Annotated in this window: 47 protein-coding genes, 3 tRNA genes and 1 pseudogene (1 of these 51 running past the window's edge); 19 read left to right on the top strand and 32 right to left on the bottom strand. The window is 65.0% G+C overall.

The genetic code is table 11. The annotated features are described in order from the left end of the window. On the top strand, nt 1-1372 hold the 3' portion of the coding sequence (gene ushA / locus ACB037_RS14825; RefSeq protein WP_041211202.1) for a bifunctional UDP-sugar hydrolase/5'-nucleotidase UshA. Its footprint begins 299 nt before the window's first position; the window shows 1372 of its 1671 coding nt (coding positions 300-1671); the start codon falls outside the window, past its left edge; it ends in the stop codon at nt 1370-1372. A gap of 193 nt (nt 1373-1565) precedes the next feature. On the opposite strand, the gene ACB037_RS14820 is transcribed toward ushA, so the two are convergent. Beyond that, a complete protein-coding gene (locus ACB037_RS14820; RefSeq protein ID WP_113724977.1) occupies nt 1566-2420 on the bottom strand; it encodes a Tim44 domain-containing protein in 855 nt (284 codons plus the stop codon). 421 nt (nt 2421-2841) lie between these two features. On the opposite strand from ACB037_RS14820, the gene dnaB reads away from it, so the two are divergent. Together dnaB and alr are read left to right on the top strand one after the other, a co-directional pair. Further along, entirely contained in the window at nt 2842-4236 is a 1395-nt protein-coding gene (gene dnaB, locus ACB037_RS14815; protein ID WP_039040054.1) for a replicative DNA helicase, read from the top strand. 150 nt (nt 4237-4386) lie between these two features. After that, complete coding sequence (alr, locus tag ACB037_RS14810; RefSeq protein ID WP_371175506.1) at nt 4387-5460, top strand: alanine racemase; 1074 nt, start codon at nt 4387-4389, stop codon at nt 5458-5460. Nucleotides 5461-5617: 157 nt separating this feature from the next. Here the strand turns inward: alr and putA are convergent, their stop codons facing one another. After that, on the bottom strand, nt 5618-9565 hold the full coding sequence (gene putA, locus ACB037_RS14805; protein ID WP_253585462.1) for a trifunctional transcriptional regulator/proline dehydrogenase/L-glutamate gamma-semialdehyde dehydrogenase: 3948 nt from the start codon (nt 9563-9565) through the stop codon (nt 5618-5620). A 397-nt stretch (nt 9566-9962) separates the two neighbouring features. Here putA and ACB037_RS14800 point away from each other — a divergent pair, with 397 nt between their 5' ends. After that, nucleotides 9963-10400, top strand: a complete 438-nt coding sequence (locus ACB037_RS14800) for a VOC family protein (protein WP_010673262.1) — start codon at nt 9963-9965, stop codon at nt 10398-10400. Between the two features lie 199 nt (nt 10401-10599). Here the strand turns inward: ACB037_RS14800 and fumC are convergent, their stop codons facing one another. Beyond that, the gene (gene fumC / locus ACB037_RS14795; RefSeq protein ID WP_371175505.1) at nt 10600-11991 is read right to left on the bottom strand and encodes a class II fumarate hydratase; all 1392 of its coding nucleotides are present in this window, start codon (nt 11989-11991) and stop codon (nt 10600-10602) included. A 122-nt stretch (nt 11992-12113) separates the two neighbouring features. Here fumC and ACB037_RS14790 point away from each other — a divergent pair, with 122 nt between their 5' ends. From ACB037_RS14790 to ACB037_RS14780, 3 genes are read left to right on the top strand one after another with little or no spacing between them, the layout of a single operon-like run. Beyond that, nucleotides 12114-12542 (top strand): MarR family winged helix-turn-helix transcriptional regulator, encoded by a 429-nt coding sequence (locus ACB037_RS14790; RefSeq protein WP_010673264.1) that lies wholly within the window; start codon nt 12114-12116, stop codon nt 12540-12542. A gap of 37 nt (nt 12543-12579) precedes the next feature. Next, nucleotides 12580-13647 (top strand): efflux RND transporter periplasmic adaptor subunit, encoded by a 1068-nt coding sequence (locus tag ACB037_RS14785; protein WP_371175504.1) that lies wholly within the window; start codon nt 12580-12582, stop codon nt 13645-13647. A gap of 1 nt (nt 13648) precedes the next feature. Continuing rightward, nucleotides 13649-15187, top strand: a complete 1539-nt coding sequence (locus ACB037_RS14780; RefSeq protein WP_270703376.1) for a DHA2 family efflux MFS transporter permease subunit — start codon at nt 13649-13651, stop codon at nt 15185-15187. Nucleotides 15188-15253: 66 nt separating this feature from the next. On the opposite strand, the gene pepE is transcribed toward ACB037_RS14780, so the two are convergent. The 3 genes from pepE to ACB037_RS14765 all read right to left on the bottom strand — a co-directional run bounded on the left by pepE (nt 15254) and on the right by ACB037_RS14765 (nt 18695). Beyond that, the gene (pepE, locus tag ACB037_RS14775; protein WP_371175503.1) at nt 15254-15982 is read right to left on the bottom strand and encodes a dipeptidase PepE; all 729 of its coding nucleotides are present in this window, start codon (nt 15980-15982) and stop codon (nt 15254-15256) included. A 120-nt stretch (nt 15983-16102) separates the two neighbouring features. Further along, complete coding sequence (locus tag ACB037_RS14770; RefSeq protein WP_371175502.1) at nt 16103-16714, bottom strand: response regulator transcription factor; 612 nt, start codon at nt 16712-16714, stop codon at nt 16103-16105. Between the two features lies 1 nt (nt 16715). Further along, nucleotides 16716-18695: a PhnD/SsuA/transferrin family substrate-binding protein gene (locus ACB037_RS14765; protein WP_371175532.1), complete on the bottom strand. Its 1980-nt coding sequence runs from the start codon at nt 18693-18695 to the stop codon at nt 16716-16718. A 259-nt stretch (nt 18696-18954) separates the two neighbouring features. On the opposite strand from ACB037_RS14765, the gene dsrO reads away from it, so the two are divergent. The 3 genes from dsrO to ACB037_RS14750 are packed head-to-tail and all read left to right on the top strand — an operon-like array spanning nt 18955 to nt 23946. Continuing rightward, nucleotides 18955-19743 carry a sulfate reduction electron transfer complex DsrMKJOP subunit DsrO gene (dsrO, locus tag ACB037_RS14760; protein ID WP_371175501.1) on the top strand — a complete coding sequence of 263 codons (789 nt, stop codon included), beginning with the start codon at nt 18955-18957 and terminating at the stop codon, nt 19741-19743. After that, nucleotides 19733-20839: an NrfD/PsrC family molybdoenzyme membrane anchor subunit gene (gene nrfD / locus ACB037_RS14755; protein WP_371175500.1), complete on the top strand. Its 1107-nt coding sequence runs from the start codon at nt 19733-19735 to the stop codon at nt 20837-20839. Before dsrO ends, nrfD begins: the two co-directional genes overlap by 11 nt. Further along, nucleotides 20839-23946: a tetrathionate reductase subunit A gene (locus tag ACB037_RS14750; RefSeq protein ID WP_371175499.1), complete on the top strand. Its 3108-nt coding sequence runs from the start codon at nt 20839-20841 to the stop codon at nt 23944-23946. Before nrfD ends, ACB037_RS14750 begins: the two co-directional genes overlap by 1 nt. Nucleotides 23947-24002: 56 nt before the next feature. Here the strand turns inward: ACB037_RS14750 and ACB037_RS14745 are convergent. From ACB037_RS14745 to ACB037_RS14715, 7 genes and pseudogenes are all read right to left on the bottom strand, one after another. Beyond that, a pseudogene (locus ACB037_RS14745) lies at nt 24003-25308 on the bottom strand (endonuclease/exonuclease/phosphatase family protein). 82 nt (nt 25309-25390) lie between these two features. Next, nucleotides 25391-26122: an EAL domain-containing protein gene (locus ACB037_RS14740; RefSeq protein ID WP_371175498.1), complete on the bottom strand. Its 732-nt coding sequence runs from the start codon at nt 26120-26122 to the stop codon at nt 25391-25393. 100 nt (nt 26123-26222) lie between these two features. Further along, entirely contained in the window at nt 26223-26495 is a 273-nt protein-coding gene (locus tag ACB037_RS14735; protein WP_010673275.1) for a hypothetical protein, read from the bottom strand. A 136-nt stretch (nt 26496-26631) separates the two neighbouring features. Next, nucleotides 26632-26716, bottom strand: a tRNA-Tyr gene (locus tag ACB037_RS14730). Nucleotides 26717-26747: 31 nt separating this feature from the next. Next, nucleotides 26748-26832, bottom strand: a tRNA-Tyr gene (locus ACB037_RS14725). Nucleotides 26833-26874: 42 nt separating this feature from the next. Further along, a tRNA-Tyr gene (locus ACB037_RS14720) sits at nt 26875-26959 on the bottom strand. Nucleotides 26960-27182: 223 nt separating this feature from the next. Continuing rightward, the gene (locus ACB037_RS14715; RefSeq protein WP_042880524.1) at nt 27183-28271 is read right to left on the bottom strand and encodes a ketoacyl-ACP synthase III; all 1089 of its coding nucleotides are present in this window, start codon (nt 28269-28271) and stop codon (nt 27183-27185) included. Between the two features lie 200 nt (nt 28272-28471). On the opposite strand from ACB037_RS14715, the gene ACB037_RS14710 reads away from it, so the two are divergent. From ACB037_RS14710 to ACB037_RS14685, 6 genes are all read left to right on the top strand, one after another. Continuing rightward, nucleotides 28472-29425, top strand: a complete 954-nt coding sequence (locus ACB037_RS14710) for a LysR family transcriptional regulator (RefSeq protein WP_371175497.1) — start codon at nt 28472-28474, stop codon at nt 29423-29425. A 128-nt stretch (nt 29426-29553) separates the two neighbouring features. Beyond that, the gene (locus tag ACB037_RS14705; protein ID WP_039041052.1) at nt 29554-30165 is read left to right on the top strand and encodes a LysE family translocator; all 612 of its coding nucleotides are present in this window, start codon (nt 29554-29556) and stop codon (nt 30163-30165) included. A 178-nt stretch (nt 30166-30343) separates the two neighbouring features. Then, nucleotides 30344-32206, top strand: coding sequence for a U32 family peptidase (locus ACB037_RS14700; RefSeq protein WP_319873058.1), 1863 nt, complete (start codon nt 30344-30346; stop codon nt 32204-32206). 117 nt (nt 32207-32323) lie between these two features. Further along, complete coding sequence (locus ACB037_RS14695; RefSeq protein ID WP_042880515.1) at nt 32324-32653, top strand: DHCW motif cupin fold protein; 330 nt, start codon at nt 32324-32326, stop codon at nt 32651-32653. A 43-nt stretch (nt 32654-32696) separates the two neighbouring features. Further along, nucleotides 32697-32954, top strand: a complete 258-nt coding sequence (locus ACB037_RS14690) for a DUF1272 domain-containing protein (protein ID WP_010673281.1) — start codon at nt 32697-32699, stop codon at nt 32952-32954. Between the two features lie 111 nt (nt 32955-33065). Further along, on the top strand, nt 33066-33731 hold the full coding sequence (locus ACB037_RS14685; RefSeq protein WP_371175496.1) for a class I SAM-dependent methyltransferase: 666 nt from the start codon (nt 33066-33068) through the stop codon (nt 33729-33731). Between the two features lie 22 nt (nt 33732-33753). Here ACB037_RS14685 and ACB037_RS14680 read toward each other — a convergent pair whose 3' ends face one another. From ACB037_RS14680 to ACB037_RS14655, 6 genes are all read right to left on the bottom strand, one after another. Beyond that, nucleotides 33754-34230: a methylated-DNA--[protein]-cysteine S-methyltransferase gene (locus ACB037_RS14680; RefSeq protein WP_167825293.1), complete on the bottom strand. Its 477-nt coding sequence runs from the start codon at nt 34228-34230 to the stop codon at nt 33754-33756. Further along, entirely contained in the window at nt 34227-35735 is a 1509-nt protein-coding gene (locus tag ACB037_RS14675) for an AlkA N-terminal domain-containing protein (RefSeq protein WP_371175495.1), read from the bottom strand. The genes ACB037_RS14680 and ACB037_RS14675 overlap by 4 nt, the downstream gene beginning before the upstream one ends. Before the next feature lie 261 nt (nt 35736-35996). Beyond that, nucleotides 35997-37475 (bottom strand): carboxypeptidase M32, encoded by a 1479-nt coding sequence (locus ACB037_RS14670; RefSeq protein ID WP_268451817.1) that lies wholly within the window; start codon nt 37473-37475, stop codon nt 35997-35999. A 106-nt stretch (nt 37476-37581) separates the two neighbouring features. After that, nucleotides 37582-38163 (bottom strand): DNA endonuclease SmrA, encoded by a 582-nt coding sequence (gene smrA, locus ACB037_RS14665; protein ID WP_371175494.1) that lies wholly within the window; start codon nt 38161-38163, stop codon nt 37582-37584. A gap of 115 nt (nt 38164-38278) precedes the next feature. Continuing rightward, nucleotides 38279-38428 (bottom strand): DUF3149 domain-containing protein, encoded by a 150-nt coding sequence (locus tag ACB037_RS14660; protein ID WP_010673287.1) that lies wholly within the window; start codon nt 38426-38428, stop codon nt 38279-38281. A gap of 155 nt (nt 38429-38583) precedes the next feature. Continuing rightward, nucleotides 38584-39471 (bottom strand): TraB/GumN family protein, encoded by an 888-nt coding sequence (locus tag ACB037_RS14655; protein WP_041214639.1) that lies wholly within the window; start codon nt 39469-39471, stop codon nt 38584-38586. Between the two features lie 70 nt (nt 39472-39541). Between ACB037_RS14655 and ACB037_RS14650 the strand changes: the two genes are divergently transcribed. Beyond that, a complete protein-coding gene (locus ACB037_RS14650; RefSeq protein ID WP_041214640.1) occupies nt 39542-39874 on the top strand; it encodes a DUF1904 family protein in 333 nt (110 codons plus the stop codon). 59 nt (nt 39875-39933) lie between these two features. Here ACB037_RS14650 and ACB037_RS14645 read toward each other — a convergent pair whose 3' ends face one another. The 10 genes from ACB037_RS14645 to ltnD form a co-directional block, all read right to left on the bottom strand. After that, on the bottom strand, nt 39934-40764 hold the full coding sequence (locus tag ACB037_RS14645) for an SDR family oxidoreductase (RefSeq protein WP_124245110.1): 831 nt from the start codon (nt 40762-40764) through the stop codon (nt 39934-39936). A gap of 114 nt (nt 40765-40878) precedes the next feature. Beyond that, on the bottom strand, nt 40879-42279 hold the full coding sequence (locus ACB037_RS14640) for an OprD family outer membrane porin (RefSeq protein WP_371175493.1): 1401 nt from the start codon (nt 42277-42279) through the stop codon (nt 40879-40881). 681 nt (nt 42280-42960) lie between these two features. Then, nucleotides 42961-44898 (bottom strand): methyl-accepting chemotaxis protein, encoded by a 1938-nt coding sequence (locus ACB037_RS14635; RefSeq protein WP_324046493.1) that lies wholly within the window; start codon nt 44896-44898, stop codon nt 42961-42963. A 59-nt stretch (nt 44899-44957) separates the two neighbouring features. Beyond that, on the bottom strand, nt 44958-45848 hold the full coding sequence (locus ACB037_RS14630; protein ID WP_039041063.1) for a DMT family transporter: 891 nt from the start codon (nt 45846-45848) through the stop codon (nt 44958-44960). A 90-nt stretch (nt 45849-45938) separates the two neighbouring features. Then, nucleotides 45939-47444, bottom strand: a complete 1506-nt coding sequence (locus tag ACB037_RS14625) for a GntP family permease (RefSeq protein ID WP_010673294.1) — start codon at nt 47442-47444, stop codon at nt 45939-45941. After that, nucleotides 47441-48415 (bottom strand): D-erythronate dehydrogenase, encoded by a 975-nt coding sequence (gene denD / locus ACB037_RS14620; RefSeq protein ID WP_371175492.1) that lies wholly within the window; start codon nt 48413-48415, stop codon nt 47441-47443. The genes ACB037_RS14625 and denD overlap by 4 nt, the downstream gene beginning before the upstream one ends. A gap of 11 nt (nt 48416-48426) precedes the next feature. Continuing rightward, the gene (gene otnI / locus ACB037_RS14615; protein WP_371175491.1) at nt 48427-49200 is read right to left on the bottom strand and encodes a 2-oxo-tetronate isomerase; all 774 of its coding nucleotides are present in this window, start codon (nt 49198-49200) and stop codon (nt 48427-48429) included. Next, nucleotides 49197-49829 carry an aldolase gene (locus ACB037_RS14610; RefSeq protein ID WP_039041066.1) on the bottom strand — a complete coding sequence of 211 codons (633 nt, stop codon included), beginning with the start codon at nt 49827-49829 and terminating at the stop codon, nt 49197-49199. Before ACB037_RS14610 ends, otnI begins: the two co-directional genes overlap by 4 nt. After that, nucleotides 49822-51072, bottom strand: coding sequence for a 3-oxo-tetronate kinase (gene otnK, locus ACB037_RS14605; protein WP_371175490.1), 1251 nt, complete (start codon nt 51070-51072; stop codon nt 49822-49824). Before otnK ends, ACB037_RS14610 begins: the two co-directional genes overlap by 8 nt. After that, complete coding sequence (ltnD, locus tag ACB037_RS14600) at nt 51069-51977, bottom strand: L-threonate dehydrogenase (protein WP_319859922.1); 909 nt, start codon at nt 51975-51977, stop codon at nt 51069-51071. The genes otnK and ltnD overlap by 4 nt, the downstream gene beginning before the upstream one ends. 256 nt (nt 51978-52233) lie before the next feature. On the opposite strand from ltnD, the gene ACB037_RS14595 reads away from it, so the two are divergent. After that, nucleotides 52234-53028, top strand: coding sequence for a DeoR/GlpR family DNA-binding transcription regulator (locus tag ACB037_RS14595; RefSeq protein WP_010673300.1), 795 nt, complete (start codon nt 52234-52236; stop codon nt 53026-53028). A 45-nt stretch (nt 53029-53073) separates the two neighbouring features. Here the strand turns inward: ACB037_RS14595 and ACB037_RS14590 are convergent, their stop codons facing one another. From ACB037_RS14590 to ppk2, 3 genes are all read right to left on the bottom strand, one after another. After that, a complete protein-coding gene (locus ACB037_RS14590) occupies nt 53074-53229 on the bottom strand; it encodes an entericidin A/B family lipoprotein (protein ID WP_139736637.1) in 156 nt (51 codons plus the stop codon). A 16-nt stretch (nt 53230-53245) separates the two neighbouring features. Beyond that, a complete protein-coding gene (locus ACB037_RS14585; protein ID WP_371175489.1) occupies nt 53246-54307 on the bottom strand; it encodes a PQQ-dependent sugar dehydrogenase in 1062 nt (353 codons plus the stop codon). A 159-nt stretch (nt 54308-54466) separates the two neighbouring features. Then, the gene (gene ppk2 / locus ACB037_RS14580) at nt 54467-55291 is read right to left on the bottom strand and encodes a polyphosphate kinase 2 (RefSeq protein WP_010673303.1); all 825 of its coding nucleotides are present in this window, start codon (nt 55289-55291) and stop codon (nt 54467-54469) included. A 337-nt stretch (nt 55292-55628) separates the two neighbouring features. Here ppk2 and ACB037_RS14575 point away from each other — a divergent pair. After that, nucleotides 55629-57671: cadherin domain-containing protein (locus ACB037_RS14575; protein ID WP_371175488.1), on the top strand; the 2043-nt coding region annotated here is incomplete at its 3' end.

Genomic DNA, 57671 nt, shown 5'->3' with positions numbered 1-57671 from the left:
GGATGCAGAGCCGGACTTCATGGCCATGAACAGCATCCGTTACGATGCCATGGCGGTGGGCAACCACGAGTTCGACAACCCCCTGACCATCCTCGAGAAACAGCGCCAGTGGGCCCAGTTCCCGATGATCTCCGCCAACATCTATGACAAGACGAGCGGCAAGCGCTACTTCGATCCCTACAAGGTGTTCAAGCTGGAGAGCGGCCTCAAGGTCGCCGTTCTGGGTCTGACCACAGAGGACACCGCCCAGCTGGTGGATCCCAACAACGTCCAGACCCTCGAGTTCCGCGATCCGACCACGGAAGCCGCCAATCTCGGCAAGCAAATCCGCGACAACAAAGAGGCGAACCTGGTTCTTGCCATCACCCACATGGGCCATTACGAGAATGGTCAGCACGGCAGCAACGCACCGGGTGACGTGGAGATGGCCCGTGCGCTGCCGGCAGGTACTCTGGACGCCATCATCGGTGGTCACTCCCAGAACCCGGTCTGCATGGAGCCGGGCACCCCGGACAAGTACGCCGACTTCAAGCCGGGCGACGACTGTCAGCCGGATCAGCAGAACGGCACCTGGATCATGCAGGCTCACGAGTGGGGCAAGTATGTGGGTCGTGCCCAGTTTGACTATCAGAATGGCAAGCTGACCCTGACCCAGTACGATCTGATCCCGGTCAACCTGAAGAATGCGGACGGTGATTTCATCCAGGAAGAGATCGTCAAGGATCCCGAGCTCTACAACACCCTGCTCACCTATCAGGAGAAGGGACAGCAGGAGCTGGGTGTGGTCATCGGTGCCACCGATGGCGTACTGGACGGTGAGCGCGCCAACGTGCGCAACAAGCAGACCAACCTGGGTCGTCTCATCACCACCGCGACTGCCGAGAAGCTGAGCACCGACTTTGGCATCGTCAACTCCGGCGGGGTGCGTGCCTCCATCGCGGCAGGGGACATCAGCTACCGTGACGTGCTGACCGTGCATCCGTTCGGCAACACCGTCAACAAGGCGACCATGAGCGGCAACGAGCTGCTGACCTACCTGGGTCAGGTTGCGACCAAGACCGCCAATACCGGTGGCTATGCCCAGTTCGGCGGCATCAAGATGACGGTGGATTGCCAGGCCAAGAGCGTGGACATCGCCACCATCGGCGGGAAGGCCTTCGATCCGGCAGCAACCTACAGCTTCTCCATCCCGAGCTTCAGCGCGGCCGGTGGTGACGGTTATCCGAAGATCGACACCATCAATGCCGGTCTGGTGGATGCCGGTGTGCTGAAGGATTATATCGCGGCGAAGAAGACCATTCAGGTCGCCGATTATCAGCCAGCCGGCGAGGTCAGCTATATCAACTCCACCTCGGTAGAGGGTTGCAAATAATCCCTGCACCCCGAGCCAATAAAAAAGAGAGGCAGCCATGGCTGCCTCTCTTTTTATTTTCAATATCATCAGCAGTGTCTCTCGGGAAATATATCCGGCCACGGGGAGCTGCCCCGAAATAGGGCATGACACGATCTGATGGCAATAAAAAGGCGACCCTGAGGTCGCCTTGATGAAATGGGTCGGTTGAGCCTTAGAGCTGCTCGATGCCGACGATATGCCAGGGGGCATTGTCCTTGGCGAGATCACGCTCGAGGTGCCACACCTCCTTGATGTCCTCCTCGACCTGCTCCTGACGGTCCATGTAGCGGCCGCTGAAGCGCACGCTCACCTGGGCCCAGTCGCTGCCGTAGTCGGCACGGACCAGCTGGGTGTCCACGTACATCACCTCGGTGTGCTGCTCACCGGAGAGCTCGGCGCGTTCAGCCTTGAGGTGCTCGAACAGCTCGGGGCTCACGTACTCGCGGATCTTCTCCAGGTCGTTCTTGTTCCAGGCCTCTTGCAGGGTGCGGTAGTGATCGCGGGCACCGGCCAGGAAGCCGTTCATGTCAAAGCCCGGGGGCAGACGGAAGGGCACGTCGCTGTCGGCAAAACCGGTGGCCTGCGGGGCGTTGTGGCTTTGCTCGAACTGCTGGGGGGCCGCGCTCTGGGGCGGTTGATAGCCCGCATAGGCCGTCTGTGGCTGGGCCGCTGCCGCCTTGTTCCTGCGCAGGGCTCGGAACAGGAAGACACCACCCAGTGCCAGCAGAGCGATCAGCAGGAAGTCCATCCCTTGCAGACCTTCGAAGGCACCGCTGCCCAGCAGGTAGGCAAACAGACCGCCGGCCAGCAGACCACCCAGCAGGCCGCCCATCATGCCGCCTTTCTTGGGTGCCTGGGCGCCCACGGTCGGGTTCTTGGTGTCGACCGGCTTGGCCGCAGGTTGGGCCGGGGCCGTCTTGTAGCTCTTGCCAAAGGATTTGCCGCCACCAAGTTTCTTGGCCTCGGCGATGGGTGCCCCAAGGCCAATGGCCAGGATCAGGGCAAACAGGGTCAGCATCTTTTTCATTTTGACTCTTTCACTCTCATGTAGGTGGGGGCATGCTCTGCTTGTGCAAGCTCAGCGAGGCGCATGGCAGGCTGCCAGTCCCTTTTTGTGTTGCAGCTTGCGGGTATGATTATCACGGATGGCATGAATTATTCATGAACAGATTGAGTCGTCCGACAGGGGAGGCGCCCATGAGACACAGACGGCCGAGTCGCTCGGTGCGCAGGTTGCGCAACAAGCAAAGAGCAAGAACGAACGATCAGACCCTGGTCTGGCCCTTTCTCGTACTGTGAGGCAGGTCTGCGGCGCAGAAGTGGATGACGCTGACGAGGCCAGGGTCCCGTCTTGTCGCCGGATGCGATGACGGGACGTATTAGCACTCGCGATGGCGGGGTTTCTTTTGTAAAATTCCCGTCCCCTTCCCGCTGCGGTTTTTATGTGTATGGCAGAGCAAGTGACGGCGAAAAAAGACGCCAAGACACAACAGCTGAAAGTACCTCCCCACTCTTTTGAGGCCGAACAGTCCGTACTGGGCGGCCTGATGCTGGACAACGAGGCCTGGGATCGGGTCGCCGAACGGGTGATCGATAAGGATTTCTACAGCCGTCCGCACCGCCTGATCTTCCAGGCCATGACCCGCCTCTCCAACGCGGGCAACCCCATCGACCTCATTACCCTTCAGGAGGAGCTCGAGCGCTCCGAGCAACTGGAAGAGGCCGGTGGCTTCGCCTATCTGGTGGAGATCGCCAAGAACACCCCGAGTGCCGCCAACATCAGCGCCTACGCCGAGATCGTGCGTGAGCGGGCGGTGGTGCGGGAGATGATCTCGGTCGCCAACGAGATAGTCGAAGCGGGCTATGAGCCCCAGGGGCGTACCTCCAACGATCTGCTGGACTTGGCCGAGAGCAAGGTGTTCCAGATCGCCGAGCAGCGCACCAGCGCCAACGAGGGCCCCCAGCCCCTGAAGCTCATCCTTGAGCAGACCGTCGACAAGATTGAAGAGCTGTTCAAGACCCCCCACAACGGGGTGACCGGCGTGTCGTCCGGCTACAACGATCTGGACAAGATGACCGCCGGCCTGCAGCGTTCGGATCTGGTCATCGTCGCCGCCCGTCCTTCCATGGGCAAGACCACCTTTGCCATGAACCTGTGCGAGCACGCGGCCCTCACCGCCGACAAGCCGGTGTTGATCTTCTCCCTCGAGATGCCCTCAGAGCAGATCATCATGCGTATGCTCGCCTCGGTGGGGCGCATCGACCAGACCAAGGTGCGGACCGGCCAGCTCGACGACGAGGATTGGGCGCGGCTCTCCTCCACCATGGGGCTGCTGCTGGAGAAGGGGAAGATGTACATCGACGACTCCTCCGGCCTCACCCCGACCGAAGTGCGCTCCCGTGCCCGCCGGGTGGCGCGGGACAACGGCGGCATCAGCATGATCATGGTGGACTACCTGCAGCTGATGCGGGTGCCGGCCCTGTCTGACAACCGTACGCTGGAAATCGGTGAAATCTCCCGCTCCCTCAAGGCGCTGGCGAAAGAGTTGCAGTGCCCCGTGGTGGCGCTCTCCCAGCTGAACCGAAGCCTGGAACAGCGGGCCGACAAGCGCCCGGTCAACTCGGATCTGCGGGAATCCGGCTCCATCGAGCAGGATGCGGACTTGATCATGTTCATCTACCGCGACGAGGTCTATCACGACGACAGCCCCGACAAGGGGATCGCCGAGATCATTATCGGCAAGCAGCGTAACGGCCCGATAGGACGAGTGCGGCTCACCTTCCAGGGTCAGTTCTCGCGTTTTGACAACTACGCGGGCCCGGCGTTTGACGATGACTACTAAGTAAGTCGGGAGCCTGCTCCCGGCATCTATAAACAGTTTTCCCGGTTCGACAATTCTGCCGGTCCGGCCTTAGACGATGAGATTTGAGGGCTGACACCCCCCGGTGCCTGGCGCGTTCGCGCGTTATCATGCCCTCGTAAGGGAAAACAGATGAAAGCGGCTATCGCCCAGATCAATACCGCGGCCCTGCGCCACAACCTCGCCGTGGTGAAACGCCACGCCCCCCAATGCAAGATCATTGCCGTGGTCAAGGCCAATGCCTACGGCCATGGGCTGCTGCCGGTTGCCCGCACCCTGGTGGATGCGGACGCCTACGCGGTGGCCCGCATCGAAGAGGCGCTGATGCTGCGCTCCTGCGCCGTGGTCAAGCCCATCGTGCTGCTGGAGGGCTTCTTCAGCGCCGCCGACCTGCCGGTGCTGGCGGCCAACAACCTGCAGACCGCGGTGCACACCTGGGAGCAGCTCGAAGCGCTGGAGCAGGCGGAGCTGCCTGCCCCCGTGGTGGCATGGCTCAAGCTCGATACCGGCATGCACCGCCTCGGGGTACGGGCCGAGGAGATGCCCGCCTTTATCGAGCGCCTCGGCAAGTGCAAGAACGTGGTGCAGCCGTTCAACGTCATGACCCACTTCAGCCGCTCCGATGAGCTGGAGCAGCCCACCACCCGCGAGCAGATCGACCTGTTCAGCCAGCTGACCGCGCCGCTGTTGGGCGAGCGGGCCATGGCCAACTCGGCGGGCATCCTGGCCTGGCCGGATTCCCACTGCGACTGGGTGCGCCCCGGCGTCATCCTCTACGGCGTGTCGCCTTTCCCCAATACGGTGGCGGCGGATTATGACCTGCAGCCGGTGATGACCCTCAAGACCCAGCTCATCGCGGTGCGCGATCACAAGGCGGGCGAGCCGGTAGGCTATGGCGCCAACTGGGTGTCGGATCGCGATACCCGGCTCGGGGTGATTGCCATCGGCTATGGCGACGGTTATCCGCGCATGGCCCCCAACGGCACGCCAGTGCTGGTCAATGGCCGCATCGTGCCCCTGGTAGGGCGGGTCTCTATGGACATGACCACGGTGGATCTCGGCCCCGACGCCACCGACAAGGCCGGCGACGAGGCGGTGCTCTGGGGTGAGGGGCTGCCGGTGGAGCGGGTGGCCGACCAGATCGGCACCATTCCCTATGAGCTCATCACCAAGCTCACCTCCCGCGTCTTTATGGAGTATGTGTAGGCTAGTCGCCCCTCATCCCCAACCCTTCTCCCGCAAGGGGGGAAGGGAGAACAAAAAGGCCGCCCCGACAGGGGCGGCCTTTTTCATGGGCGTGTCCCAGAGACGAAAGAACAAGCCCCGCATCGGCGGGGCTTGAGTCACCGTCACTATGTGGCGCTTAGCCTATGGTCATCAGGCTGGCGTTGCCACCGGCGGCGGCGGTGTTGACCGAGAGGGCGTGCTCGATGAGCAGGCGCTCCAGCGGGATGTCGGTCTCGCCGCGATGCAGGCCGTGCACACCGATGATGGCGCCGTTACGGGCTGCCTGGCGCGCGGCGGCGAGCTTGCTCACTTCCCGCAACTGATCCGAGTCGCCGTGGTGCAGCAGGGCATCGAAGTCCGTCTCCCCCGTGGCCCAGTCCGCCACCAGCGCGATGGGATCCCGCACCTCGGTCGGCAGGGAAGAGAGCAGGGCGCGTGTCTGGGCATCGTCCGGCAGCAACACCTGGCTGCCGACCGCCAGACAGGCGGCCAGCTGGGCCAGCAGGTCGGCCTTCTCCTGGGCAAGACAGAGCACCCGTTCCCGTGGCAGCAGGCTGTAGCTGTTGCGCTCGCCGGTGGGGCCGGTCAGCAGCTGGGTACGGCCGCTCTGGGAGAGCGCGGCGTAGTGATCGCACAGGGCGGCGAGGGCCGGATCCTGCTTGCTCGCCCAGTCGCGCAGGGCCACGAGGGGGGCTTTCGCCTCGGCATGCAGGGCACCGGACTCCTGGTGCAGCTGGTTGGCCACCGCCTCCTGGGGACGGGCGCCGAGCAGGCGATACATGTAGAGCGGGCCACCGGCCTTGGGACCGGTGCCGGAAAGCCCTTCCCCACCGAAGGGTTGCACCCCGACCACGGCGCCTACGATGTTGCGGTTGACGTAGAGGTTGCCCACCTTGGCCACATTCACCACCTGGGCGATGGTCTCGTCGATGCGGGTATGGACACCCAGGGTCAGGCCGTAACCGCTGCCGTTGATCTGCTCGAGCAGCTCCCCGAGCCGGGTGCGCGGGTAGCGGACCAGGTGCAGCACAGGGCCGAACACTTCGCGTCCCAGTTCGTCCAGGCTGTCGAGCTCGATCAGGGTCGGCAGCACGAAGGTGCCGCGGCTGCAGGCATCCCCCTGGGTGCGAGCGATCTGGTGCACCTTGCGCCCCTTGTCGCCCATGGCCTTGATGTGGCGTTCGATGTTGGTCTTGGCCTCGGCGTCGATGACGGGGCCGATGTCGGTGGAGAGGTGCTCGGGGCTGCCGACCTTGTACTCGGCCATGGCGCCCTTGAGCATCCGGATCACCCGATCCGCCACGTCATCCTGCACGCACAGCACTCGCAGGGCGGAGCAGCGCTGACCGGCGCTGTCGAACGCCGAGGAGATGACATCCATCACCACCTGTTCGGTCAAGGCGGAAGAGTCGACGATCATGGCGTTCTGGCCGCCGGTCTCGGCGATGAGGGGAATGGTGCGACCCTGGGCGTCGAGGCGACCGGCCAGGTTGCGGGAGATGATGCCCGCCACCTCGGTGGAGCCGGTGAACATGACGCCGCGCACCCGTTCGTCCGCGATGAGCGCCGCACCCACGGTCTCTCCACGGCCCGGCAGCAGTTGCACCGCACCGGCGGGAACCCCCGCTTCCAGCAGGATGCGCACCGCTTGTGCCGCGATGAGGGGGGTCTGCTCGGCAGGCTTGGCCAGTACCGTATTGCCGGCGGCCAGGGCCGCGCACACCTGGCCGCTGAAGATGGCCAGCGGGAAGTTCCAGGGGCTGATGCAGACCACAGGGCCGAGCGGTCTGTGGGTGTCGTTGGCGAAGTGGTTGCGCGCCTGGGCGGCGTAGTAGCGCAGGAAGTCCACCGCTTCGCGCACCTCGGCGATGGCGTTGGCGAAGGTCTTGCCGGATTCGCGAACCAGCAGGCCCATCAGGGGTTGCAGTTCGGATTCCATCAGATCGGCGGCCCTGTCCAGCACGGCGGCCCGCTCGGCTGGCGGGGTGGACTGCCAGATCTGGCCGCTCGTGAGGGAGCAGGCGAGCGCCTTGTCCACCAGCGCTACCGTGGCTTCGCTCACCTGACCGACGACATCGCGGTGATCCGCCGGGTTGAGCACGGGCTGGAACTGGGTCGGCGCCTCGGTGTCGCAACCCAGCATGGGCACGGCCTGATAGGCGGTGTTGGTGCTGGCGAGCAGGGCGGCAGAGAGTGACCCCAGGCGGTGCTCGTTCGCGAGATCCAGACCTGCGGAGTTCGGGCGCGCCTCGCCGTAGAGATCCCGGGGCAGGGGGATGCGCGGATGGGGCAGACCCAGGGTCCCTTCACGGGCGGCCATCTGCTCGATCTGCTGCACCGGATCCTGCACCAGATCCGAGAGGGAGATGTTGTTGTCCGCGATGCGGTTGACGAAGGAGGTGTTGGCCCCGTTCTCCAGCAGGCGGCGCACCAGGTAGGCGAGCAGGGTCTCATGGCTGCCCACCGGTGCATAGATGCGGCAGGGGCGACCCAGCTTGCCGTCGGCCACCTTGCCGACCACCTGTTCGTAGAGCGGTTCACCCATGCCGTGCAGGCACTGGAACTCGTACTGGCCCGGGTAGTAGTTCTGACCCGCCAGCTGATAGATGGCAGACAGGGAGTGGGCGTTGTGGGTGGCGAACTGGGGATAGATGGCCTCGGGCACCGCCAGCAGCTTGCGGGCGCAGGCGAGGTAGGAGACATCCGTGTAGGGCTTGCGGGTGTAGACCGGGTAGCCTTCCAGCCCTTCCTGCTGGGCACGCTTGATCTCGCTGTCCCAGTAGGCGCCCTTCACCAGACGGATCATCAGGCGGTGACGGCTGCGCTTGGCGAGATCGATGACGTAGTCGATCACATAGGGGCAGCGCTTCTGGTAGGCCTGGATGACGAAGCCGATGCCGTTCCAGTCGGCGAGGGACGGATCGAAGCAGAGCTTCTCCAGCAGATCGAGGGAGATCTCCAGGCGATCGGCCTCCTCGGCGTCGATGTTGATGCCGATGTCATACTGCCTGGCGAGCTGGGTCAGGCCCAGCAAGGTGGGGTAGAGCTCCTCCATGACGCGATCGTACTGGGCGCGGCTGTAGCGCGGATGCAGGGCGGAGAGCTTGATGGAGATACCCGGCCCCTCGTAGATGCCGCGACCGTGGGAGGCCTTGCCGATGGCGTGGATGGCCTGCTCGTAGGAGGCCAGATAGCGTTTGGCGTCCTCCTCGGTCAGGGCCGCTTCCCCCAGCATGTCGTAGGAGTAGCGGAACCCCTTGCTCTCCATGCCGCCTGCGTTCGCCAGCGCCTCGGCGATGGTCTCGCCGGTGACGAACTGTTCACCCATCAGGCGCATCGCCATGTCGACGCCCTTGCGGATGAGCGGCTCACCCCCCTTGCCGATGAGTCCCTTGAGGGAGCTGTTCATGCCCGCCTCGTTGTGGGTGGCCACCAGCTTGCCGGTGATGAGCAGACCCCAGGAGGCCGCGTTGACGAACAATGAGGTGCTCTGGCCCAGGTGCTGGCTCCAGTTGCCGCCGCTTATCTTGTCGCGGATGAGGGCATCCCGGGTCGCCTTGTCGGGGATGCGCAGCAGCGCCTCCGCCAGGCACATCAGGGCCACCCCTTCCTGGGAGGAGAGGGAGAACTCCTGAAGCAGCCCCTGCACCAGGCCCTGACGGCCGCTGGCGCTCTTCTGGTTGCGCAGCTTCTCGGCGATGCCCATGGCCAGCTTCTGGGTCGCGTCAGCCTTCTCCTTGGGCAGACGGGCCTGCTCCAGCAGCATGGGGACGGCTTCGGTCTCGGGGCGGCGATAAGCCCCCGTGATGGCGGCCCGCAGCACGGACTGGGGCAGAATGCTCTCGGCAAACTCGAGAAAGACCTGGATGCCCTGCTCGGTCAGGGTCTCGACGGCCTCTTCCCCGGCGGCGGCAGCCAGCCCGGAGTGCTCGGGCGGGGTCAGACCGCGATCCAGTTGCTCCAGATAGGTGAAGATGGCTTGCTTGATCAGCCAGTGGGGAGTGCGATCCAGGGTCTGCGCAGCCTGTTTGAGGCGGTCGCGGGTCGCTTCATCGAGTTTGACGCCGAGGGTGGTAGTGGCCATGGGACTTCCTGTGTCTAGAAGGTAACAATATTACCGGACGGTTAAATTTCGCCGATGATGGTGCAACCAGGTGCAACCTTCAAGCAAGAAATTTTAATGTATTGATTACATTGTTGAATTATTCCATGAATCCGGTCTCCATCAGGCTCCTTTCAAGCCCGCCGCTTGTCCGCTTTTCATAGCATTATTAATGGGTTGGCAATGCATCTTATGAATGCCTACATGAGGTGCAACCCACTGCGAATCGGGTTGCACTTTTGCGTGTTCGACCGAGCCGGGCTGTGAGCGCGGCTCCCCCGTGCGCAGAAGGGGGCGGAGCGCCACCTGACAGAGCCCCGTGCTCTTCTATGCTGTTAGCTGGCCACAGGGGCCAGCTATCGGTGACAAGGAGAAACCCATGGCGCGTGTCAGTACCTATCTCAATTTTGCCCGGGAGACGGAGGCTGCCTTCCTCTTCTATCGCGAAGTGTTCGGCGGAGACTTCAGCGGCCCCATCCACAGGTTCAAGGAGTCCCCGGGTTGCCCGGGCCAGCCCCCTTTGTCGGAGGAAGACGGGGAGCTGGTGATGCATGTGGCCTTGCCCATCCTTGGGGGTCACGTGCTGATGGGCACGGATGCTCCGGCCAGCATGGGGTTCACCCTGGTACAGGGCAACAACAGCTACCTCAACCTGGAGCCGGACAGCCGGGGCGAGACCGATCGCCTGTTCGCAGCCCTGGCCGAGGGAGGTCAGGTGGAGATGCCGCTGGCGGAGATGTTCTGGGGTGACTATTTCGGATCCCTGGTGGACAAGTTCGGCACCCACTGGATGTTCAACTGCCAGAGCAAGACCTGACGGCAGATCTGCAATGAAAAGGGCGCCATGGCACCCTTTTCATCTTTATTGCCCATCACAGTCCCTATTTGCTGCGCCTGCCACCTGCGCTGGTATGCCCCGGGCATGGGATTGCAGTGCGCTGAGCTGCCTTATGGCGTGCGACCCACCATGTCAGCGGGGATCACCCAGGCTCGGGTTATCGCGCAGCTGAGCTGCCTTATGGCGTGCTACCCACCATCTCAGCGGGGATCACCCAGGCATCGAATTGCTCCGCGCTGAGGTGGCCCGAGGCAATGGCCGCCTCCCGCAGGCTGAGCCCCTGATGGTGCGCCCGCTTGGCGATCTCGGCCGCCTTGTCATAGCCGATATGGGGGTTGAGGGCCGTCACCAGCATCAGGGAGCGGGAGAGCAGATCGTCGATCCTGGCCTGGTTCGGGGTGATGCCGACGGCGCAGTGGTCGTGGAAGCTCTGCATGCCATCCCCCAGCAGCCGCACGCTCTGCAGGACGTTGTAGGCGATCATCGGCCTGAACACGTTGAGCTCGAAGTTGCCGCTGGCGCCGCCGATGTTGATGGCCACATCGTTGCCCATCACCTGGGCGCACAGCATGGTGAGCGCCTCGCTCTGGGTCGGGTTGACCTTGCCGGGCATGATGGAGGATCCGGGCTCGTTCTCGGGGATGAGCAGCTCCCCCAGCCCGCTGCGGGGGCCGCTCGCCAGCCAGCGCACGTCGTTGGCGATCTTCATGAGGGAGGCTGCCAGCGTCTTGAGGGCACCGTGGGCGTGAACCTGGGCGTCACTCGCCGCCAGGGCCTCGAACTTGTTGGGGGCGCTCACCAGCGGCAGGCCGGTCTGCTCGGCCAGGGTCCTGGCCACCGCCTCGGCAAAGCCGGGAGGGCAGTTGAGGCCGGTGCCGACGGCGGTGCCGCCGAGCGCCAGCTCGCACAGATGGGGCAGGGCGGCCCGTAGATGGCGCTCCCCCTGTTCAAGCTGGGCGACCCAGCCGGAGATCTCCTGGCCCAGGGTGAGGGGAGTGGCATCCTGCAAATGGGTGCGGCCAATCTTGACGATGTGGTCGAAGGCAGCGGCCTTGCCTGCCAGGGTCTGCTTCAGGGCAGCGAGGGCCGGCAGCAACCGCTGCGTGATGGCGGTGACCGCCGCCAGGTTCATGGCGCTCGGGAAGACATCGTTGCTGGACTGGCTCTTGTTGACCTCGTCGTTGGGATGCACCAGCCGCGCTTCCCCCCGGGGGCCGCCGAGCAGTTCGCTGGCCCGGTTTGCCAGCACCTCGTTGAGGTTCATGTTGGTCTGGGTGCCGGAGCCGGTCTGCCACACCATCAGGGGAAACTCGGCGTCGTGCAGGCCGCGCAGGATCTCGTCGGCGGCGGCCATGATGGCCTGGGCCTTGCGGGCGGGGAGCAGCCCCAGGGCGTGGTTGACCCGGGCGCAGGCGGACTTGATGCGGGCCAGGGCATGGATGATCTCCATGGGCTGGCGCTCCCCCGAGATGTTGAAGTGATGCAGGGAGCGCTGGGTCTGGGCCCCCCAGAGCCTGTCCGCCGGGACGGCTATCTCCCCCAGGCTGTCTCGCTCCATCCTGATATCCATGACGTGTCTCCTGCCGTTGAGGTGGTGGCACCCAGCATGAACCCAAACGGCGGCCGGGGCCAGCTTGCACATGGATACGCTTTGCATATAATAAGTAAAGCTTACTATATAGGTTGCATATCATGAACAAACAACCGGACACCCTTGGCTTTCTCATCGGCGACGTCCAGCGCCTGATGCGCCGCCAGTTCCAGCAGCAGCTGGAGGGAAGCTGCCTCACCCTGGCCCAGGCCAGAGCTCTGGTGCACATTGCACGCAGCGAAGGGATCCGCCAGGTGGATCTGGCGGAGCGGCTCGACATCCAGCCCATCACCCTGGCCCGTCAGCTCGATCAGCTGGCGGAGAGCGGCCTGGTGGAGCGGCGCAGCGACCCCCATGACAGGCGTGCCTATCAGCTCCATCTGACCGAAGGGGCCACCCCCTATCTGGCGATGATCAAACAGGCGTCCGATCTGGTGCATCAGAGGGCCATCGGCGAGCTGGGGGAGGAGGCGACCGAGGCGCTGTGCCGCTCCCTCAAGATCCTGCGTGCCAACCTCGGCCACCTCTGATGCTTTCCTGTGATGCCAACCAACGTGGAGCCATATCATGACCACTGATTCCCCCTCTTCCTCCCGTCCCGCCGCCAACCGGCGCCGCACCCGCCTGCTGTTGCTGGTGGTGGTGCCGGCACTGGCCCTGATCGGGGCGGGCGTTATCTACCTGCAGGGCGGGCGCTATGTGAAGACGGACAACGCCTATGTGAAGGCGGACAAGGTCCCCATCAGCACCGAGGTGCTGGGCCGGGTGGCCAAGGTGTTCGTCGAGGAAAACCAGCAGGTCCGGGCTGGCCAGCCGCTGTTCGAGCTGGATCAGGAGTCCTTCCGGGTCGCCGTGGCCAAGGCCGAGGCGGAACTTGCCAAGGTGCGCACCGATCTGGTGGCGCTGCAGACCAGTTATCGCGGCCAGCAGGCGGAGATCGCCGTGGCCCGCACCCGCCATGCCTATGCCCTGAAGGAGGAGCATCGCCAGGCGGATCTGGTGACCAGGCACTTCACCTCCACCGCCAATTACGACGATGCCCGCCAGCTCACCATACAGACCGCCCAGCAGCAGGTGGCGCTGGAGGAGGGGCTCAAGAAGATTGAAGCCTCCCTCAGCGGGGACGTGAACCTGCCGGTGGAGCAGCAGCCCGCCTATCAGGAGGCCGCAGCCGAGTTGGCCAAGGCCAGGCTGGATCTGGCTCGCACCACCATCTATGCCCCCGCCAACGGCATCGTCAGCCAGTTGCCCAAGCCCGGCCAGTACAATCTGGTGGGCATGACCGCCATGATGCTGGTGGAGACCGACACCCCCTGGGTGGAGGCGAACTTCACCGAGACGGAGCTGACCCATGTGCAACCTGGCCAGAAGGTGGACATCAGTGTGGATACCTACCCCGATGCGCACTGGACCGGGGTGGTGGAGAGCCTGAGCCCGGCCACAGGCTCCGAGTTTTCGGTGATCCCGGCCCAGAACGCCACCGGCAACTGGGTCAAGATCGCCCAGCGGGTGGCAGTGCGGATCAAGCTGGATTCGGGAGCGGATCTGCCCACCCTGAGGGCGGGTCTGAGTGCCACCGCCGAGATAGACACCGGCCATCAGCGCACCCTGCCTGGCCTGTCAGGTCGAGGTTGATATGACGAGCGCAGCCACAGGGCAGGCAGACCAGGCTTCCCGTCGCACCTTCATCACCCTGTCGGTGATGGTGGCGACCATCATGCAGGCGCTGGACACCACCATCGCCAACGTCGCCCTCCCCCACATGCAGGGAGCCATGGGGGCGACCCAGGATCAGATCTCCTGGGTGCTCACCTCCTACATAGTGGCGGCCGCCATCTTCATGCCGCTGACCGGTTTCATCTCGGCAAGAATTGGTCGCAAAAGGCTGTTCATGTGGTCGGTGGCGGGCTTTACCGTCGCCTCCATGCTGTGTGGCGCGGCCCAGAGCCTGGATCAGATCGTGCTGTTCCGCCTGCTTCAGGGGATCTTCGGTGCCAGCCTGGTGCCCCTCTCACAGGCGGTGCTACTGGACACCTATCCGCCTGAGAAGCACGGCTCCGCCATGGCGCTCTGGGGGATAGGGGTCATGGTGGGCCCCATTCTGGGGCCGTCGCTGGGGGGCTGGCTCACCGAGTACTACAACTGGCGCTGGGTCTTCTACATCAACCTGCCGTTCGGCCTGCTGGCCTGGTTCGGGCTTGCCGCCTTCATCGAGGAGACGAAGATCGATGCCAGCCGCCGCTTCGATCTGCTGGGGTTCGCCCTGCTGAGTCTCGGCATCGGGGCGTTGCAGATGGCGCTGGACAGGGGAGAGTCCCAGAACTGGTTCGCCAGCCGGGAGATCGTCATCGAGACCGCCCTGACGGTGATGGCGTTCTACCTCTTCGTGGTGCATATCTTCACCCACCCGCACCCCTACATAGAACCGGCCCTGTTCCGGGATCGCAACTTCAGCGTCGGTCTGCTTTTCATCTTCATCGTCGGCATCATCTTGCTGGCGACCATGACGCTGCTGCCTCCCTTCATGCAGGGGCTGATGGGTTACCCGGTGATCGACGTGGGTTACCTGCTCGCCCCGCGCGGGGTGGGCACCATGGTCGCCATGATGCTGGTGGGCAGGCTGTCGGGCCGGGTGGACGCCCGTTACCTCATCCTGTCAGGGCTGCTGCTCACCAGCTTCTCCATGTGGGAGATGACCCTGTTCAACACGGACATCGGCAGCTGGGACATAGTGCGCACCGGCATCATCCAGGGGCTGGGGCTCGGCTTCATCTTCGTGCCCCTCTCCACCATCACCTTTGCGACCCTGGCGCCGCGCTATCGCAACGAGGGGACGGCGCTGTTCAGCCTGGTGCGCAACATCGGCAGCAGCATCGGCATCTCGGTGGTGATCACCTATCTGGCCCAGCGATCCCAGATGAACCACGAGGCGTTCGCCGCCTACATCACCCCGTTCAATGTCAACCTGCATCAGGGCGGGGGCATGGCGGAGCTGATGACGCCGAAGGGGCTGGCCATGATCAACGGCGAGGTGACCCGGCAGGCCAGCCTGCTCGCCTACCTGCAGGATTTTCGCCTGATGATGTGGGTCAGCCTGTGCGCCGTGCCGCTGGTGGTGTTGCTGAGGGCTCCCGGGCGCAGCGGCTCTCGGGAGGAGATGACCATTCTGGAATGAATCACGAAGGGGCGAGCAACAAAGCAAGAGGGATGGCGCAGGCCATCCCTCTGTCGTTTGGCAGGATCAGCGTGCCGGCGTGAAGGGGGTGAGCGCTGCCAGAGGCGCAGCGTCCCCGTATTCCCGGATGGGTTCGCCGTGCCTGAAGATCTTGAAGGTCTCGCCCCGGGCACTCCAGTACTCGATGTGATCGCCGCCGATCTGCAACAGGCTCGCCTCGCGCAGGGCCACCACGGATTCGCTCGGGTTGATGGCGCAGAACTCGGCCAGACGCTCGTCCCGGGTCTCCCCCATGTGGCCGCTGATGCTGGCGTCCAGATAGTGAGGGTTGATCTGCACGGGGAAGAGCCCCAGCGCAGGCAGCACCACGGCGCTGCACACCGGCATGTCGTTGGTGGTGCGGATGCTGGGGGTGGCCACGTTGCAGCCGGCGCTCCAGCCCACATAGGGCACGCCCCGCTCGCGCACCGCACGCTGGATGGGGACCACCAGACCATACTCGTGCAGCCGCTGGTTCAGGAGCCAGGTATTGCCGCCGCTGATGAAGATGGCGTCGGCCCGGTTGATGGCATCCACCGGATCGTCGAAGTGATGGATGCTGATGGCGTCCACCCCCAGACTCTCGGTGAGCTCCCGGGCACGGGCATCCCAGTCGCTGCGGATCACCGCGTAGGGGATGAGCAGGATGCGCTTGACCTGGTTGCGAGCGAGCAGGGTTTGCACCCGGTCGCGGGCCCAGCCGAGCAGGCCGGGGTGTTCTGTGGTTTTACCGTTGCTGAGCAGAAGCAGTTCCATGATGTGTCCTCGAAACAAGGCGCAGGACCCGAGCGATCCTGGTGAAGAGAAGAGGGCACTCTACCGCCATCGAAGCGCCAAATGTGTGATCCCTGCCCGTTTTGTACGGTTGCAGGCCACTCAGGGTTGTTCGTTCACCTGCGCGTAGCGCAGCAGCATCTCGGCGAGGGAGTTCACCGCCAGGCGTTTCATCAGGCTGGCGCGGCACACCTCGACGGTGCGCACCGAAATGCAGAGATCCTGCGCTATCTGCTGGTTCTTGTGGCCCCGGGCGATGAGCTGCAACAACTGGCGTTCGCGCGGGGTGAGGCGCTCAAAGGCGGCCAGCTGGGCGAGGCGGGTGGCCGCGCTCAGCGTCGCCTGCTCGGCCCGCTCGATAGCGGCGAGCAGGGGGGCCAGCTGCACCGGCTTTTGCAAGAAGTCCACCGCCCCCTGCTTGAGGGACTCCACCGCCAGCGGCACCTCGCCGTGGCCGGTGAGAAACAGGATGGCGATGGGGCTCTGGGCCGCCTTCAGCCGCTGTTGCACCTCGGGGCCAGAGAGCCCCGGCATGCGGCAGTCGAGGATGAGGCAGGCGGGCTGGTGCAGATCGACCTCGGCCAGAAAGCGCTCGCCATCGGCAAAGCTGAGCAGCTGCCGCTCGTCGCAGCTCTCCAGCATGAATCGCAGGGAGTCGAGCACGGCCTCGTCATCGTCGACCAGATAGAGCGGGGGGCGGGAGGGAAACGTCATCTCAGTTCCTCGGTGTTGGCTGGTGGGTGGGGGTGGCTGAGGTGTGATCCTCGGGGGGCGGCATGGGCAGAATGACCCGGGCCAGACAGCCGTGGGGGCTCAGGTTCTCCAGGCTGAATTGGCCGCGATGGCTCTCGACCACCTCCCGGCAGATGGCGAGCCCCAGCCCCATGCCATCGGGCTTGTCGCTGTAAAACGCCTGCTGCAGTTCGGTCGCGGGGACCTTCAGGCCGGCGCCGTTGTCGCGGATCTCCAGCAGCAGGCTCTGCGACTCGAAGGCGATCAGCAGCTCGACCCGGGCAGGCTCCTGCGCCGGTGCTTGCGTAGGGGGGGGAGCAGGAGAGTGAACAGCGGGGCGCGCACTCTTCGCTGCACTCTTAGCTGCCCTCTGCGCCGCTCTCTTCGCTGCACTCTCGGCGCCATTCTTGATGAGGTTGACCAGCAGCTGTTCCATCCCGGTGCCGTCCAGTGGCAACGGGTGCGGCTGGCCCCGCCAGTGCAGGGTGAAGGCAACGTCGAGCGGCGCCAGCATCTGCTCCAGCAGGGGGCACAGCTCCGCCACCAGGGTGGGCAGGTCGCAAGGCGCGACGCGGGGAGGGCGCTTTTGCAGCCTCGCTCTGAGCCGGTTGACGGTCTGGGTGATGCGCTGGACCTGGAGTCCTATCTGCTCCAGGGCCTGACGCAGGGAGGCCTGGGCGGCAGACTGGGTCGGATCCTGTGCCAATCTGTCCAGTCGCAACAAGGCTCCCTGGCTGTAGTTGGCGATGGCGCTGAGGGGCTGATTGATCTCGTGGGCCACGTTGGCGCCCAGCTCGCCCAGTTCGGCGAGCCGTCTGGCCTGTGCCAGCTGGCGTCCCTTCTGCTCGAGTTGGTGGCGGGCTTTGAGCAGCCGGCGCTGGCTGCGGTTGAACAGGTATTGCAGCAGCAGGTGGTGGCCCCCCAGCAGCAGCACCAGCGCCAGGGCGCCCCAGCCCCACTGCTGATGCTGGCGCAGCCAGTGCCAGGCCGCTTGCCACCAGGGGCCCTGCAGCGGGTGGCGATCCAGCGCCTTGAGCAGGCGGTCGATGGCAAGCTCGCTGGTGGGCACGGTCCAGCCCGCCGAATCGGCGGCGATGGCCGCCTCGCTATCAGCGGGCAGATCGTACAGCGCGCGGGTCACCGCCAGCGCCAGCGCGGGGGAGGCCCGCTCTGTCTTGGCGAAGGACCAGTTGGGGTAGAGCCGGGTCGAACTCTGGCAACCAAAGCCGGCCGGCGCCTGATCGTCCAGCACCCGAAACGCTCCCCTGGCGACCTTGCCTTCCCGCTCCATGCGCTCCAGCTGACACACCGGCACGATGGCGGCGGCCACCTCGCCAGCCGCCAGCCGCTCGATGAGCCGGTCCAGCGGAAAGCCGGTGAACTGCACGGTGGAGAAGAAGCGCTCCAGCCTGACCCCCTGTTCGCCTGCCTCGAAGCGATAGGCGAGGTAGCCGCCGAAGGCGTTCTCCGAGACGGCGGCGACCGCTTTCCCCTCGAGGTCACGCCAGTGTCGGTAGGGGGCCTGGGCAGGCACCACCAGGGCGGCGCCGATGGCGAGGTTGTCCCCCCCGGCCGGACTCTTGAGGGTGGCGAGCCAGGCCAGTGGGTACTGGCGCGCCAGACTCACCGACTGTCCCGGGTTGGTGATGACGAAATCGAGGTGCTCGCGGGCGACGGCCTCGGCCAGTTCATCGAGCCCCAGCGGATGCAGCACGAAGCGATGGTCGGGCACGCGCTGCGCGAGCCAGCGCAACAGCGGTTGCCACTGGGCTCTGGCCAGGGCCGGGCCGCGGGTTGCCAGCACGCCGATGCGTATCGGCTCGGCCATGGTCTGCCCCGGCGTGGCCTGGGATGGGGCGGATTCCTGTCGCACTGGCGCTGGCGAAGAGGGGGTCGGGGCGGCCTGCACCCGCAGCGGCAGGGCTGACAGGGCGAGCCAGAGCAGCAGGCTGAGCAGGGGCAAGGGGACTGGGGCGTGCAGGGGGCTCTCCTCTCGGTGCAAAGGGGGCAGTCTATCACCGGGACGTGCGCTTGCACGCGAACGGGGCCGGGAGGAGCGGCAAACGCCGCCCCGGTCACAGTTCAGCAGGGCTGGGGCATTTTTTATTGCGCTGGATCAACCCGGCTCCCGGTATGTGGAAAACCACAATAGAGGCGACTTCCTGCGTTGAGGACAATCGGCCCAACCCCTTTCAAGCCAGCTCAGCAGAAGGAAAAATGCCATGGAGCCCAGCAAGCGCCGATTGTTATCCGGGATCGCCGCCCTCACCGCAGGGGCGGCCCTGATCCCCGTCACCCAGGTTCAGGCGCAGTCCGTTCCCGCTCCCCGCAACGGGCGGGCGGCCATCAGCCGGGGAGATGGGCGCAAGCGTTACGGCATGCTGATCGACCTGCGTCGCTGCGTCGGCTGTCAGGCCTGCACCGTGGCCTGCACTATCGAAAACCAGCCTCCACTCGGCCAGTTTCGCACCACGGTGAGCCAGTACGAGGTGAGTGACGTGGCCGCCCTCGAGGCTCCCGCCTCCCTCTTGATGCTGCCGAGGCTGTGCAACCACTGCGCCGAGCCCGCCTGCCTCGATGTCTGCCCCACCGGCGCAACCTTCCAGCGCGACGACGGCATCGTCGTGGTCAACAACGACTGGTGCGTCGGCTGCGGTTACTGCGTGCAGACCTGCCCCTATGACGCCCGCTTCATCAACCACGAGACCAACACCGCCGACAAGTGCACCTTCTGCGCCCATCGGCTGGAGGCGGGGCTCTTGCCCGCCTGCGTGGAGAGCTGTGTCGGCGAGGCGCGCATCATAGGCGATTTGAACGACCCCAAGAGCCGGATCAGCCGCTTGCTGCGCGAACACGAGTCGGCACTCAAGGTGCTCAAGCCGGAGGCCCATACCCAGCCGCGGGTCTTTTATCTCGGCATGGACGAGGCCTTCGTCAGCAAGGTCGACGGCAACCCGGCCCTGCGCACCCTGCTCACCGACGATGGCAAGGAGATAGCCCATGGTCATTAACGAACTGTTGGCCCCGGCTCAGCCCATCACCTGGCTGCCCTGGGCGGTGCAATATTTCTTCCTCATCGGCCTCGCCTACGGGGCCCTCTGGCTCGGCGCGTTTGAGCTGTGGCGCAAGGCGCCGGACCCGCGGCTGCAGACCCTGGCGGCGGTGCTGATGGTGGCGGCCGGTCTGGTGGCTCCCATCGCCCTGACCGCGGATCTGCACCAGCCGGCCTGGGCCTGGCACTTCTATGCCCAGACGCGCTTTGGCTCCGTCATGTGGTATGGCGCCTATCTGCTGCCGCTGTTCAGCCTGCTCTCCATGCTGCTCGGCTGGCTGCTGCTAAGGCCAGCCCTGGCCCGGCGTGGCGCAGAAGGGGACAAGATCGCCCGCCTTGCCCGGCTGCTCTGTCTGGGAAACTGGTCGGGGCACGTTTGGCTGCGGCCCCTCTCCCTGCTGGCAGCCCTGAGCGGGCTCAGCATCGCCCTCTACACCGGGCTCGAAACCATGGCGGTGGCGGCGCGCCCGCTCTGGCATACCCCCTGGTTGCCCTGGCTGCTGACCCTGAGCGCCGTGCTGGGGGCCCAGAGTGCCCTGCTGCTGCTCAACCGCTTGTTGGCGGGCTGGCATGCCCAGACCGAGTCGACCCTGCTGCGCCAGAGCGGCTGGACCTTGAGCCTGCTGGCGCTCTCCCTGCTGGGCTGGGCCCTGTTGGGCGGCGCCTCGGCGGCAGAGGCCGCAGCCCTCTATCGGCTCGACCCGAGCTGGCGGCTGGCGGCTCACTGGCTGTTGCTGACCCTGGGGCTAGCCAGCCTGCTGATGCTGCTGCGGCCAAGGCTCTCTGCCCGCCTGGCACTCTGGGGGTTGGCGCTGCTGGGGCTGCACCTGGTGTGGGGCCTGCGCTGGCTGGTGCTGATCCAGGGGCAGCTCGCACCCAAGTACGGGGCTGGCGTCTACCTCTATGAAATCGCCTGGGGCCCGGCCGGTGTGCTCGGCATTCTCGGCACCTTCGGTCTGTTGCTGGCCCTGCTGGTGGCCCTCTCGGAGCTGGTGCGCCCCTCTGTTTCCTCTGCCATCAAGGCACCCACTCTTTTTGCACGCGAGGCACTCTGATGGATCACAGCAAACGCAAGTTTCTCAAGGGCGCCGCCATTGCCGGTGGCACCGGATTGTTCGTCGCCGGTTACAGCGACACCCTCAAGCAGGTGGCGACTGGCCTCGCCACCGGCAGCTCGGGCAAGCCGACCCGGGATCCCATCCATGGCAACTCGCTGGCCGTGGAGTACCGGGTTGACGAGCGGGGGGTGTTGCACCCCAATCCGGCCCAGCGGGTTGCCAACACCATGTGCCTCGGCTGCTGGACCCTGTGCGGAGTGCGGGCCCGCATCGACAACGAGCGCGACCAGATAGTGCGGATCCTGGGCAACCCCTATCACCCCCTCTCCGCCCGCCACCACATCGACTTCAAGACCCCGGTCAAGCAGGCGCTGCTCGCCACCAGTGGCTACCAGGAAGGGGGGCTGGACGGGCGCTCCACCGCCTGCGCGCGGGGCAATGCCATGCTGGAGCAGCTCGACAGCCCGCAGCGGGTCACCCGCTGCCTCAAGCGGGTGGGACCCCGTGGCAGCGGCCGCTGGCAGAGCATCCCCTTCGAGCAGCTGGTGGCCGAGGTGGTGGAGGGGGGCGATCTGTTTGGCGAGGGCCTGGTTGAGGGGCTGCGGGCCATTCGCAACCTCGCCGAGCCGCTCGACCCGGCCAACCCGGAGTACGGCCCCAGGGCCAACCAGCTGCTGGTGAGCAACGCCTCGGACGAGGGGCGAGATCACTTCATCAAGCGCTTCACCTTCAACAGCTTCGGCACCCGCAACTTCGCCAACCACGGCGCTTACTGCGGCCTGTCGTTCCGGGTCGGGGCCGGTGCCCTGCTGGACGATCTGGAGAAGAACGCCCACCTCAAGCCGGACTGGGACGAGAGCGACTTCCTGCTGTTCATGGGCACCTCGCCCCAGCAATCGGGCAATCCCTTCAAGCGCCAGTCCCGTCAGCTGGCGGCAAACCGGGCGCGACCGGGCAAGCCGTTCTCCTACGTGGTGGTGGCCCCCAGCCTGCCCAACACGGTGAACATGCCCTCCGCCCCCGCCAACCGCTGGCTGCCCATCCGCCCTGCCACCGACTCGGCGCTGGCCATGGCCATGTTGCGCTGGATCATCGACAACCAACGCTACGCCGAGCCTTTCCTGACGGCCCCCCATGCCGCTGCCGCCGAGCGGGCCGGCTATCGCGGTTTTTGCAACGCCAGCCATCTGGTTGTCTGCGACGAGGGGCATCCGCGCTTCGGCCAGATGCTGCGGGCCAGCGATCTCGGCTTGCCCTTTGAGGGGGAAGCCTATGGAGAGGGGGACGCCATGCTGGTAGAGGAGGCGAACAGCGGCGAGCCGAGACCCGCTGGCCAGTGTGAGCGGGCCAACCTCTGGGTGGATCGCCCCATTCAGGGCCCCAAGGGGGCGCTGATGGTGAAGAGCAGCTTCCAGCTGCTGGCCGAGGCGTGCCGGGAACACTCCCTCGCGCAATACAGCGCCGAGTGCGCCGTGCCGGTGAGTGATATCGAGGCGCTGGCGCGGGAGTTCACCAGCCACGGCACCCGGGCGGCGGTGGTCTCCCACGGCGGCACCATGAGCGCCAACGGCTTCTACTCGGCCTGGGCCATCATGATGCTCAACGTCATGGTAGGGAACTTGAACGCCCGGGGCGGCGCCGTGGCGAGCGGCGGCAAGTTCGATCCCTTCGGGGCGGGGCCGCGCTACGATCTGGCGAGCTTCCCCGGCATGGTCAAGCCCGCCGGGGTCTTCCTGTCGCGATCCAAGTTCCCCTACGAGAAGACCTCTGAGTATCGGCGCAAGCGCGAGGCGGGCCAGAATCCCTATCCGGCGCAAGAGCCCTGGTTCCCCATCTCGGGCCCCTTGCTCGGCGAACACCTGACAGCGGCGGTGAATGGTTACCCCTACCGGCTCAAGGCCTGGATCAACCACATGGGCAACCCCCTCTACGGCCAGGCCGGGCTCAGCAAGGCCATAGGCGAGCAGTTGAAAGACCCCAAGGTGCTGCCGCTCTTTATCAGCATCGACAGCTTCATCAACGAGTCGTCGGCGCTGTCGGACTACCTAGTGCCGGATACCCTGACCTACGAGTCCTGGGGCTGGGCCACCGCCTGGCACGGGGTGATGACCAAGGTTTCCACCGGCCGCTGGCCCATCGTGGAGCCCCGTGTCGCCAAGACCGCCGAGGGAGATCCGGTCTGCATGGAGTCCTTCTTTATCGCGGTGGCCAAACGGCTGGGGTTGCCGGGCTTTGGCGAGGGGGCGCTCAAAGGGGCGGACGGCAAGGTGCATGCCCTGCACAAGGCGGCGGACTTCTCCCTCTACGGGGCGGCCAACGTTGCCTATCTCGGCGAGCCGGTGCCCGCCATAGGTCTCGAGGATCTCGCCTGGTCCGGAGTAGAGCGCATCCTGCCGGTGTTGAATGCCACCCTGAGCGCGGAGGAGGCGGGTCGCGCCGCCTACCTCTTCGCCCGTGGCGGGCGCTTCGAGCCGGCGGCCAAGGGGCGCGATGCAGCGGGTCAGCCGAGCAAGCGCTGGCCCAAGCCGCTGATGGTGTGGAACCCCGAGGTGGGCAGCCGCCGTCACAGCCAGAGCGGGCAGTTCTTGAGCGGCACCCCGCGCTTCTTCCGCCCCCAGCTGGCGGACGGCACGCCGCTCAATGAGGCGTTCAAGCCGGCCCAGTGGCCGCTGCTGCTCACCAGCTACAAATCCCACACCATGAGCTCCATGAGCATCGGCTCGGATCGCCTGCGCCAGGTGAACCCCAGCAACCGGGTGCGGCTCAATGCACAGACGGCGGCGCAGCTGGGGATCGAGAGCGGGGACAGGGTGCGAGTCAGCACCCCGGATGGCAGCGTGATCGGGGTGGCCGAGTGCGTGGCCGGGGTGCAGGCCGATGCCATCGCCATCGAACACGGCTTCGGCCACAAGGAGCTGGGGGCGCGGGAACACTGGATAGACGGCCAGAAAGTGGTTGCCAATCCGCTGCGCGGAGCCGGGGTCAATCTGAACGATCTGGCGGTGCTGGATCCCAGCCGCCATGGCCGCTACCCCCTGGTGGACTGGGTCATCGGCTCGTCGGCCCGCCAGGGGCTGCCGGCTAGGGTGGAGAAGCTGGTATGACGATCCAATGAAAACGGGGCCTGCGGGCCCCGTTGCTTGTCTGCTCTGCGTCACTGTCACAGTTTGAAGTCGACCCACACCAGGCGGTGATCCGAGCTGACGCCTTTGGCGATGCCGAGCTTGGCGTCGTACACCAGGTGGTAGCCCGGCTCGAAGCTGGCTGGCCAGAACACGCCGGAGGCGACCGCGTTCAGGTTGGCGGAGGGCAGCACGTGGTCAAGCTGCAGGCCGCTGCTGCTGGTGATGCGCTCCGGGGTGGGGCGGCTGTTGTTGCGCTTGCACTGATCCGGCTGGCTGGCGAGGCACTCGGGGCCGCCCTGGCTGACCGGGATCAGGGTGCCGTTGGTGACGGCCTGGTTGACCAGCACATGGTTGTGCAGCGCCTGAATGGCGGTGAGATCCCCATCGCCAATCTGGGGATCGGCGTTGAGATCGCCGGCGATGACGAACTTGGCGCCCGCGGGCAGGCCACCGGCCTTGCCGGCGTCATCCACCATGTAGCTGGCGGTCTCCACGTAATCCTGCCAGAAGGCGACTTCGGCCCGGTTGTGCTTGACGTTGTGGCGCGCCGCGTTGCCGAAGATGGGCGGGGTCGGGTGGGAGATGAGGAAGTGGATCACCTCCTCCTTGTTGCCGTGCTTGATGCGCACCGGTACGTCGGCGTGGTTCTTGGACGAGAGCGGGAAGGCCTGCCAGGCGGCATCGTCATACCAGGCATCGCCGCACTGGCGGCCGCTCGGGATCGGTGCCCTGGGGTTGTGGCAGTCGTCGATGACGGGGTTCGCTTCGCCCGGCATCTCCTTCCATTTGAAGGTCTGGAAGGTGCGGATCTGTTTGGTATCGATGGGATACCGGGACATCACGGCGAAGGCGTACTGGCCGTGGTAGTTGCCAAAGCCCCAGGCGTCGTCCGGCCCGTTGTTGACCTTGCCGTCCAGGTTGAGGTCATGGCCGCTCATCAGGCCGGTGTTGGTGGCAAAGTTCTGCAGCACCGGGTAGCTGATGGCCTTCACTTCGTCGTGCTGGGCGTGGGCCAGGTAGTTGTCGTTGAAGGCTTTGAGGTCCGTGGTGTCGCTGCCCTTGCCGTCATTGTCGAATTCGTTGAGCAGGAACACATCCGGCCGGGTACGCTGGATGATTTCGGCGATGTTGCGGATCTGCTGCACGTCGAGGGCCTTGGTCTTCTCGGCGCCGCTCAAGGTGCCGTCGGCGAGGCGGGCCAGCAGGGCATCCTGCTCGGTGCGGGTCAGGGCGAGCTCTTCCCCCAGCATGCCGGGTGCAGTGCGATCGAAGGCGAGATTGAAGGTGGCAAAGCGAACCATGGCGGGCCTCGGCGTCAGTGTGGCCGGGACAGCCTGCCATCTTTGGCAGGAAAATGGCAGCACCCTGCCGAATTTCATGGGAAAGGTGCCCGGGTTTCCCCCGTGACACGCAAGCGCTCGGCTCAGGCCCAGCGGGAGAGAGGGGAGGGAATGGCGTAGGCGTAGCCCTGCTGGTAGTCGCAGCCCAGCCGGTTCGCCACCTCGATATGGGCCTGGGTCTCCACTCCCTCGCACACCACGGCCATGCCGAGTCGTTGCAGGTATTTCACCAGCCCCGTCAGCATGTTGAGGGCATGGGTGCTGCGTACAGCCTGGAGCAGCAGGGAACGATCCAGTTTCACGATCTCGTAGGGGAGCATCATCAGGCGCTGGAAGTTGCATGCCAGGGAGCCGAAGTCGTCACAGGCGATGTGGGCGCCATGGGCTCGCAACACCTCGATCATCTCCCTGTGCTGGTGCTTGATCCTGACGTGTTCCAGCACCTCGAACCAGATGGCGATCCCCAGCTTGCGGGCCTGGAGCAGCACCAGCAACAGCAGATTGCGGTAGGTGGGGCTGGAGAACGCCGGATTGAGGTTGATGGAGAGCGCATAGGGGCCTTTTTGGGCGAGCACGGGCAGATCGCGCATGATGGCCCTGAGCATGACGATATCGAGGTGCAGAGCATCATCCTCGCCGAGGGCGGCAAACTCGATGCTCTGATAACCCTGGTTGCCGGCATCCCAGCGCCTGGCCAGCACCTCATACCCCTTGACCTGACGATCCTGGCCGATGATGGGCTGGTAAAAGGGGACGACGATATCCGCCATGCTGACCATGGCACTCACGGGATACTCTTCTTTGAACGCAAACATGGCTCTCACCTGACGGAACATGGCTGCGCATCATACAGGGAGGGTCTAAAGGGAGGCTGTAGGAAGAGTCTGATAATGGGCGTGGGCAGGAAGGAGGGGGTCAGGGAAGGGCATGGCCCTGTGCAGGTGCGGCGCCAGCCAGGGGGGCTGCGTGCATGGCCTGGGCAAGCCAGGACCAGTCGAGCATGGGGGAGCCCGCCTTGAAGCGCTGATAGGCGCATCCCTGACGGATGGTCAGGAAGAGGGTGCTCGGCAGGCCGAGGCGGTTGAGGTAGCGCACCATCACGTCTCCCTGGTAATCCCGCAGCCGCAGTTGCAGCTCGGGCAGTGTCAGCCCGTGCTCGCGACCCGTTTCATCCCAGATTTCAAACATCTGTGTGCACTCCTTGCGACATGAGGCTCCACTGTTTCTAAAAAGTGCGGGGAGGGCAATTGTCAGATCTGACAGCGCCATATGGATTCTATCCAGAAAAGCGAAAACCCGGCGCGAGGCCGGGTTGTCTGAAGGATGGTGGAGGGAGAAGGATTCGAACCTTCGAAGGCAGAGCCGTCAGATTTACAGTCTGATCCCTTTGGCCGCTCGGGAACCCCTCCACAGGGGCATTGCATATTGTGTTCAGGAAGATGGTGGAGGGAGAAGGATTCGAACCTTCGAAGGCAGAGCCGTCAGATTTACAGTCTGATCCCTTTGGCCGCTCGGGAACCCCTCCACGGGGTATTTTCCTGATTTTTACTTACTTGACGCACTTGAATGGTGGAGGGAGAAGGATTCGAACCTTCGAAGGCAGAGCCGTCAGATTTACAGTCTGATCCCTTTGGCCGCTCGGGAACCCCTCCCCAAGTGCGAGGCCGCATACTACCAGATCCGGCAAGGTTGTGAACCCCTTGGCCGCATTCTGACGACAAAAAAGTGTCAAGTGGTCATTTTTTGATATGTTTCGCTCAAAATTCACACTTTTCAATGACTTTTATGTCGCTGCCGAAACGGCGAGGGGACGTAGGGGGGCTGGCTGCCAGGAGCCACGGGGCTCCTGGCGGATCATGGGGAGCTGGCGCTCGCTCAGGCGTCGGCGGGGCGGGCCTGCTGGCAACCCTGCACCGCATGGGCGATGAGTTCGAGGGCGCTCTGCTCGCAGGGGGGCAGCACCTCGTCGCAACTCGCGATCGGGGTGACGCGGTCTCCCCACTTGATGAGGGCGGCGCCCCAGGTCAGCCCGGCCCCGAAGGCGGCGGTCAGCAGGTAGCTGTTCGGCTTGACCCGACCCTGCTCCAGCGCCTCGCACAGGGCGATGGGCACGGTGGCGGCGGAGGTGTTGCCGTACTGCTCTATGTTGACCATCACCTTCTCCATGGGGGCGTTCATCCGCTTGGCCAGGGTCTCGATGATGCGCACGTTCGCCTGGTGCGGCACGATGAGGTCGATCTGCTCGGGGGCGATGCCGGCCTGGGCCAGTACGGTGCCGGTGGCTTCGCCCATGCCGCGCACGGCGCGCTTGAAGATCTCCTGCCCCTCGAAGTTGAAGGTGAAGAGGCCGTCAATGTCGGCGAAACGCACCCGATCCGTACCGAAGTTCGGCACGTGCAGTATCTCCCGCGCTTCGCTGTCACAACCGAGCTTGCTGGCAATCAGGCCGCTCTCCTGCTCGCTCGCCTCGATGATGACGGCGCCTGCGCCATCCCCGAACAGCACGGCGGTGTCGCGCTTGGCCCAGTCCAGCAACTGGGTCAGCCGCTCGGCACCGATCACCAGCACCCTTTGCATCATGCCGGTCTGCACCAGGGAGGTGGCGACCGAGAGGGCATAGACGAAGCCGGTGCAGGCGGCGTTGAGGTCGAACACCGCCGCCTTGTGGGCGCCGAGGGCCTGCTGCACGGCGGAGGCGCCATTGGGGACCAGCGTGCCCGGTGTGGCGGTCGCCAGGATGATGCCATCGAGGGCGGCGGCGTCCAGACCTGCGCACGCCAGGGCGCGACGGGCGGCCAGGGTGGCGAGCGCCTGGGTGCTGACATGGGAGACCCGGCGGGCCTTGATGCCGGTGCGCGGGTAGATCCACTCGTCCGAGGTATCCATGATGGTGCCGAGGTCATCGTTGGTCAGCGAGGCGGGGGGCAGGCATTTTCCCCACCCGGTGATAGTGGCGTATGTCATCTTGTCGTCGCTTGTCGTGATGGCCGCCCTGGGGCGGAAAGTGGCGAAATTATGCCGCACGGGGCGTTCACTGTCATCCTGCGGTCCCCCCAGTGTAAGGGGAGTGGCGGGAGCAAGACCGTGATTTTGCTTAAATTTCCGCTTCTCCTTGCCGTAAGATGAAGGCCCGATCCCGGCGACCCCTTCCCGAGGTGACTCCTGTGCACAAAGCGAATCTCAATCTCTTGCCCACCCTCAAGGTGCTGCTGGAGACCCGCAACATCAGCCGGGCGGCGGAGCTGCTGAACCTGAGCCAGCCCTCCATCAGCAAGCAGCTCGGCCAGCTTCGCAGCGAGTTTGGCGACGAGCTGCTGGTGCGGGAAGGGCAGCGCTGGCTGCTGACCCCGCGGGCCGAGGCCCTGTCGGCCCAGCTTGCCGATTCCCTCGGTGCCCTGGAGCGGCTCTACGAGGCGCCGGAATTTGCCCCCGAGCGCTGCGAGCGGGTGTTTCGGCTCGCCTCCTCCGACTACGTGGCCCAGCACATCCTGCCGGACATCTGTGCGGCCCTGGCGAGGGCCGCCCCCCGGGCGGCGCTGGAGTACAGCCTGTGGGACAAGCGCCAGTTGCCCCAGCTCTGGCAATCGGAGCTGGACATGGTCTCCACCATCACGGAGCTGGTGCCGGACCAGATCCGCGGCCTGCATCAGGGGGAGGACAGGCTGGTGGTGCTGATGGGGCGCCATCACCCGCTCTCTGGCATGGCGCCCAGTCTGGAGGATTACCTTGCCTGGCCTCACCTGCAGGTGAGCGGGGGCGGGGACAAGGACAGCCCGGTGGAGCAGGTGCTGGCCCCCCGCGGGCTCTCCCGCCGCTGGTTTGCCCGGGTGCCCTTCTTCCAGGCTGCGGTGGAGGTGCTGCTGCGCACAGACTGTCTGATGACCACCCCGGCCCATATCGCCTGGCAGCTCTCCCGGGAACATGCCCTGAGTTTTTGCGATCTCCCCTTCGCCACCCGGGTCCAGCAGTATCATCTGCTGTGGCACCAGCGCCACCACCTGGATCCGGCTCACCGCTGGTTTCGCGAGCTGGCCTATCCCTTCCTGCGGGATCACCTGCAATTCACCCTGGGGGAGAGTCGCAAGCAGTTGGCCCGAGGGCCGCAGGTGAGCCGCTGAGAGCAGCGGGTTGTGCCACTCTATAGCCACTGGCTATGGACTCTATTCATAACTTTCACTTCTGGCATAGCAAGCCACCCCCTACCCTGATCCCGGGTGACAACAATCGACACGAAGGAAGAGAAGGTATGGAGCTGACGAGTTGGCTGGCGCTGGCCGCCATTTGCGTGATGGGGGCCATCAGCCCGGGGCCGAGCCTGGCACTGATCATCCGCAATACGGTGCAGGGAGGGCAGGGCCACGGGGTTGCCACGGCGCTGGGACACGGCCTGGGAGTCGGCATCTATGCGCTGATCACGGCCCTCGGCCTCGCCATCCTGATCACCCAGACCCCGCTGCTGTTCGATCTCATCCGCTACGGCGGCGCGGCGTTTCTCGCCTGGCTCGGGATCAAGGCGCTGCTGGCCAGGCCCGCAGGGGGGGAGGCAGGCAAGGAGGAGGGGCACCCGCCACGGGGACGTCAAGGGGCGTTCGAGGGCTTTATGGTGGCCTTCTTGAACCCCCAGCTCGCCATCTTCTTTATCGCCCTGTTCAGCCAGTTCGTGCATGCCGACACCGGCTGGCGTGAGGGGGGCATCATGATGCTGACCGCAGGCGGCATCGATGCGCTCTGGTATGTGCTGGTGGCCCTGGTGCTCTCTCGCGGGCCCGTACTCGCCTGGCTCAAGGCCAAATCCACCGTGATCGACAAGGTGAGTGGCCTGGTGCTGCTGGGGCTGGCCCTCAAGGTCGTGATCTAGCTCCGCGTCGGGTGCCTGCGTAGTCGGCATTCTGTCAGGGCCGGGGGATGAGGGGCCGCCAGATGTCCTTGTACGGGGGCCAATCCTGCATTCTGCGGTGATCTTAAGCGGGATCAAGGCGGGGGGCGGGGAGTCTGGTTAGAGTGGCGGCCATTTGCAGCCCTTCGAACCGGACGTTATGCGCGATCAGAACCATCACAACCGCCTGGAGTTGCTGGCCCCGGCCAAGAACCTTGCCTATGGCATCGAGGCCATCAACCACGGCGCCGACGCCGTCTACATGGGCGGCCCCGCCTTCGGTGCCCGCAGCGCAGCAGGCAACAGCCTCGAGGACATCGAGGCGCTGGCGCGCCATGCCCACCGCTTCGGCGCCCAGGTCTTCGTCGCCTTCAATACCCTGCTGCACGACCACGAGCTGGAGCAGGCCCGGCGCCTGACCCACCAGATCTACGAGGCAGGGGCCGATGCGCTGATCGTGCAGGACATGGGGCTGCTGGCGCTCGATTTACCCCCCATCGCGCTGCACGCCAGCACCCAGACCGACAACCGCACCCCGGAAAAGGTAAAGTTTCTGCAGGACGTGGGCTTCTCCCAGGTGGTGCTGGCCCGCGAGCTCTCCCTTGCGCAGATCCGCGAGATAAGCGCCGCTACCAGCGTGCAGCTGGAGTTCTTCATCCACGGTGCCCTGTGCGTCTCCTACAGCGGCCAGTGCAACATCAGCCACGCCCGCACCGGGCGCAGCGCGAACCGCGGCGAGTGCGCCCAGCTCTGTCGACTGCCCTGTTCCCTGCAAACGCCGGCGGGGGAGGTGCTGGTGAAAAACAGCCACCTGCTCTCCTTGAAAGACATGGATCAGACCGACAACCTGGAGGCGCTGATCGCCGCAGGGATCCGCTCCTTCAAGATTGAAGGGCGCCTCAAGGGGCTCGACTACGTCAAGAACGTCACCGCCTGGTATCGCCAGAAGCTGGACACCATCCTGGAGCGCCGCCCCGACCTGGTGGCCGCTTCCGCCGGTCGTTGCAGCTACACCTTTACGCCGGATCCCAAGAAGAGTTTCAACCGGGGCAGCACCGACTACTTCCTCCATGGCCGACAGCCAGGCATCGACTCGCCGCGCAGCCCGAAATACGTCGGGGAGCCGCTCGGGCGCGTCACCAGCGTGACCCGCGATGGCATCGAGATCGACGGCCAGGCCGTTGCCCTCAACAACGGCGATGGCCTCGGCTTCTTCAAGCCGGGGGGCGAGCTGGTGGGGATGCGCCTCAATAAAGTGGAAGAGAAGGCACAGAGCAAGCGGTTACTCCTGTCGGAACCCATGCCCGGTCTCAAGGTGGGCACCGAGATCTTTCGCAACCACGATCAGGCCTTCAGCAAGCAGCTCGAAAAGGGGAGCGCGGATCGCCGCATCCGGGTCGATATGCGGCTATCGGAGTGCGACGAGGGACTGCGGCTCACGCTTACCGACGAGCAGGGCATTGGCGCCGCCGTTACGCTCCCCTGCGACCAGCAGCCGGCGGACAACCCGGAACGGGCGCTGCAACAGGCCAGGGATCAGCTCGGCAAACTCGGCAACACCCTGTTTGTGGCTCGCCAGATTGAGTTGGCATTCACTCGCCCGCTGTTTATTGCGGCTTCACAGCTTAACGGATTGCGCCGGGACGGCATTGCCGCCCTGGAGGCGGCCCGTCTGGCTGCCTACCGGCGACCCGAGCGGCGCATTCCCCTGCGAGGCGCCGTTTATCCCCAGCATCGGCTCTCCTACCTCGGCAACGTGCTGAACAGCGCGGCGGAGCAGTTCTTTCGCGAGCACGGGGTAGGGAGCATCGCCCCCGCGTATGAGGCGAACAAGGAGGAGCGGGAAGTGGTGCTGATGACAACGAAGCACTGCATCCGCTACAGCCAGCAGCTCTGCCCCAAGGAGGTGCCCGGTCTCAAGGCCGAGCCCCTGGAGCTCAAGATGGGCAAGGAGAGTTTCCGCCTGCGCTTTGACTGCCATCGCTGCGAGATGCAGGTGATGGGCAGCCTGAAGAGGGGATGATTGCCCGTGTGGGCATGGGGCTGGAGCGGATTTGATGGCAGTATGGGGCGCGGCCTTGTCACGGATATCCCGTGGTGAGGCACCTTCCCCCAGCCTTCTTCTGACAAAGGATCCGTCATGAACATCAATGCACTGCCGTTTTGCACCACGAACTGGGCCGAGGTCCCGCCGACCGAACACAAGGGAGAACGCGGCGTCGCCCGCTGGCACACCCGGCAGTTCGGGGAGCTGCGGGTGCGAATGGTGGAGTACTCCCCCGGGTATCTGGCGGATCACTGGTGCAGCAAGGGCCATGTGCTGCTCTGCCTCGAAGGGGAGCTGCACACCGAGTTGCAGGATGGCCGCGTCTTCACCCTGACGCCGGGCATGAGCTACCAGGTGGCGGACAACGCCGAACCCCATCGCTCCTATACCGAACTGGGCGCTCGCCTCTTTATCGTCGACTGAGCCGCTCTCTTTCCCGCTTCCCCTTGTACATCAGGAACTTGCCATGCTTGAACTCAGACCCAACTGCGAGTGCTGTGACCGGGATCTGCCCGCCGACACGGCGACGGCCTACATCTGCTCCTTCGAGTGCACCTTCTGCGCCGAGTGCAACGATCAGTATCTGCACCTGACCTGCCCCAACTGTGGCGGCGAGCTGGTCAGGCGCCCGCGCCGCCCGGCGGCCAAGCTGGTGAACAATCCCGCCTCCCTCCAGCGCGTCTTCAATCCGGCCTTGAAAGCGGCGCTGGGCAAGGGGGGCTAGGGCCCTCCCTTCATGGGAAGGGCTGGGCTGGCAACTGGCTCGTCCCTGTGGCTCTTGACCTTCTCCCGGCGGCAGCCCCTATCAAGGGGGCTCACACCAAAGGAGCAAAAGATGACGGAGCGATTCGAAGGAGAAGGGGCGAAGGCCTATGACAGCCGCATCCCCCTGCTGGTGCCAGGCTACGAGCTGCTGCACCAGCTTTGTGCCTCCCGGCTGATGGCCGCGCTGGGTCAGCAGGCCCGGGTGCTGCTGGTAGGGGTGGGCACGGGCAGCGAGTTGCTGCTGCTTGGCCGTCTCTGCCCCCGCTGGACCTTTGTGGCCCAGGATATCTCGGCGGACATGCTGGCCCATGCCAAGATGCGGGCCGAGCAGGTGGGCATGGGGGAGAGGGTGTGCTGGCACCTGGGCGCATTGCCTGTGGTGGATAAGCCTTGCGATGGTGCACTCTGTCTGCTGGTTCTGCATTTTCTGGCGCAAGATGCCAAAGCCGCGCTATTGGGTGATATTTATCGCCAGCTCAATCCTGGCGCTCCCCTGCTGCTGGCGGATCTGATGGCGCCCACGGACCCGCTTGAGCGCAAGGCGATGGGGTTGCAAGCCGCCCTCGCCGGTTTGCCGCTTCCTGCCTGCGAGCAGATGGTGCGCCGCCTCGGGGAGGATTTCACCTCCCTGGACGAGGGACAGACCCGCCGCCTCTTGCAAGGCGCCGGTTTCGCGGCGGCGCACCGCTTCTTTCAGGCGCTGGGGTTTCACGGCTGGCTGGCGCAGCGGCAGTGAGCCCTGGCCGGGCTGCGCCAGATCAACGAGAGGCCCTCTCCAGCGTCAGCAGTGCCTGCTTGATGGGCAGGCCTCCCGCATAGCCGGTGAGGCTGCCATTCTGGCCGATCACCCGGTGGCAGGGGATGATGATGGAGAGCGGATTGCGGCCGTTCGCGGCACCCACCGCCCGCACCGCGTTTGGCTTGCCGATGGCGCGGGCGATGTCGCCGTAGCTGCGGGTCTCCCCGTAGGGGATGTCGCACAGCGCCAGCCACACCGCTTGCTGAAACGCCGTGCCCCTGGGGGCGAGCGGCAGGGTGAAGCGCTGCAACCGGCCCGCGAAGTAGTCCCGAAACTCGGCGAGGAAGGGGGCGAGCGCCTCGCCGTCCTGCTGCCAGTCCTGCATGTCGGGGAGCGGCCGCAGTCCGGCCAGGAAGTCCACGTGGACCAGACCGCGCTCGTCGATGGCGACCAGCAGTTCGCCCTGGTCGGTGGGCATCATGTCATAGCGGATCATGGGCTCTTCTCCTCGTCTTGTGTCTGTGTTGGCCGGGTGAGCAGCGCCGGTTGTTCACTCATGGCGTGCCACAGCCAGCTCGCGGCATAGGCGCGCCACGGCTGCCAGGGGGCGCTGCGCGCTGTCACCTCTTTCACCGGCAGCTTGTCACCGCCCCCCAGCGCCTTTTGCAGCACGAGATCCGAGGCGGGGAAGGCATCCGTGTCGAGCCCGCAGCGCAGCCGCCAGTAAGCGACCGTCCAGGGGCCTATGCCCGGCAGCGCGAGCAGTTGCTCGTCGCTTGCCGTGGCGAGGGTGAGTGCGCCGCTTGCGAGCGCCGAGGCCAGCCCTTGCAGGGTGCGGATGCGGCTGCCCGGCATGCCGATGCCGTCGAGATCCAGCTCGCACAGCTGGGTCGGGGTGGGCAGCTGCGCGGTGCCGAACTGCGCCAGGGTGCGCGCCACCAGGCGCCCCATGATGGTGATGGCACCCTTGACCGACACCTGCTGGCCGACGATGGCGCGCAGCATCACCTCGTATTCATCCCACCCCCCCGGCAGCCGCACCCCGGGCCAGCGCCCCTGGATGCCGGCGAGCAGGGGATCCTGTCCCAGGTGTTCGCCGATGCGGCCCATGTCGGCGTCGAGATCCCACATGCGGCGCACGCGGTACAGGATGTCCGGCAGCGCACCCGGCGGCAGATCCCGCACCGTGAGTCTGAGCCTCCCCCCCTCGACGGGCTCGATGCGGATGAGCCCCTCCTGTTCGCCGACCCGGTGACGGCGTTCGTAACCGTGCTCATCCACCCGCTCCAGCCCCGGAATGGCGCGCAACCGGTAGAACGCGAGCATGGCCTGGACGTCGAACGGCGGGCGATACAGCAGGTGCAGTTGCAGGCTAGATTGCGGCGTCTCCTGCGGCGCACCCCCTTCCTGCTTGCGCAGGGCGCCCGGTGTCATCCCATACGCCTGCAGCCAGGCGTCGTTGAAGCGACGAATGCTCGCAAAGCCTGCGGCAAATGCCACGTCCGTGATGGGCAGGCGCGTCTCCGTCAGCAGCCGCTTCGCAAGCAGCAGGCGGCGCGTCTGCTCCACCTGTTTCGGCGAGGCGCCGAGGTGTTGCTCGAACTGACGCCTCAGGGTGCGCTCCGTGATCCCGGCCTGCGTTGCAAGGGAGCCCAGGCTGTGCTCCGCCAGCTCGCCGCGCTCGATGCGCGCCAGCACCTGGGCGACGAGCGGTGGCAGATCGCCGCTCTGGGACGGTGCGAGCTCCGGGCGGCAGCGCAGGCAGGGGCGCAGCCCGTGCTGCTCCGCCGCCGCCGCGAAGCGAAAATAGCGCACATTGTGCTCGTGCGGTGCCCGCGCCGGACACACGGGGCGGCAATAGATGCCGGTGGAGAGCACCCCGGTGAAGAAGCGACCATCGAAACGCGCGTCTCGCGCGAGGCGTGCGGCGTGGCACTGCTCCCGGGTGAGACCCGGGATGATCTCGTCTCGTTGGGATGAATGCGGGGGCGCTGTGGTCATGGCATGGCTCGGGTTGCAGTGGGCATGTCCCAGAGACTAAGCGGGTGCAAGGGGAGTGACTAGCCAAAAACGGACAGGGATAGCAAAAATAGTGCGATCCGAGGAATCCCAGTCCTCCCTTTGTAAGGTTAGGGGGGCAGGACCCCACCCTAACCCTCCCCTTCGTAAGGGGAGGGGACAAACAGCTCCCCTCTGTGAACGGGGGCGGGGTTAGCTCCTCCCCCTTGTGAAGGGGGAGGCTGGGAGGGGGTTCAACCTCGCTTATTTCAGATAGCGCTGTTCGAGGTGTTTGCGCAGCCACTGGGGATTGAGCGCCTCACCGGTCGCGCGGCGAATGAGCTCGTCCGTGCCGTGCAGGCTGCCCTGGGACCAGATATGGCGACCGAGCCAGCCAAAGATCTCCGGCAGGCGGCCGGACTCTACGAGCGTGCCCATGTCGCCGAGCTCACGCTCGAGTGCAAAGCGCAGCTGCGCCGCGTACATGGCGCCGAGCGTGTAGCTCGGGAAGTAGCCAAACGAGCCGTCCGTCCAGTGGATGTCCTGCATGCAGCCGTTCTGGTAGTTGCCCTTCGTGGACAAGCCGAGCCACTGCTGCATCTTCGCGTCCCACAGCTCGGGGATGTCCGCGACCTCGATGCGCCCTTCCATCAAGTCCCGCTCCAGCTCGTAGCGCAGGATGACGTGGGCCGGGTAGGTGACTTCGTCCGCATCGACGCGGATAAAGCCGGGCTCGACCCTGTTGTACAGTTTCTCGAGGTTCGCGGGTGCGAGCGCATCCTCTGCCCCGAAGTGCGCGCGAATGCGCGGCGCAATCAGCGCGAGGAACGCGGGGTGATGGCCGAGCTGCATCTCGCAGAACAGGCTCTGGCTCTCGTGAATGCCCATGGAGCGCGCCTCGGCCACCGGCTGGCCGAGCAGTGTGCGCGGCAGGCCCTGTTCGTAGCGTGCGTGGCCCGTCTCGTGGACGATGCCCATCAGGCTGGAGACGAACTCCTGCTCGTTGTAGCGCGTGGTGATGCGCACGTCCGTCGGCACGCCGCCGCAGAACGGGTGGCTGCTCACGTCGAGCCTGCCGTGCGCAAAATCAAAGCCGAGCAGCCCCATCACCTCCTGGCCGAGCGCCTGCTGCGTCGCAACCGGGAACGGGCCTTGCGGGGTGAGGATGGTCTCGATTTTCTGCCGCTCGCTCACGGTCTGGATGAGGCCGGGCAACCAGCTCGTCAGATCGCCGAAGATCTGATCCAGCCTCGCGCTCGTCATGCCGGGCTCGTACAGCGCCAGCATGGCGTCATAGGGGCGCACTCCGAGCGCGTCGGCGCGCAGGCGAGCCACCTCCCGCGACAGGCGCACCACCTCCTCGAGGTTCGGGGCAAAACCTGCCCAGTCGTTCTCCTTGCGCTGGCGACGCCAGGCGTGCTCGCATTTGCTGCCGGCGAGCGACAGCGCCTCCACCAGCGCCCCCGGCAGCAGGCTTGCATCCTGCCACTGGCGCTTGATCTCCCGCAGGTTCGCACGCTGGTGCTCGTCCAGCGGTTCGCTCTCTGCCTTGGCTATCCACTCCCCAAGCTCGGGGGCGGTGCGCTTGCCGTGGATCAGCACGCCAAGCTCCGCCATCGCCTCGGCGCGGGCCTCGTTGCCACCCTCCGGCATCATGGCGGCCTGATCCCAGCCGCAGATGGCGGAGAGGTGGGAGAGGCGGTGCAGTTGTTGCTGATGTTGTTCGAGTTTCTGGTATGACATGGGATTGTCCTTGTTATCGTCCCTGATGGTATGCACCCCGTACCTGGCATGATCGGGGCCGCCCGATGCTAGCACTGCCATCCACCCTGGTGCCACCCTCAGGCAGTCAGCCGAGGCGCTTCTGGTGCCGTTCGCGGTTTTCCGCCTTCTTGCGCTCGCTCTTGCGCAGCAATACGTAGAGCGCACCGCTGCCGCCGTGGCGGCGCTCGGCGCTGTGCATGGCCATCACCGAAGGCAACTGTGGCAGCCAGGCGCTGACATGGCTCTTGAGCAGGGCACTCGGGGTGCTGCGCTCCCCCTTGCCGTGCAGGATCAGCAGGCAGCGGATATCCCGCACTTCGCATTCGGCAATGAACTGCACCAGGGCGATACGGGCCTCGTTGAGCGTTTTGTGGTGCAGGTCGAGGGAGCCTTGCAGCTCGTACTTGCCAAGGCGCAGCTTCTTGTAGACCCCCTCCTGCACGCCGTCACGCTTGAAGCCGACGATGGCGTGGGGGTCCAGCATCTCGACTGCTTCCGTGCCGAGGTGATCCAGGGTGAGTTGTTCGGCGGTGGCGGCTTCCCGGCGCGCGAGTTGCGCCTCGGTGGGCTGGCTGTTGCCCGCAACGGGGGCGATATGGTCGCTGCGAAGGGGCCGCACGTCGGCCACTTCCTGCAGGAACAGTGAGAGTTCGTCGTTATGAGACACGGCAGGCTCCCCGCATGAAAATGAGGGAGCCAGTATAGCGGGCCTTGGTGGGCCTTAGAATGGCAACGCTCGCGGGCCCCGGCCCTGCCGGGGAGGGCGGTCTGAGCGAGCCTGGTTATTGCCCCTCTTTGGGCGGCTCTGCGTGCATCACCTTGTAGATGAAATAGACCGCATAGGCGCTGATGAGCAGGAAGGTGCCGAAAATCACCAGCATGGACATCAGCCCCACGCTGTTGCCGAACATCAGGTTCATCCAGAATTCCATCTCGTTCACTCCTGTCACTGGGCGGTGACAGGCATGATAGATACCTCTTCAGGAGGGAGGGGATGATCTCGATCAACTCCCTCTCTGGTTATTTAATCGGCAGCAAATTCTGTGAGCCGACGCGCATCCGGCGCGTCAGGTCGCCGGACTGGACGCTATTTTGCTTTCTCCAGGGTCGGTTCGGTGAGGGGCGTGATGCGCCAGCCCTGCTGCTCCAGCAGGGCGAGCAGCCCGTGCTCGCCGTAAAGATGCAGGGCCCCTACCACGATAAAGCTCTCGTTCGGCAGGCTGGGCCACTTCTTGACCCAGTTGCGGTTGCGCTCTGCCAGCAGGGTCTGTTCCAGCCAGGCTTGCAGCTTGGGCGGCGCCATCTCCTCCCTGAGCAGATTGATGAGGGTGGCCTCGTCCCCGTTCTGCCAGGCGGTCATCACGGCGTCGAACCCCTGCTGGATGTCGGGCAGCTCGTCCAGGGTGCTCTCCAGCATCAGGGTCTGGTTGTCGCCGACGCTCGCGAGATAGCCGAGCTGCTCCAGCAGGGTCTCCAGCCCGACGATGGGCTTGCCGCCGTCGTTCGCCCGCTTGGCGAAGTGCTGGTCGACACCGTATTCACCGCGATAGCCGGTGCGCTCCAGGGCCGCCTGGGTCAGGGTAATGGCCGCAAACCAGGGACGCAGCGGGGCCAGCATGCTCTCGTTCAGACCATTCTGGCCCGCAGCGATGAGGGTGCGACGGTAGAGGTCGATGGGCAGGTGATCCTTGAGGGTCTTGCCGTCGACGAGCCGGGTGATGGCGCCCATCTCCTGCCACTGCTCCTGGCTGATGTGGGTCATGTCCACCTCCATCACCAGGGCGCGGCTCTGCTGCCAGGCGCGCTCCACCGGGTCCGGCAGGGGATAGAGAGAGGGTTTGCCCGCGTGGATGGACCCCAGCAGCCAGTGCTGTTCGTTGCCCTTGTTGATGCGGTAAAAGGCCGGATCGGCCATGGCATGGAGCGGCAGCAGCAGGCAGAGCAGGAAGGAGAGCAGCGTGGGATGGAATCTCATGAGGCACCTTATGTGAGCGGGATGAGTGCTCTATGATAAGTCCTCATTTGTCACAGCCAAGAGGTTTCCCATGCCCCACCTTCGTTTTCGGGCAGTTTCTGTCGACACCCTGCAGCGGATAAGTGCCCCCCTGATGGCGGATCTCTGCGCCCTGACCGGTGGCAAGCCGGAGTTCGTCACCCTGGAGTGCGTGCCGAGCCAGTGGGTACGAGATGGCCAGCCCGAAGCCGGTTTCCCCTTCGTGGAGCTGGTCTGGTTCGAGCGACCGCAGGAGATGCAGGATGCCGCCGCCGCCCTCATCACCCGCCACCTGAAAGGGGTGCTGGGGGAGCAGACCTATGTGGTGGTGCAGGTGCTGCCCATCGTCAAGAGTCACTACTACAGCAACGGCCAGCACTATTGAGCGGGTATCGTTGCTGAGACAGGTGCATGTCAAGAGGAGGCCCGCCGAGGGCCCCTTTATCAGGCGGATTTGATCAGCAGCTTGTCAAGCCAGCGGCTTGGCAGCAGGCGGCGCAGCACGGTAAACAATTTGGTCGGGAAGGTGACCGGGTAGCGGTGCCTGGGACGCTTGCTCGTGAGCGCATGCAGTAACGGCGGGATGCAGGCCTCGCTTGGCAGGGTAAAGCCCCGGGCACCCCCTTCACGCTCCAGCCTGGCCAGTGTCTGGGCATAGGCGTCCTGATGGCGGCTGGTGGCGGGATCTATGTGGCGCAGGAAGGCCTCCCGGGCATTGGCGCGAAACCGGGTGTCGATGGGGCCGGGTTCGATCAGGCTGACGTGCACGCCGCTGCCCGCGAGTTCCAGGCGCAGGGTATCGGTATAGCCTTCCAGCGCGAACTTGCTGGCGTTGTAGGCGCCACGATACTTCATGGCCACCAGGCCAAGCACCGAGCTGTTCTGTACGATGCGCCCCTCGCCTGCCGCCAGCATGGGGGGCAATATCTGGCGAATGAGGTGATGCCAGCCAAAGAGGTTGGTCTCGAACTGCTCGCGCAGCGCCTCGGTGGGCAGATCTTCCAGCGCACCGGGCTGGCCGTAGGCGCCGTTGTTGAAGAGGCCGTAGAGGCGCCCTTCTGCCAGGGCCAGCGCCTCTGCCGCCCCTCGCTCTATGCTGGCGCTGTCCGCCAGATCCAGTTGCACCGCCAACAGACCCTGCTGCTGCAGCAGGGCCACATCCTCGGCCTTGCGGGCGGAAGCGATGACGGTGAAGCCCCGGGCGCCGAGCTTTCTTGCGGCGGCGAGGCCGATGCCGCTGGAGCAGCCGGTGACGAGCACGAAGGGATGGGGCATGAGCATGGTCCTGATTGACGGCCGGCAGGTGGCCCGAAGCTGGCATGGTAGCGTGGTGCCACCAAAAACAAAACCGGGCCAGAGGCCCGGTTTTCGGTCACGTCAGATGCCTGATTACATGATGGTGAACGGCATGATGATGTGGAACTTGACGTCATGCTCGGAGCTGAACATGTTCGGGTAGTACCAGCTGCCCTTGTCGTCCTGTTCGTTGTTGTAGTCGGTGTAGTGCAGCTTGAACAGGGTGCCCTTCAGCTTGCCGTCCTGCACTGTGTACATGACGTCGAAGTTGGCTGCCCACTCTTTGCCGCCTTCCAGGGACTTGTCGCCGTTGTTGGCATCCCAGCCGTAGGCACCGGAGACACCCACGCCCCAGCCCGGTGCACCCACCAGATCATCCAGGGAACGAGTCACGCCGAAGAACAGGGCCTTCTCGTCGTTGTGGTTCCAGTCGGAGCGGGAATCCCACCAGATTTCGTTCGCGCCCTGGGAGTTGCCGTAGCCGCGGGTCAGACGGGGCAGGTAGTTGCCCAGATCCCCTTCAGCCTTGGTCCACAGGCCTTCCAGACGGAAGCCATAGGGGCCGGCTGCCCAGCTGGCGGTTAGGGCTTGTTGCCAGGCCAGGCCGTCATAGTCGCTGTTCTCGGTGTCGGAACCGTAGAACTGGTAGCTGGTGTTCAGGCCACCCAGTACGTCGAACTTGTGGGCCAGCTTGAAGTGGTAGCTGTCCATGTAGCCTTCGGACTGACCGAAGCCGGCGGTGACGGCAGTGCCGTTCTCGAAGGTGTAGCGAGCGGCCAGACCGTGGATGTAGTCGATCTTGTTCCCATCGGTGAAGGGATCGCTGGCATAGGGGCTGCTCTTGGAGAAGCCGGTGGTGTTCTTGAACCAGGGAGCCTTGTACTCGTCGGCGATGGCGTAGGTCAGGTAGAGGCCGCCGAAGGTGCCTTCGATCTGGCCACCACGGTAGGTACCGGGTTGATAGGACCAGTTGACGCCGAGGATGCCGGGTACATAGAGCTGGGTGTAACCACCCTTGGCGGTGACGGCGTCACCGAACTTGAATTTCAGGGCGGCGTTGGAGAGGCTGAAGCCGTTCTCGGGAACGCCGTCACCACCTGAACCCCACTTGTCGCCCCAGAAGGAGAACTCGTTCTCTTCGTTGACGCCATTACTCTCGTCAACGGCCAGATCGTAGGCACCGAAGCCGCCCACGTCGACGCCGACCACACCCCATGCATAGCCGGAGTTGAAGTTCAGGGCTGCCTGGGTGGTGGCATGGCTCAGGTTGGAGTGGTATTTGCCATCCTGACCCGGACCGGCCTGGACGCGATCACGCTCACGCTGGAAGTAGAACAGGCCACCGGTGAGCTTGCCTTCGTCGATGAAGGCGCTGTAGGACTTGCCGTATTCCGGGCTCATCATGTCTTGAGCGGCGAACGCCATGCCGGGTGCGACCAGTGCCGCGACCACGGCAGCACTCAACGCGGCGCGCTTGAAGATCACTTTTTCCATTTGTTATTGCTCCTGATTTTATGGACTTAGCTTTTTTATCCGGCAGCCGGGTAGGCACCCGCCGCTCGGTATTGGCATTGCAATCAACACCCCGAAGGGCAAAAAAATGGTTCTCTGTCGTGCCCTTGTGCCTGATGCCTTGGCGCATCGGTCGGGGCTATCTGCATCGTTACAGTCGTTATTTTTTGGCTGTCGATCCTTGGCGATCTGACATCACCAAGAGTACGTTCGCGGTGCGAAATATCAATGTAAAGTTCCCGCCAAGTTTCAAAAATATGACCGAGTGCAAATAATCATGATTCTTGGTGTGGGCACTCCCAGGCCACTCATGTCGGCAATGACAACGCTTTCATGGTGATTTCACCGTTCTCCTGCGCAGATCTTGCCGTCAAGGCAGAACTTTCTTTGTTAACCCGGTGGCAACATATAATTTTGTATCACAAAAAAAGATGGACCCGGCCGGATGCCCACTGTCATGAGCGTGAGCCGTCGCCCCGACAGACAGGGGGACCAGAGATGTGAAAGGGGTGAGGGAGCCTGTGACTGAATGGATGAGGCAACCCGTGATCGCCCGTGAAGACGTGACGGGAGCATCAAGAGAAGGGTTGCGGCAAGGCCGGGCCGCGGGGAGATTGACAGAGAGCGCGCCCCGGGTCTGGTGCGTTCCAGGCCCGGGGGTTATCAGGCCTGGCTCAGGATCCGGGGGATCTGCTGGGCCTGGTGGTGGATATGCTCCGAGACCTGTACCGAGAGGCGGCTGCCCTGGCGGGCGTGCTGGCTGATGCGACCGATGAGGGCGGCGAAGCTCGCCAGCCTGTGCTCCTGACTCTTGGCATTGTCGGCGCCTTGCAGGGCGATGACGGCGGTGCTGCGCGCCATCTCCCGCACCGTCAGGGTGGTCTGGCGCAGTTGCTCCGCCTGCTGGCGCTGCTCGGCGGCCTCTGCGGTGATGCGGGCCAGCACGGTGGCGAGCTGATCCCCCGCCTGGGTGAGGCTGGCCAGGATCTCGGTGATCTGGCCGAGGGAGCGCTGGGTGTCGGCGGAGAGGTGGCGCACCTCGTCCGCTACCACCGCGAAGCCGCGTCCCTGCTCCCCGGCCCTGGCCGCCTCGATGGCGGCGTTGAGGGCCAGCAGGTTGGTCTGCTGGGATATATGGCCGATGACGTCGACGATGGCAGTCACGTCCTCCACCGAGCGGGTCAGCTGGGCCAGGGCGCCGCTGCTCTCGTCGATGGCGAGCCCGGTCTGGGCGGTAGCCGTCAGCATGCCCCCGACCAGCCGCTCGCTCTGGCTCATGGAGTGTTCATTGTGCTGGGCGTGCTGGGCGATTTCGGCGGCGACCTGGTGCACCTCGCTGGCGAGCTGGTTGAGCTCCTGCATCATGGTGTCGCTCTCATCCACCGCCTGCTCCGTGGTACGGGTGCTGTGATGGATCTCCTGCACCTGCTCCACCATCTCCTGCAGGCTGGAAGAGACGCTGGAGAGCTGCCCCGCCTTCTGCTGCTGATCCTGTTGCAGGCGCTGTATCAGGCGGTTGTAGCTCGCGACGATGTCCGCCAGTTCGTTGCGCTCGCGCCCCGGGGTCAGCAGTTGGGCCTGACCTGTGGCGTCGAGCTGCAGGAAGGCTGCCCGCAGTTGCAGCAGGGGCCTGACCAGCCAGCGACGCTGCACCAGGGCGAACAGCAGGGCCACCACGACCAGGCAGAGCGCCAGCATGCCGAGCACGGTGGCCAGCTCCCGGTTCATGGTCTGACGGGCGGCGGCGAGTTGCTCACCCAATTGCTCCCCCGCTTGCAGCAGCTGGGTGATGTCCTGCTGCACCATCTGACGAGCGGCCTGCTGCTGTTGCAGCGCCTTGCGGCTGTTTTCCAGCTCCTGGGGATAGCGCTTGAGCAGGGAGGTCAGCTCGGCTTTGGGCTGATCCCCGAGCTCCTTGCGTATCGGCTCTCCCAGGGTGAATTCGTCGGCCGGTGCCTCCTCGAAAAGTGCCAGGCTCGGCAGGGCGGCCAGGGAGTCGGCCTGCTTTTGCAGGGCAGCCAGCTCGAATTGCAGCCCTTCGAGACGCTTGGCACTCGCCTGCTCCATGTAGTTCTGGCGCTGGTGGGCGAGGGAGGGGAGGGCGGTCAGGATGTCGGCCGCCCCCTGGCGATACTGCTCGGCAAGGGCCGGATCCCGCCCGGCGGCTGCTCCCTGCTGGCCGTAACGGAGCAAGGCTTTGGCCTGGGTGGTCAACTCGTTCTCGGCATTTTGCAGCAACCACTGGCTGTTGCCGGAGAGCTTGCCCGCCGCCAGATAGTCGCCGTCAATGCGGGTTTTCATCTGCTCAAGCCGGGCGTTTAGCGGCTGGGTCTGGGGATCCTCCAGGCGGGACAACAGCGCCAGCGCCTGCTGGCGCACTCCCTGTGCCTGGGCCAGCAGCAGGGGATCCCCGCTGCCGAGATAGTCGCGAAGCGCCCCCTGCAACGGACCGCTCAGTTGCTGTTGCAGGCGCTCCTGCAGACGCTGGGCCTGGGCCGAGTGGTTGAATTGTTGCCAGCCATGATAGAGCGCGGTGGCCTGGACACCGGCCACCAGCAGCAAGACGAGGGAAGAGAGGGAGGCAAAATGGGCAATTTTCACATCAGATTCCTGCTTGAATCACGCAATGGGCGCGAGCTTAATCAGGTCTGATGGCGTTTTTATGACAGTGGCCGTGCCAGCTCCCGTTGACTTGGGCTCTTCACCAGCAGGCCGAGCAGGGCGCCGCCCATGATGAGCCCCCCCGCCAGCAGATGGCGCGGGGTGAGCGCCTCGCCGTTGAGCCAGACCAGCAGCAGGGTGCTCAGCAAGGGAGTGAGGTAGGCGAGCGCACCGATGCGGCGCGGATCCCCGTCCCGCAGCGCCAGATACCAGGTGACGAAGGCCGCCCCCATGGGGCCGAGGGCGAGCCCGGCGATAAGCAGCCAGTCTCCCTGGGGGATCCGGGCGAATGGCAAGGGGCCTTCCAGCATCCATGCCAGCAGCAGGGCCAAGAGGCCTGCGGGCAGGCAGGCGGCGGCCGTGACCACGGCGGGAGCGGGAGGCAGGCGGCGTGAGAGCACGGAATAGGCGCCCCAGACGATGGCGGCGCCGAGGGCCAGCAGGTAGCCGGGCAGATGGGCCTGTTGCAACTGCAGGTGACCATCGACCATCACCAGCACCGATCCCGCGAGACCCAGGGCCCCGGCCAGCAGATGGTGCAGGCTCAGGGGATGACCCGGCAGCAGCAAGGGGGTGAATAGGATGATGCACAGCGGCCAGAGGTAGTTGATGAGGTTTGCCTCCAGCACGGGGGCGTGGCGAAAGCTTGTGAACAGCAGCAGGTGATAGAGCAGCAGGGCGGTGATGGTCACCAGCCAGGTGAGGGGGCTGGCGCGCCACTGGCGCCAGAATGGCAGGGTGCCCGCCCCGCAGAACAGCAGCACCAGCCCCACCAGCACGAGCGGCGAGACGCTGGTGATCCGGGAGGTGAGCGCGGCGAGGGAGGCCCACAACAAGATGGTGAGCAGGGCAAAACCGGTGGACTTGTCCCACCAGGAAGACGCAGGCATCCAACACTCCTTTGCAAGATGAATGAACGAAAAAGAGGGCCAGTCTAGCAGACTGGCCCTCGTCACACAGCGGTGCCGTGACGGCGCGAGTTATGACTCCCGGCTCGGGACGGCCCCTGCCGCCGGAGCCAGGGACTGCCCCTTGACGTACCAGACGATGAGGGCCAGCACCAGCAGCGGCAGCACGGGGTCGAACCAGGTGCCGCCGGAGCCGAACAGCAGGTTCAGCAGGGCGACGCCGGTGCCGCCGATGGCCCAGGCGATGGTGGTCGGGATGGACCAGACGATCATCTGCTGCTTGACGTCGGAGATCCCCATCATGCGGTTGACCACCCAGAACAGGCTGTCGTTGAAGTAACCGAAGAAGAGCGACCCCATGGTGGCGGCCTGGGCGGCCAGCAACATGTTGACCCCGGGGATCTGCGCCAGGATGGGGGCGGAGATGGAGGCCGCCGTCACCATGGCCACGGTGCCGGACCCCTGGATGAGGCGCACCAGAGTCGCCACGATGAAGGGGATCAGGATGGGGGAGATGGGCAATTGGGCGATCTGCTCGGCCAGTTGCTGGCCTGCGCCACTGTCGCGCAGCACGGCCCCCAGCGCCCCACCGGCACCGGTCACCAGCAAGATGATGCCGGCGGATTGCAACCCCTCTTCCAGGCGGGCGGCGGTGGCGTGCCTGTCCATGTGCGGGACCAGGGTATAGACCGCCAGCAGCACGCTGATGGCCAGCGCGATGATGGGGGTGCCGATGAAGTTGATGCCCTGCACCAGGGGGTTCGCCATCAGGCCGTCCATCCCCTCCAGGGTGGCGAGGGTGGTGAAGATGGCCTTGACGAAGATGAGCACGATGGGCACCAGGATCGGCAGCAGCGACAGGGTCAGGCTCGGCAGGGTCTTGCCCTCCTTCTCCTTGAGGTACTGCTCATAGGTGGCTTGCAGCTCGTCCGGGGTCTGGGCGGCCTGGGCACCGAACTCGGGATACTTCTTGTCGAGCCACTGGGCGTAGAAGACGATGCCGAGCACGCAGGGGATGGCCAGGGCCATGCCGGTCAGCAGCATGGCGCCGATGTCCACGCCAAACAGGCCGGCAACCCCCAGCGGGCCCGGGGTCGGCGGCACGGTATGGTGGGTTACCACCAGGCCGCCCGCGAGCGCCACCCCCAGGGTGAGCAGGGAGCGCTTGCCACTTTTTGCCAGCGCCTTGGCCACCGGATAGAGGATGACGAAGGCGGAATCCACGAAGATGGGGATGCTGACGATGTAGCCCGTGATGGCCAGTGCCCACTCCTCGCGGCGCTTGCCGAGCCACTTGATGAAGCTGTAGGCGATCTGTTCGGCGGCGCCGGAGACCTCAAGCAGGCGACCCATCATGACCCCGAGGCCGATGACGATGCCGATGCTGCCGAGGGTGGAGCCAAAGCCCTGGGTGATCACGGTGAGGGTCTTGTCGATGCTCATGCCGCCGGTGATCCCGGCGATGCAGGCCGCCGCCAGCATGGCGATCAGGGCGTGCACCCGGGTGCGGATGACCAGGAACACCAGCACGAAGACCGCGATGATGAGACCGATGATGGGGGTTGGGATGTCGCTCATGATGCCTCCTGCATGTCATGGGTGATGAAACTGTCGATGATGTCGGCAAACGTCCTGTCTGCCGCGAAACCGAGGGCGCTGGCCCGCTGGTTGTCGATGCGTCCCGGCCAGCTCGCCACGATGCGCTCGATGGCCGGATCGGCGGCAAACTGCACCCGATCCCGGGCCGCCTGGCCACCGACCCGGGCGAGGGCCTCCAGCATTTCGCCGACGGTCACGCTGATGCCGGGCAGGTTGATGCTGCGGGCGTCACCGGTGGCGGGAAGTCTGGCCGCCAGCAGGAAGTTCGCGACCACGGTGGCGGGGCTGGAGAGCCACAGACGCAGTGCCGGGCTCACCGGGCAGATGGCGCTTTCCCCTTGCAGCGGCTCGCGGATGATGCTGCTGACAAAGGAGGAGGCGGCGCGGTTCGGCTTGCCCGGCCGCACGCAGATGGTGGGCAGGCGCAATACCAGACCGTCGACGAAGCCCTTGCGGCTGTAGTCGTTGACCAGCAGTTCCCCCATGGCCTTCTGGGCGCCGTAGGAGGAGGTGGGGGTCAGGGCGGTACCGTCATTCACCAGCTCCGGTAGCGGGCCGCCATAGACGGCGAGCGAGCTGGTGAAGACGAAGCGGATGCCCGGCCGGGCATGGCGGCACGCCTCCAGCAGGGTGCGGGTGGTGTCCAGGTTTACCTGCCAGCCGAGATCGAAGTCCTGCTCCGCGTGGCTGCTGACGATGGCCGCCAGGTGGTAGACCACGGCGGTCCGCTCGCTGATGAGGGACTCGGCGACACCGGCTTCGGTGAGGTCGGCCCGCAGACAGCGAACCCTGGGGTCCGGCAGGGGGGATTGTGGCTGCTGGATGTCCACCAGCAGCAGCTCGGTGAAGGGGTGGGGGCCTTGCAGCAGAGCCCGGGCCAATTTCTGGCCCAGGAAGCCACCGCCGCCGGTGATGATGATCTGCATCTTGTTATCCTCAGACTCGTTCATGTTCAGGGTCGTTATTGTTGTGTCAGCCAGCCCAGCCCTTCCCGGGTGCCGGCTCTGGGGTTGTATTCGCAGCCTATCCAGTCGTGGTAGCCCGCCTGCGCCAGCGCTTTGAACAGGTGGGGGTAGGCGATCTCCCCCTCGTCCGGCTCGTGGCGGTCCGGCACCGAGGCGATCTGGACATGGCCGATGGCCGGGCCCAGCTTGCCGATGAGACGGGTGAGATCCCCGTCCATGATCTGGGCGTGATAGAGGTCGAGCTGCACCCCCACGTTGGGTCTGTCTATCTCCTGCACCAGGGCCAGGGCGTCGAGCTGGTGGGCCAGGAAGTAGCCGGGCACATCTCTATCGTTGAGCGGCTCCAGCAGTACCTTGATGCCGTCTTCGGCCAGGAAGTCGGCGGCGAAGCGGATGTTGTCGATCAGGGTCTGGCGGTGGGCCGAGAGGCTATGAGCAGGGTCCACGATGCCGCTCATGGCGTGTACCTTGGTGCAGCCGAGCGCCAGGGCATAGTCACGCACGCTTGGCAGGTGGCCGCGAAACTCCGCTTCCCGCCCCGGGATGGCAGCCATGCCGCGCTCACCCGCGCCCCAGTTGCCCGGCGGCATGTTGAACAGGGCCTGGGAGAGCCCCTGCTCGCGCAAGCGGCGGCCCAGCTCGGCGGCGGGCCACTCGTAGGGGAAGAGGAACTCCACCGCCTCGAAGCCTGCGTCGCGGGCGGCGGCGAAGCGCTCCAGGAACGGCAGCTCGGTAAACAGCATGGTGAGATTGGCGGCAAACTTGCTCATGGTTTCATCCTCCTCAATTCATCAATTTCGGGTTCGCTCAGGTAGCGGATGGCGTGGCCATGAAGCATCAGTGCCAGGCGCGCCGTCTCCTCCAGCTCTTCCATGTTGTTGACCGCATCCACCAGATCCTTGCCCGTCACCACGGGGCCGTGGTTGGCAAGCAGGAAGGCGTTGCCTTCGGGAGCGCGGCGCCCCAGCTCCTCGGCGATGCGGGCATCCCCCGGCTTGTAGTAGGGGATGAGCGGCAACTGGCCGACCCGCATCACGTAGTAGGGGGTGAAGGGGCGGATGACGTTGGCCGGATCCAGTCCCTCCAGACAGGAGAGGGCGGTCAGGTGGGTGCAGTGCAGGTGCACCACGGCCCGGCAGTCCGGATTGTTGTGGTAGATGGCAAGGTGGAAGGCCACCTCCTTGGAGGGGCGATCTCCCCCCAGGTGTTCCCCCTGCAGATTGACGTGAGAGAGCCTGTCGGCGCTGAGCCGTCCCAGGCAGGAGCCGGTCGGGGTGGCGATCAGGGTGCCGTCCGGTAGCAGGGCGGAGAGGTTGCCGGCGCCCCCGGTGGCATAACCGCGCTGGAAGAGGGAGGCTCCCAGCATCACCATGGTGTCGCGCAGTGCCTGTTCAGTCATGGAAGTACTCCTGAGCCTTGTCGAAGAAGTCGTCGCTCCCGAAATTGCCGGACTTGAGGGCCAGCGACAGGGGGGCGTCGATGGCCCGCACCCAGGGCACACCGGGGGCGATCTGCGGGCCTATGTGGAACGCCTTGACGCCGAGGGCCTGGGTGACCCGGCTCGAGGTCTCGCCACCGGCGATGATGAAGCGGTCCACGCCGGCGCCTTGCAGCAGTTGGGCGAGGCGGGCAAAGCAGTGTTCCACCGCGTCGCTGGCCGCCTGCTGGCCGTGGGTTTCCTGAATGCGGGCCAGCTCTGCCGGGCTGGTGGTGGCGTAGACCAGCGGCGCCGGGGTACGGGGCTGGTCCAGTACCCAGCGCGCCAGCTCGGCCGGGTAGTCGGCATCTTCGAGGCAGCGCACCACATCCAGCGCCAGGGCAGGAGCGTGCTGGCGATAGCGGGCCACCTGACGGTTGGTCATCTCGGAGCAGGAGCCCGACAGCACCGCGGCGCGGGTGCCTCTGGGCCAGCCCGCTTCGCGGGCACCCTGCAGATCGCCGCTGCCAAGCTGACGGGCCAGGCCGATGGCGAGGCCGGATCCGCCGGTCACCAGAGGCATGTCGAGGGCGACGGTGGCGATGTCCAGCAGGTGCTGCTCGGTCAGGGTGTCGACCACGGCGTAGCGCACACCAGCTTGCGTTAGCTGCTCAAAGGCGTCGGCAATGGCGCCGGGACCCTGTGCGATGGTATTGAACGGCACCAGACTGGCACGGCCCTGGGCCTGTCCCTCCATCAGCCGCAGCAGGTTGCTGTCGGTCATGGGGGTGATGGGGTGATGGCGCATGCCGGACTCGGCGAGCGGCTGGGTGCCGACGAAGAGGTTGCCCTGATAGACGGTGCGACCGTTCACCGGCAGGGCCGGGCAGATCAGGGTGAACGTGCTCTCCAGCGCCGCCAGGAGGGCGTCGGTGACGGGGCCGATGTTGCCCGCCGCCGTGCTGTCGAAGGTGGAGCAGTACTTCTGGTAGATGCGCGGGCAGCCGCGGGCCTTGAGCCAGTCGAGGGCCGCCAGGGAGTCGCGCACTGCCTCATCGGCCGGGCAGGAGCGGCTCTTGAGGCTGATCACCACGGCGTCGACCCCGGTCAGATCCGCCTCTGCCGGGATGCCGGCAAACTGGATGGTGGAGAGGCCGTTCTCCACCAGGAAACCGGCGATGTCGGTGGCGCCGGTGAAGTCGTCTGCGATGACTCCGAGTTTCATGCTTGCTCCTCCTGACCCGGCAGGGTGATGCCTGAGAAGATCTTGATGACGGCGCTGTCATCTTCCTGGCCGTGGCCCGCGTTGCTGGCACCGAGGAACATGTTCAGCGCCGTGCTCGCGAGCGGCAGCGGGAAGCGCAGCGCCTTGGCGGTGTCCGCTACCAGAGTGAGATCCTTGACGAAGATGTCCACTGCGGAGCGGGCCTGATAGTCACCGGCCAGCACCCGGGGCATGCGGTTTTCAAACATCCAGGAGTTGCCGGCGGCATGGGTCACCACGTCATACATGAGATCCAGGGACACCCCTGCCCGGCTGGCCAGCGCCATGGCCTCGGCGGCCACCGCGATGTGCACCCCGGCCAGCAGCTGGTGGATGATCTTGACCGTGCTGCCCTGGCCCGGCTCGCTGCCGACCCGGTAGACCTTGCCGGCCACCGCATCCAGCACAGGGGCCAGCTTGTCGAAGGCGGCGTCGGCGCCTGCGGCCATCACCGTCATCTCCCCGGCATCGGCCTTGATGGCGCCACCGGAAACCGGCGCATCCAGCATCGGCAGTCCCATCTGCGCCAGCTCGGCGGCCAGGGCGCTCGCCTCTTCGGCGGCGATGGTGGAAGAGACCATGATGGCGGTGCCCGGTTTGAGGTGGTGAGCCAGCCCCGCTTCGCCGAGCAGGATGCGGCGCACCTGGGTGGCGTTGACCACCAGCAACAGCACGGCATCAAGCGTCTCGGCCAGAGGCCTGGCATCGGCCATGACGGCGGCGGCACCGGCCTGCTGCAACTGGCCGCGGGCCTGTTCGCTGAGGTCGATGCCATAGGTGGTGAGCCCGGCCCGCAGGCAGGAACGGGCGGCGCCCATGCCCATGGCGCCCAGGCCGATGACCGCAACATGATAGGGAGTGCTCATCTCGTGATTCCTCGATTACGACTGATGAGCAGATAGTAGAGGCTTGCGGCGATGAAATATCAGGCAGTCGTCACAAAAAATAACTTATTGAGTGTTAATTTTTGTTATTTATGCGGATTGAGATTCTTTTGGGTCAAGCTTTAGCGTGTTTATTGTGAATAAATGTGATTTGTGAGCCCGTTTCAGGTTATTTATCATTTTTTCCCAGGTCGCTGGGGTAGAATGGCACCTTCCCTTCCCCGAGGCGCGAGGCAAGATGATTCCCGTAGAGCGACAGCAACGTATCCTGCAACTGCTGGCAGAGCGCGGTGTGGTCAGCATAGTGGAGCTGACCGACTGGCTGCAGGTCTCCCACATGACCATCAGGCGCGACATCCAGAAGCTGGAGGAGCAGGGGCGGGTACTCTCCGTCTCGGGCGGGGTCAGCCTCTCCCAGCGGATAAAGAGCGAGCCCTCCCACGCCGCCAAGCGCAGCCTGATGCAGGGGGCCAAGCTGGCCATTGCCCGGCTCGCCGCCGCCCAGGTGAGCGAGGGGAGCACCGTCTATCTGGATGCCGGTACCACCTCCCTGGAGCTGGCCCGGGAGCTGGCGCTTCGGGAAGACCTGATGATAGTGACCAACGACTTCATGGTCTGCGCCTACCTCATCGAGCACGGCCGCTGCCGCCTCTATCACACCGGGGGTCAGGTCATTCGCGAGAACCAGTCCTGTGCCGGGGAGGCCACCGCCCACTTCCTGCGCAACCTCCATCTGGACATCGCCTTCCTGTCAGCCTCCTCCTGGGACAGTCAGGGGATCTCCACCCCGAGCGAACAGAAGGTGCCGGTGAAGCGGGCCGTGGTGGAGTCGGCGGCGACCCGCATCCTCATCTGCGATTCGTCCAAATATGGCAAGGTGGGGACCTTCAACGTGGTAAGCTGGGATGCGATCGATCAGGTGATCACCGACGAGCAACTGCCCCAGAGCGCCCGCGAGGCATTGGCACAGCACGGGGTCAGGGTGACCATGGCGCCGCTGGCCAGTCTGGTGGCCAGCGCCGAACAGGGGTAAGGAAAGGGGCGACAGGGGGCGAACCACAGCGCCACCTGGCCGGGATCAGCGACCCTCTGCGGCCGGTGCGTCCGTCAGCTTGGCGGAGCCCTGGATCACCTCCCCCGCCTTCTCGATGTCCCGTCCCATCCCGTGGATGGTGTTGCAGCCCAGCAACCAGAGGCTGGTGCAGAGCACCAGCAGCGTGCGATTCGTCTTCATCCTTGCTCCTTTCATGCTATGGGGTCAGTTTGAGCAGGCGCCCCTGGCCTGAATCCGTCAACAGGTAGAGGGCGCCGTCGGGGCCCTCCTTGACGGTACGGATGCGCTCCCCCAGATCGGTCAGCAGCCGCTCTGCCGAGACTATCTTGTCTCCGTCGAGGTGCAGGCGCAACAAGGCCTGACCGCGCAGGGCGCCGACGAACAGATCCCCCTGCCACTCCCTGAACAGGTCCCCCTGATAAAAGGCCATGCCCGAGGGGGCGATGGAGGGCACCCAGATCCAGCGTGGCGCCGTCATGCCCGGCGCGCTCTGGCCCACGCCAATCTTGCCGCCCCCGTACTCCTCGCCAAAGGTCACTCTGGGCCAGCCGTAGTTGTGGCCTGGCAGGATGAGGTTGACCTCGTCCCCGCCCTGGGGACCGTGCTCGTGGGCCCAGAACTGCTGGCTGCCCGGGCGCAGGGCCGCCCCCTGCATGTTGCGATGGCCCAGGCTCCAGATCTCCGGCAGGGCCCCCGGCGTCTTGACGAAGGGGTTGTCGGCGGGGACCCGGCCATCCTTGTGCAGACGCACCGTCTTGCCGAGGTGGTTGTCCAGCGTCTGGGCTCGCTCCCGCTCGCTGTAGCGATCCCCCAGGGTGATGAAGAGATAGCCATCCTCCGTCAGCACCAGGCGGGAGCCGAAATGGGCGCCGCCAGCCACCTTGGGCTCTTGGCGAAACAGCAGTTGCCAATCGACGAGGGCCTCTTTTTGCAGCCGGGCCCGGGCCACGGTGGTGCCAGCTCCCCCGTCCCCCGGCTCGCTGTAGCTGAGATAGAGCCAGCCATCGCTGTCCAGGGCGAGATCGAGCAGCCCCCCCTGACCCGTGGCGGCGAGGGGCGGCAGGCCGGAGACCACATGGCGGTTGCCACCTGCATCGATGCGCAGCAGGCGCCCAGGGCGCTCGCTGACGAGGTAGCCGCCATCCGGCAGGAAGGCGAGCCCCCAGGGGTGGCGCAGCTCCCCCGCCACCGGGGTTAGGGTCAGTGCCCGCACCGGGAGCACCAGGCAGACAAGCAGCAGGGCAAACAGTCGCAACATGGGGGCCTCCTCGCTCGGCCAGACCTGAATGTCGCTGAAGTATAGGGGAGGCAAACGGGAAAACGTGAGCAACAACAAGCCATTGGGTGATACCGGCGGCGCCGGTTGTCCCTTGGGGTTGGAAGGGAAAGGGGGTGAGCCAGGGCTCACCCCGTCTGGCTAGAAGAGTGCTGGCACGATGCGAAGCGGGTGATCCGATGGTTTGACTTTGCCTATCTTGCGCTTGGGCAGCTTCACCGGCTCCGCCGGCAGCGCCTCGTAGGGGATGTGCGCCAGCAGGTGGGAGATGATGTTGAGGCGCACCCGTTTCTTGTCCTCGGAGTGGGCCACGAACCAGGGGGCCCAGGCGGTGTCGGTGGCGATGAACATGGCATCCCGCGCCCGGGTGTAGTCATCCCAGCGATCGAAGGACTTGATGTCCATGGGGGAGAGCTTCCAGATCTTGCGGCCATCGTCGATGCGATCCCGCAGCCGCCGCTCCTGCTCTTGTGGGGTCACCTCCAGCCAGTACTTCAGCAGAATGATGCCAGAGTCCACCAGGGCTTTTTCCACCATGGGGGTGCCAGCCAGGAATTTGTCGCTCGCCTCCTCGCTGCAAAAGCCCATGATGCGCTCCACCCCGGCCCGGTTGTACCAGCTGCGATCGAAGATGACGATCTCCCCCGCCGCCGGCAGATGGGGGATGTAGCGCTGGAAGTAGAGCTGGCTCTTCTCCCGCTCCGTGGGGGCGGGCAGTGCGACGACCCGAAAGACCCGGGGGCTGACCCGTTCGGTGATCGCCTTGATGGTGCCCCCCTTGCCGGCCCCGTCGCGCCCCTCGAAGACGATGCAGACCTTGAGCCCCTTGTGCACCACCCACTGCTGCAGCCTGACCAGTTCCACGTGCAAGAGGCGCAGCGCCTTTTCGTATGCCTTGTTGCCAAGGGGCTTTTGCGCCTCGGCCACGACCGGTTCTTCCGTTCTGGATTTTCGTTTGCTGCCCATGATGTCCTTCTCTGTGTCTCGGCGAATGGAGGGCCGTCCTGCCGGACGGCGCCCTTCAAGGGTAGATGACGGTGTGCCGCCACCGGGAGTGGCAACTACCGGGGGATGTTAGACATCAGGTTCAGGGGAGTGGTGCTGGCCCCAAGACATGGTGAGAGGGGGGGACATCACCGTCTTTTGGCGTATGCACCTGGTTGGATTGAGCCGTCGCGGGCCTGTCAGTGTCAGCTATCTTCGACTGCAACTTGTCTGCTAGTATCGACTCCGTCGCCTTTTGTCGCAGGCCGTCATTCCTAATAAATATATCATTTAAATACAAGTGGATAGGGAGATCTACATGGCTTCAAAAACAGGCGTTAAACAGTCATTGCAACTTGTAGAGCGCCTTGCTGACGGCTCACTGCGGCAAATACCTCTTACCGATGCTGTCATCATTCCGGCTCAATCTGGCGCCAAGTACGCGTTAATCGACACCTCGACCGGCAAATCCCCGGATGGCTTGTTCGTCAAACGCAAGGGCGGCTCGCTGATCATCGAATCCAGTGACGATGGCGTTCTGGTGGAACTCACCGATTTTTATGATGAACCAGATACTGCGTTTATTCCCCAGGCGGAGCTGGATGGCTCGGCCTTGAACGGTGCCGCGGTGACGAGTGAGAGCCCGGTAATAGAGACGGCTGCCAATGGTGAGCAACTCATCTGGCAGGGGAGTTCTGATAGTGATTTCTTCACCCCCATCACGGTCGGGTTGGGGGCACTTGGTCTTGGCGGGATCGCGCTGGCTGCTGGCAGTAGTGGAGGCGGCGATAGTGATGGTGGTACCGATGTCGGTGTCGTCAACAGAGTTGCGGGGACCATAGTGGGTGGCCCGGTTGTCGCTGGCAATGATCTGCGGGTCGAGGTTTACCAGGCTGACGGTGTCACTCTGCTGGGAGAGGCGCAGGTCAATCCGGATGGCACCTTCTCAATCGCGGTTGGCAGCTATCTTGGCGTGGTCATCGCCCGGGTCGTTAACACCGGCTCCAGCGCCGACTATCTCGATGAGGCGACCCAGGCAGGCAAAGACCTGAATGCAGAGCTGTTTGCGATGGAAGTGGTGTCGCAGCCTAATTCTACCGTTACCGTCAATCTCAACGTTCTGAGCACCCTGGCTTATCACAAGGTGCAAGATGCGGCTGCCGGTAGTTTGCCCGCCGAATCCATGGTCAACGACATCAACAATGCCGTGGCCGACCTGTTTGGTCTGCCGAGTTTGCATGGCACCACGGTAGTGCCGACCAATGGCGGCGCCTTTGATAGCGCCAACGGCCTGAGCGCAGGCGAAATATATGGAGCCGTACTGGCAGCACTATCGGGTGCCGATAGTCAGAACGGTGGCAATAGCCAGAAAACCATCGAGGATCTGCTTGCCGGGTTGCAGGTCAGCAACGGCAAGGCGACGTTGACAGAAAGTGCGCAGGGGATTGTCGTCCAGGGCGGGGAATATACGTCAGCGCAAACGGGGCAGAATTTGACGGATGCCGTTGCCGGGGTGGTTGATACCTTCGCACCCAAATTCAGCTCAAGCGCGACGGCTGCTGCCATTTTGGAAAATAGCGGTGCTTTGCAGAGCGTGTATACCGCTGTCGCAAGCGATGCGGGCGAGGTCACTTACAGCCTCAAGGTGGTGGGTGATCACGCAGCCTTCAGCATCAACCCCGTGACGGGGGTTGTGACCCTGATTGGCAATCCTGATTACGAAGTCAAGGGGAGCTACAGCTTCACCGTGGTGGCCACCGATGCGGCGGGCAATGCCAGCGAGCAGGTGGTTACCTTGGGGGTCAATAACCTGGATGACACAGCCCCGACCATCACCTCGGGGACCACGGCCAGCGCCATCGATGAGAACAGCGGTGCCGGGCAGGTGGTTTACACCGTGACCAGCACAGACAGCGGCGACATCGCGACCGGTAGCACCAGCTACAGCCTGAAGGCGGGAGCGGACGCGGCGCTGTTCAGCATCAATGCCGCCACGGGCGCGGTGACCCTGATTGGCAATCCGGACTACGAGACCAAGGGAAGCTACAGCTTCACCGTGGTGGCCACCGATGCGGCGGGCAATGCCAGCGAGCAGGTAGTCACCTTGGGCATCAACAACCTGGACGAAGTGGCGCCGACCATCACCTCGGGGGCGACGGCCAGTGCCATCAATGAAAACAGCGGTGCCGGGCAGGTGGTTTACACCGTCACCAGCACCGACAGCGGCGACATCTCGACCGGCACCACCAGTTACAGCCTGAAGGCGGGAGCGGACGCGGCGCTGTTCAGCATCAATGCCGCCACGGGCGCGGTGACCCTGATTGGCAATCCGGACTACGAGACCAAGGGAAGCTACAGCTTC

The sequence above is a fragment of the Aeromonas sp. S19(2024) genome, from assembly GCF_041402625.1.
Lineage (GTDB): Bacteria > Pseudomonadota > Gammaproteobacteria > Enterobacterales > Aeromonadaceae > Aeromonas > Aeromonas caviae.
The sequence above is the reverse complement of the archived record's forward strand: the minus strand, read 5'-3'. Positions and strand labels throughout refer to the sequence as shown.

Coding starts and splice junctions, on each gene's coding strand:
- ACB037_RS14820 (WP_113724977.1), bottom strand. CDS start 2,420: ATGAAAAAGATGCTGACCCTGTTTGCCCTGATCCTGGCCATTGGCCTT.
- otnK (WP_371175490.1), bottom strand. CDS start 51,072: ATGAAACTCGGAGTCATCGCAGACGACTTCACCGGCGCCACCGACATC.
- ACB037_RS14690 (WP_010673281.1), top strand. CDS start 32,697: ATGCTTGAACTCAGACCCAACTGCGAGTGCTGTGACCGGGATCTGCCC.
- ACB037_RS14700 (WP_319873058.1), top strand. CDS start 30,344: ATGCGCGATCAGAACCATCACAACCGCCTGGAGTTGCTGGCCCCGGCC.
- ACB037_RS14705 (WP_039041052.1), top strand. CDS start 29,554: ATGGAGCTGACGAGTTGGCTGGCGCTGGCCGCCATTTGCGTGATGGGG.
- ACB037_RS14660 (WP_010673287.1), bottom strand. CDS start 38,428: ATGGAATTCTGGATGAACCTGATGTTCGGCAACAGCGTGGGGCTGATG.
- ACB037_RS14640 (WP_371175493.1), bottom strand. CDS start 42,279: ATGGAAAAAGTGATCTTCAAGCGCGCCGCGTTGAGTGCTGCCGTGGTC.
- ACB037_RS14645 (WP_124245110.1), bottom strand. CDS start 40,764: ATGCCCCATCCCTTCGTGCTCGTCACCGGCTGCTCCAGCGGCATCGGC.
- ACB037_RS14715 (WP_042880524.1), bottom strand. CDS start 28,271: ATGACATACGCCACTATCACCGGGTGGGGAAAATGCCTGCCCCCCGCC.
- denD (WP_371175492.1), bottom strand. CDS start 48,415: ATGAACGAGTCTGAGGATAACAAGATGCAGATCATCATCACCGGCGGC.
- ACB037_RS14655 (WP_041214639.1), bottom strand. CDS start 39,471: ATGAGATTCCATCCCACGCTGCTCTCCTTCCTGCTCTGCCTGCTGCTG.
- putA (WP_253585462.1), bottom strand. CDS start 9,565: ATGGCCACTACCACCCTCGGCGTCAAACTCGATGAAGCGACCCGCGAC.
- ACB037_RS14735 (WP_010673275.1), bottom strand. CDS start 26,495: ATGTTTGAAATCTGGGATGAAACGGGTCGCGAGCACGGGCTGACACTG.
- ACB037_RS14790 (WP_010673264.1), top strand. CDS start 12,114: ATGAACAAACAACCGGACACCCTTGGCTTTCTCATCGGCGACGTCCAG.
- ACB037_RS14585 (WP_371175489.1), bottom strand. CDS start 54,307: ATGTTGCGACTGTTTGCCCTGCTGCTTGTCTGCCTGGTGCTCCCGGTG.
- otnI (WP_371175491.1), bottom strand. CDS start 49,200: ATGAGCAAGTTTGCCGCCAATCTCACCATGCTGTTTACCGAGCTGCCG.
- fumC (WP_371175505.1), bottom strand. CDS start 11,991: ATGGATATCAGGATGGAGCGAGACAGCCTGGGGGAGATAGCCGTCCCG.
- ACB037_RS14625 (WP_010673294.1), bottom strand. CDS start 47,444: ATGAGCGACATCCCAACCCCCATCATCGGTCTCATCATCGCGGTCTTC.
- ACB037_RS14630 (WP_039041063.1), bottom strand. CDS start 45,848: ATGCCTGCGTCTTCCTGGTGGGACAAGTCCACCGGTTTTGCCCTGCTC.
- ltnD (WP_319859922.1), bottom strand. CDS start 51,977: ATGAGCACTCCCTATCATGTTGCGGTCATCGGCCTGGGCGCCATGGGC.
- nrfD (WP_371175500.1), top strand. CDS start 19,733: ATGGTCATTAACGAACTGTTGGCCCCGGCTCAGCCCATCACCTGGCTG.
- dnaB (WP_039040054.1), top strand. CDS start 2,842: ATGGCAGAGCAAGTGACGGCGAAAAAAGACGCCAAGACACAACAGCTG.
- pepE (WP_371175503.1), bottom strand. CDS start 15,982: ATGGAACTGCTTCTGCTCAGCAACGGTAAAACCACAGAACACCCCGGC.
- ACB037_RS14800 (WP_010673262.1), top strand. CDS start 9,963: ATGGCGCGTGTCAGTACCTATCTCAATTTTGCCCGGGAGACGGAGGCT.
- ACB037_RS14780 (WP_270703376.1), top strand. CDS start 13,649: ATGACGAGCGCAGCCACAGGGCAGGCAGACCAGGCTTCCCGTCGCACC.
- ACB037_RS14750 (WP_371175499.1), top strand. CDS start 20,839: ATGGATCACAGCAAACGCAAGTTTCTCAAGGGCGCCGCCATTGCCGGT.
- ACB037_RS14650 (WP_041214640.1), top strand. CDS start 39,542: ATGCCCCACCTTCGTTTTCGGGCAGTTTCTGTCGACACCCTGCAGCGG.
- alr (WP_371175506.1), top strand. CDS start 4,387: ATGAAAGCGGCTATCGCCCAGATCAATACCGCGGCCCTGCGCCACAAC.
- ACB037_RS14770 (WP_371175502.1), bottom strand. CDS start 16,714: ATGACGTTTCCCTCCCGCCCCCCGCTCTATCTGGTCGACGATGACGAG.
- ACB037_RS14685 (WP_371175496.1), top strand. CDS start 33,066: ATGACGGAGCGATTCGAAGGAGAAGGGGCGAAGGCCTATGACAGCCGC.
- ACB037_RS14695 (WP_042880515.1), top strand. CDS start 32,324: ATGAACATCAATGCACTGCCGTTTTGCACCACGAACTGGGCCGAGGTC.
- ACB037_RS14740 (WP_371175498.1), bottom strand. CDS start 26,122: ATGTTTGCGTTCAAAGAAGAGTATCCCGTGAGTGCCATGGTCAGCATG.
- ACB037_RS14595 (WP_010673300.1), top strand. CDS start 52,234: ATGATTCCCGTAGAGCGACAGCAACGTATCCTGCAACTGCTGGCAGAG.
- ACB037_RS14675 (WP_371175495.1), bottom strand. CDS start 35,735: ATGACCACAGCGCCCCCGCATTCATCCCAACGAGACGAGATCATCCCG.
- ACB037_RS14680 (WP_167825293.1), bottom strand. CDS start 34,230: ATGATCCGCTATGACATGATGCCCACCGACCAGGGCGAACTGCTGGTC.
- ACB037_RS14785 (WP_371175504.1), top strand. CDS start 12,580: ATGACCACTGATTCCCCCTCTTCCTCCCGTCCCGCCGCCAACCGGCGC.
- ACB037_RS14670 (WP_268451817.1), bottom strand. CDS start 37,475: ATGTCATACCAGAAACTCGAACAACATCAGCAACAACTGCACCGCCTC.
- dsrO (WP_371175501.1), top strand. CDS start 18,955: ATGGAGCCCAGCAAGCGCCGATTGTTATCCGGGATCGCCGCCCTCACC.
- ppk2 (WP_010673303.1), bottom strand. CDS start 55,291: ATGGGCAGCAAACGAAAATCCAGAACGGAAGAACCGGTCGTGGCCGAG.
- ACB037_RS14590 (WP_139736637.1), bottom strand. CDS start 53,229: ATGAAGACGAATCGCACGCTGCTGGTGCTCTGCACCAGCCTCTGGTTG.
- ACB037_RS14610 (WP_039041066.1), bottom strand. CDS start 49,829: ATGACTGAACAGGCACTGCGCGACACCATGGTGATGCTGGGAGCCTCC.